The sequence below is a fragment of the Streptomyces sp. NPDC054796 genome (assembly GCF_053611545.1).
The window spans coordinates 1-57,671 of sequence record NZ_JBSHAO010000030.1 but is presented as its reverse complement, the minus strand read 5'-3'; the positions used below and the strand labels follow the sequence as shown (position 1 = coordinate 57,671).

Below are 57,671 nucleotides of genomic sequence, written 5' to 3'. Positions count from 1 at the left end.
ACATCCACTCGCCAACGCAGCCGTAGGCATAGTGGTTGAAGGAGTTCATCCCGACGTCCTGGAAGCTCCCGTCCGGCTTGACGGAGTCCCAGCGCTCCCACATCGTCGTCGCGCCGTTCTCGATCTGGTAGCCCCAGGAGGGGAAGGTGCGCTGGTGCAGCAGCCGGTAGGCCACGTCCGTGTGCCCGGCGTCGGTGAGCGCGGGCAGCAGCCGGGGTGTGCCGAGGAAGCCCGTGGACAGGTGCCCGCCCTTGGCCTCGATCAGCTCGACCAGCCGGTCGGCAGCAGCGCGCCGTGCCGCCGCGTCCGGCAGCAGATCCATCGACAGGGCCAGTACGTAGGCGGTCTGGGTGTCGCCCTTGATCCGTCCCCCGGCCTGGACGAACGCCGCGCGGAAGGCGGCCTTGATCCGGCCGAGCAACTCCTCGTACGGGCCCGCGTCCTGCTCCAGCAGCCTTGCCGTGCGCGCGGTGAGGTCGGTGGCGTGCGCGAAGTAGGCCGTGCCGACGACGTCCTTGGGAGTCTCGTCCTCGACGTTCAGCCAGTCCCCGTAGCCCTCGGCCGGGCGCAGCAGGCCCTCGCTGTGCTTCTCCAGGTACGCGATCCACGCGCGCATCGCGGGCCAGTTCTCCTCCAGCACCCGCAGGTCCCCGTACGCCTGGTGCAGGCTCCACGGCACGGTGACGCCCGCGTCGCCCCAGCCCGCGACGCCCTTGCCGACGGGGCCGACGAACGGGGCGACGTCGGGGAAGGCCCCCGCGTCGGCGCCCTCGGCCGTCTGCCCGTCGCGCAGGTCCCGGAGCCACTTGGAGAGGAAGCGCGCGGACTCCATCGTGTAGGCGGCGGTGGGCGCGAAGACGTTGATGTCGCCCGACCAGCCCAGGCGCTCGTCGCGCGCAGGGGTGTCGGTCGGTATGGACAGGAAGTTGCCGCGCTGGCCCCAGGTGATGTTGCTGTGCAACTGGTTCAGCATCGGCACGTCGGTGGAGAAGTCCATGGTGAAGGGCGCCGCCGTGTGCGCCACCAGACCCGTGACCGCCTCGCGCGAGGGTGTGCCGGGGTAGCCCTTCAGCTCGACGTAGCGGAAGCCGTGGAAGGTGAAGCGCGGCTCGTAGACCTCGGTACCGTCCGTCCCCTTGAGGGTGTAGGTGTCGACGGGACGGGCCGCGCGCAGGTTGGCGACGTAGAGGGAGCCGTCCGCGTCCAGGACCTCCCCGTGCCGGATCCGGACCCGGGTGCCCGCCTTTCCCGCCCCTCCCGCGACCTTCAGGCGCACCCCGCCGACCATGTTCTGGCCCAGATCGAAGAGGAAGACGCCGGGTGACACCTCGGTGACCTTCTTCGCCGGTACCTCCTTCATCAGCCGCGTCGGCGCGTCCGTCATGTGCACCGTCTCCGCCTCGACGCCGGAGGCGGCCACGGCGGGCCGCCAGTCGCCGTCGTCGAAGCCGGGGGAGGTCCAGCCCGGCGTCTCCAGGCGCGCGTCGTACTCCTCGCCCATCAGCAGATCGGCGCTCATCAGCGGGCCCGTGGCCGTGCGCCACTCCTCGTCGGTGACGAAGCGGGCGGTTCCGCCGTCGGCGTAGGTGACCTCCAACTCGGCGCGCAGCGCCGGGTGTTCGCCGTAGTGGCGCTGCCCGAACCAGCCGATGTTGCCCGCGTACCAGCCGGGCGCGAGCGTGACGGCGAGCGCGTTCTCGCCACGCCGCAGTGCTCCGGTGACGTCGTACGCCTGGTACGCGACGCGCTTGCCGTAGTCCGTCCAGCCGGGGGTGAGCAGATCGCGGCCCACACGCTCGCCGTTGAGGTGCGCCTCGTAGAGGCCCAGAGCGGTGGCGTAGAGGCGGGCGCGGGCGATCTTGCGGCCGGGGAGGTGGAAGACGCGGCGCAGTTGCGCTGCCGTCTGGGCGGGGGAGACCTTGCCCCACGGGCCGTCGCCCCATGTGCCCACGGTCCGCGCGCCGCGCCAGCCGCTGTCGTCGTATCCGGGTTCCCGCCAGCCGCCGTCGGGCTCCTCGTCGGTGGTCTTCCAGCCCGCACCGGTCGGGAAGCGCGTGGTCTCCCCGCCTGCGGTGACCTCCAGCACCGCCAGCAGTCCGGCGGCGCCCCGCTCGGTGTTGGTGGCGGCGACGGAGAGGACGTTGTCGCCCTCGCGCAGATACCCGGTGACGTCGACCAGCGCGGGGTTGCTCCAGCTCTTGTGCACGGCGAGGGTGTCACGCTCTGCGGCCTCGGTGCCGTTGACGTACGCGGTGAAGCCGTCGTCGGCGGCGATCACCAGCCGGGCGCGCTCCGGGGCGCCGCCCGCCAGGGACACCGTGGCGCGGAACCAGCGCGTGGCGGCGGGCGCCTGGGAGGGGTCGCCCCCGGCCTCGGGGAACCAGACCCAGGGCACGCCCTCCAGTGACGGTGCCGCGACGAGCGAGGGCGGTGCGGTGATCCAGCCGGCGTGCCACCGCTCGTCGCCCATCGGCCCGGTCTCCCACCAGGTGGGCGCGCTCCAGGCGGAGGGTACGCGCTCGGCGCCCCAGACGCGCACGGCCCAGTGGTAGCGGGTGCGGGGCTCTGGCGCGGGGCCCTCGTAGGGGACGAGCACGGACTGGCGCGAGGCTTGCTTGCCGCTGTCCCACACGTCGGGCTCGCCGAGGCGTCCTGGGCTGGTGGCGACCCGGATCTGGTAGGCGTGCTGCAACTGGTCGCGGGCCCGGGAGTCCAGCCGCCAGCTCAGCCTGGGGTGTGCCAGGTCCAGGCCGAGGGGGCGGTCGGCGTACTCGGTGGTGGTGCGCGTGACACGTAGCGGTGCGCCCTCTCCGCCGTCCGCCGTGCTGCCCTCGGAGGCGAGGGCAGCGGGGGTGAGCGGGGGCAGTGCGGTGAGCGAGGCGCCCGAGACGGCGGCTCCGGCGATCATGTGGCGTCTGCTGATCAATGTGCACACCTCCTGGGTGGCCGCGTGTCCTGGCGCGGCCGAGGGGCAATAACGATTCAATGCAACGCGCCTGGAACGTATGGCCCCGTTTCCCACGGCGTCAAGACGCGGAACACCGCCCCGATTTACCTGCTGCACACCCCCTTGACGGGTCCTGTGGGCGGGGCTAGCTTCCCGGAAATCGCTTTGAAACATTTCATTTCGCGCCGCATCCAGGGGAGCACAGGAGGAGCAGCACCATGACCCAGCCCGCACCGTCCGGCGCCCCCGCGCCGGTCCTCGCCCTCAAGGGGGTGAACAAGTCCTTCGGCAGCGTGCGCGCCCTCCAGGACGTCTCGCTGGAGCTGCGTGCCGGTGAGGCGCACGCCCTCGCGGGCGAGAACGGCGCGGGCAAGTCCACGCTCATCAAGACCCTCGCCGGTGTGCACGCGCCCGACACCGGCACCGTGCTGCTCGACGGTGCCCCCGCCGCGTTCCACGGCCCGGCCGACGCGCGCGACGCGGGCATCGCCGTCATCTACCAGGAGCCCACGCTCTTCGCCGACCTCTCCATCGCGGAGAACATCTTCATGGGCCGCCAGCCGCGCCGCGGCCTCGGCCGCGTGGACCACGCCGCCGTACGGGACGCCACAGCCGCGCTGCTGCGCCGCCTCGGCGTCGACCTCGACCCGGCGCGCCCCGCGCGGGGGCTGTCCATCGCCGACCAGCAGATCGTCGAGATCGCCAAGGCGCTCTCCTTCGACGCGCGCGTCCTCATCATGGACGAGCCCACGGCGGCGCTGACGGGCAGTGAGACCGCGCGGCTCTTCGACGTCGTCGAGACGCTGCGGGCCGAGGGCGCGGCCGTCCTGTTCATCTCGCACCGCCTCAGCGAGATCTTCGCGCTGTGCCAGCGCGTCACCACCCTGCGGGACGGCCGCCTCGTCGCCTCCGAACCGCTCGACGGGCTCACCGAGGACGACCTCGTGCGACGCATGGTCGGCCGCGACCTGGGCGAGCTGTACCCCAAGCAGGAGGCCGGCGTCGGCGCCACCGCGCTCAGCGTGCGGCGGCTGACCCGCGAGGGGGTCTTCCGCGATGTCTCGTTCGACGTGCGCAGGGGCGAGATCGTCGCGCTCGCCGGGCTCGTGGGTGCCGGGCGCAGCGAGGTCGTGCAGGCCGTCTTCGGCGTGGACCGCGCCGACGCGGGCGAGGTCGAGGTCGCGGGCACCACCCTGCGTCCCGGCTCGCCGACCGGGGCCATGGCGGCCGGACTCGCGCTGGTGCCCGAGGACAGGCGGCAGCGCGGCCTGGTCATGGAGATGTCCATCGAGCGCAACATCGCGCTGACCGGGCTCGGCGCGCTCGGCGGCGGGGGCCCGCTCGGCCGCGCCGGGCTGGTGCGCCGCACGCTGGAGCGGGGCCGCGCCGCCGACTGGGCGGTGCGGCTGCGGCTGAAGTACCAGCGGCTGAGCGACACCGTCGGCGTGCTCTCCGGCGGCAACCAGCAGAAGGTCGTGCTCGCCAAGTGGCTGGCCACGGACCCCTCCGTACTCATCGTCGACGAGCCGACGCGCGGCATCGACGTCGGCACCAAGGCCGAGGTGCACCGGCTCCTCTCCTCGCTCGCCGCCGACGGGCTCGCGGTGCTGATGGTCTCCTCCGACCTGCCCGAAGTCCTCGGCATGGCCGACCGCGTGCTCGTGATGCACGAGGGCCGCCTCGTCGCCGAGATCCCGCGCGCCGAGGCCACCGAGGAGTCCGTCATGGCGGCGGCGACGGGACGCACCCAGGAAGGCAGGGCCGCATGAGCGCGACGCTGCAACGCCCGCCCGACGCGGGGCCGTCCCCGGAGCAGGGGCGCTCGGCGCGCTCGCTCGCCGACATGGTCTTCCGCATCCGCGAACTGAGCATCGGCGGGGCGCTCGCCCTCCTCGTCCTGGGCACCTGGCTCGCCAACCCGGGATTCCTCGACGACCAGGGCGTCAAGGACCTCCTCCTCAACTCCTCCATCCTGGTGCTCCTCGCCGTCGGCCAGTCCGTCGTCGTCCTCACCCGCAACATCGATCTGTCCGTCGGCTCCGTCGTCGGCCTCTCCGCCTTCGCCTGCGGCAGCTTCGTCTCGGGCTCGGACCACAGCGCCCTCACCGTCCTCCTCCTCGGTACCGCGCTCGGCGTGCTGTGCGGGCTGGTCAGCGGCGCCCTCGTCAGCTTCGGCAAGGTGCCCGCGCTGGTCGTCACGCTCGGCATGCTCTACGTCATCCAGGGCGTCGGGCACGCCTGGGCGCACGGGGAGCAGATCAACGCGGCCAACGTGCCCGACGGCGTGCTGGAACTGGGCAGCGGCAGCGTCCTGGGCGTCCCGTACCTGCCGCTGATCTCGGCCGTGGTCCTCGCGGGCACGGCGTACTACCTGCGCGCCTACCGGGGTGGCCGCGAGCTGTACGCCATCGGCTCCCACCCGGAGGCGGCGCGGCTGGCCGGGATCCCGATCCGGCGCCGGGTGCTCGCCGCCTACGCCTTCTCGGGCGCCGTCGCCGGGTTCGCCGGCGCACTGTGGCTCGCCCGCTTCGGCACCGTCGTCGCGGACGCGGCCAACGGCTGGGAGCTGACGGTGGTCAGCGCCGTCGTCGTGGGCGGCGTCGCCATCACCGGGGGCGTCGGCACGGTCTGGGGCGCGGCCCTGGGCGCGCTGCTGCTCACCACCATGGGCAGCGCCCTCGTCGTCCTCAAGGTCAACCCCTTCTGGGAGCAGGCGATCACGGGCGTCCTGCTGCTGGCGGCCATCAGCACCGACCGGGTCGTACGCAGCCGCACCACCGAGGCGCTGCGGAAGAGGAGCGGGAAATGAACGCACCCACCACCCCGTCCACCCCGTCGGCGCCGCGCGAGCGGGCACCGGAGGCGGGTCAGGCGCCCGCCGACGGGGAGCGCGCGGGCAGGGGCCGGTTCCTGCGCTGGGACACGGCCGTCGGCGTCCTGCTGGCCGCCGTGCTGCTCGCGGGCTGGGGGACGACGGAGGGCTTCGCCGACACCCAGAACCTGTCGGCGGCGCTCAACGACGTCGCCGAGATCGCCCTGATCGCGCTGCCCATGACGCTGCTCGTCGTCGCCGGGCAGGTGGATCTCTCGGTGGCCTCCATGCTCGGCCTCTCCAGCGCCCTCGCGGGCGCGCTGTGGGACGCGGGCTGGGCCTTCGAGATGATCGTCCCGCTGTGTCTGCTCGTCGGTGTGCTGGGCGGGCTGCTCAACGGCTGGCTCGTCACCCGCGTCGGCCTCCCCTCGCTCGCGGTCACCATCGGCACCCTCACCCTCTTCAGGGGGCTCGCCTCAGTGGTGCTGGGGAACAAGGCGGTGGCCGGGTTCCCCGACTCCTACGCGCGGTGGGCCGGCTATATGGAGACGGTGCCGGGCACCTTCGTGCCCTACCCCGTCGCGCTGTTCGCCGTCCTGGCCGTGATCGCCGCCGTGGTGCTGCACTGCACCGTGTTCGGGCGCTCGCTGTTCGCCGTGGGCGCGCAGGAGGACGCCGCCTGGTTCGCGGGCATCCGGGTCAAGCGCGTCAAGCTCGTGCTGTTCGTCGTCACCGGCTTCATGGCCTCCTTCGCCGGGATCGTCTACACACTGCGCTACGGAAGCGCCCGCGCCGACAACGGACTCGGCCTCGAACTCGTCGTCATCGCCTCCGTGCTGCTCGGCGGCATCGACTTCAACGGCGGCAAGGGCACCCTGGGCGGCGCGGTGGCCGGGGTGCTGCTGATCGGGGTGCTCAACAACCTCCTCACGCTCAACGACGTGTCCAACGAGATCCAGGTCATCGTGACCGGGGTGCTGCTGATCGCCTCCGTGCTCACCCCGAGGGTGGTCGCCGTGGTGACCGAGCGCCGCCACCGCCGCGCCGCCGCCGCCCCTCAGCAGTCCCCCCAGCCGTCCGCCTGAACTCCCGCCCGCCTGAACTCCCGCTCCCGGAAGGGCTCTTGACCATGCGACCGCACATCCGTACCGCCCCACGCCTCCTCGCCGCCACAGCCTCCGTCTGCGCGCTCTCCGTCGCACTCGCGGGCTGCTCCGGCACGACGAAGGAGGACGCGAAGGACGACGCCAAGAGCGCGGCCCAGGACACGAAGGCCGACCCGGACGCGCCCCTGAAGAAGGGGCTGAAGCTGGCCTTCCTGCCCAAGCAGATCAACAACCCCTACGAGAAGATCGTCGACGAGGCGGGCATCGAGGCCGCCAAGGAGTACGGCGGCGTGGGCAAGGAGGTCGGCCCCTCGGACGCCAAGGCGTCCTCGCAGGTCAGCTACATCAACACCCTCGTGCAGCAGCGCCAGGACGCCATCCTCATCGCCGCCAACGACCCCAACGCCGTCTGCGGCCCCCTCAAGCAGGCCATGAAGCAGGACATCAAGGTCGTCGCCTACGACTCCGACACCAGCCCCGACTGCCGCCAGCTCTTCATCAACCAGGCGTCCTCGGAGGAGATCGGCCGCAGCCTCGTCCAGCACCTCGCCGAACAGATCGGCCACAAGGGCCAGATCGCCATCCTCTCCGCCACCCAGAACGCGACGAACCAGAACACCTGGATCGAGTTCATGAAGGACGAGCTGAAGAAGCCCGCCTACAAGGACATGGAGCTGGTCAAGACCGCGTACGGGGACGACGACGACCAGAAGTCCTTCCAGGAGACCCAGGGCCTGCTGAAGGCGTACCCCAAGCTCAAGGGCATCATCTCGCCCACCACCGTCGGCATCGCCGCCGCCGCGCGCTACATCAGCGGCTCCTCCTACAAGGGCAAGATCGTCCTCAACGGTCTCGGCACGCCCAACCAGATGCGCAAGTACGTCAAGGACGACACCGTCGAGCAGTTCTCGCTCTGGGACCCGAAGAAGCTCGGCTACCTCGGCTCCTACGCCGCCGCGGCGCTGGCCTCCGGCCAGATCACCGGCAAGGAGGGCGAGAAGTTCAAGGCGGGGAAGCTCGGCGAGCGCACGGTGGGCAAGAACGGCGAGATCATCCTCGGCCCGCCCACCGTCTTCGACAAGAAGAACATCGACGACTTCGACTTCTGACGGGGTCTCATGACAGGGAGGGAACGCCCGTGCAGCGCGTCTGTTTTCTGCTGAAGGTCCGCGCCGACCGGCTGGACGAGTACCGCGAGCGGCACGAGACCGTGTGGCCCGGCATGCTCCGCGCGCTGCGCGAGGCGGGCTGGCGCAACTACTCGCTCTTCCTGCGCCAGGACGGCCTGCTCGTCGGCTATCTGGAGACCGAGGACTTCGAGGCGGCGAAGGCCGCCATGGAGGCCACCGACGTGAACGCCCGCTGGCAGGCGGAGATGGCCGACTACTTCGAGGCGCTCGACGGTGAGCGGCCCGACGAGGCGATGCGGCCGTTGACCGAGGTCTTCCACCTGGCCTAGGAGAGGGGCACGGCACATGAGAGCGAGACGTCAACTCCGCGCGACCCGCCTCCCGTTCGCGGGTCGCCCCCTGCGCACCGGCGCCCTCCGCGTGCTGGTCTGCTGCCCGCTGCTGCTCGCCGGGGTCTCCGCCGGACCCGACGGCGCGGACACCACGGCGAGCACCACGGCACACACGGCGGCGCCAGGCCCTTCCGTACGGCTGACCGCCGACACCGAACTCGACGCCAAGGCCCTCTACTTCGTCTCCTACGACGGCCTCGTCAACAACAACTCCTTCCAGAAGAGCGGGCTCCTCACCCACCAGGGACACCAGTACGCGGCCTGGTACACCGAGGACCGCACCGCCGTCGTCGCCCGCCGGGCGGTGGGGGAGCGGACATGGCGGACCGTCCGCCTCCCGCACAAGCTCAAGGCCGACGACTCCCACAACGTCATCTCCATGGGTGTCTCCCGCGCCGACGGCAGACTGCACCTGATCATGGACTCCCACTCCGACGGCTTCTTCTCCGTGACCTCGCGGGCCGGACTGCTCGGCGACCCCACCGCGCACGACTGGACCGCGGACGCCTTCGGACCCGTCACGACGACCCTCGGCGGGCTCACGCTGACCAGCCGCTTCACCTATCCGCAGTTCATCGCGACCCCCGAGGGCAACCTCCAGCTCAGCTACCGCTCCGGCGTCTCGGGCAACGGTGTGAACGCGCTCGCCGAGTACGACGCGGCCACCGGGCGGTGGACCGCGCTGGGCGCGTGGAGCGGCGCATCCGGCACGTACGCGAGTGCGCACGGCAGCAGCTCCACCCGCAACATGTACCTGCACGGCATCGACTACGACAGCCGCGGCACCCTGCACGCCTTCTACACCTGGCGCGAGGGCGACGCCTCCGTGATGTGCGCGCCCGGCGGACTCAGCAACCACGACACCGGCTATGTGCGCTCCACCGACCGAGGCCGTACGTGGAAGGACGCGGAAGGGCGCGTCGTGGGCACCACCGGAGGCCGGGACACGGTGGACGTCGGCGACACCTCGGCCGTCGCCGACCCCCTCGGGCCCGACCACGGACTGATGAACCAGGAGCACCAGGCCACTGACTCCTCGGGCACCCCGCACGCCCTCATCAGCTATGTGCCGGGACGCTTCACCCAGTGCGTGCGCGACTACGTCGCGGACCGCGTCGCGTACGCACACCCCTTCCACCTCCACCGGGAGGCGGACGGCAAGTGGAAGAAGACCGAGATCGGCGTCCCCCTCGCCTCCAGCCAGCGCGCCAAGCTGGCCTTCGACCGCTACGACAACGCCTACGCGGTGCTGCCGTACGGACGCGTCGTCGGCGCTTCCAAGGCGTCCGACTGGACCGACTGGAAGACCCTCTACGACGGCACCGGCTCCGGAGGGCTCAACGCCTTCGGCGAGGTCGTCATCGACGAGACACGGCTCGCGCGGGACGGTGTGCTCTCCGTCCTCTACCAGGAGCGCTCCAGCGGGACGACACCCTCGCCGATCCACGTCGCCGACTTCGCCCTGCCCCAGTGACCGAGGAGCGACCCCGCATGACGGAGCGAGCGCACACGACGAACCGCGTCCCCGCCGTGTCCCGCCGCCCCAGGATCGGCCTGGTGGCGGGCGGACTCGGCGCCTACTGGCCCCAGTTCCCCGGCCTGCTGCCCCAGCTGGAGGCGTCCGCGCGGCGCGTCGCGGAGCGGCTGCGGGAGTTCGACGCGGAGGTCGTCGACGTCGGCTTCCTCTCCGACGCCGAGCAGGGCGCCGAGGCAGCGGCGCGGCTGCGCGAGGCGGACTGCGACCTCATCGTCGGCTTCCTCACCACCTACATGACCGCGACCATGCTGGTGCCCATAGCCCAGCGCGGCGGCGCCCCCGTCCTGCTGATCAACCTCCAGCCCACCGCGGCCATGGACCACGCCACCTTCGACACCGGACAGTGGCTGGCCTACTGTGGCGCCTGCCCGCTGCCCGAGATGGCCAACGCCTTCGAACGCGTCGGCGTGGACTTCCGCTCCGTCTCCGGGCATCTGGAGGACGAGCGGGCCTGGCAGCGCATCGGCCGCTGGATACGCGCCGCCGGTGTCCGCGCCGTGCTGCGCGAGGGGCGGCACGGGCTGATGGGCCACCTCTATCCGGGGATGTACGACGTCTCCACCGACCTGACGATGGTCCCCGGCAGCTTCGGCGGCCACGTGGAGGTCCTGGAGTTCGACGACCTGCGGGTGCGGACCGAGGGCGCCACGCAGGCGGAGACCGCGGCCAAACTCGCCGAGACCCGCGAGGTCTTCGGCATCGACCCCTCCGTCGACGAGGACGACCTGACGTGGGCGGCACGGGTCGCCGTCGGTCTCGACCACCTCGTCGCCGACTTCGGCCTGGACTCCCTCGCGTACTACCATCGCGGACTCGGAGGGGAGGTCCACGAGCGCCTCGGCGCCGGGATGATCCTCGGCGCCTCACTGCTGACGGCACGCGGCGTCCCGGCGGCGGGGGAGTACGAGCTGCGCACCTCGCTGGCCATGCTGATGTGCGACCGGCTCGGCGCGGGCGGCTCCTTCACCGAACTCCAGGCGCTCGACTTCGACGCGGGCGTCGTCGAGATGGGCCACGACGGGCCAGGCCACCTCGCCATCAGCAACGAACGCCCGCTGCTGCGCGGGCTCGGCGTCTACCACGGCAAGCGCGGCTGGGGCGTGTCCGTCGAGTTCGATGTGCGGCACGGGCCCGTCACCCTCGTCGGAGTGGGTCAGGGCCGAGGGGGCCGCTACCGGCTGGTCGCGGCCCAGGGCCGGGTCGTCGACGGGCCCCGGCTGCGGATCGGCAACACCACCTCGCGCGTCGACTTCGACACCGACCCCGGCGAGTGGACCGACGCCTGGAGCGCCAGCGGTGTCGGCCACCACTGGGCGCTGGCCACCGGGCATCTGCTGCCCGAGCTGCGCGCCCTCGCGGATCTGACCGGCCTTGAGCTGTCCGAGGTCACCGGGCCCGTCGCCTGATGGGTCAGGCGGTGGGCATCAAGCAGGTGGCACGCGCCGCGGGGGTGTCGGTCGGCACGGTCTCCAACGTGATCAACCGCCCCGAGTCGGTCTCCGACGACACCCGCGCGCGGGTGCTGTCCACCATCGAGAAGCTGGGGTATGTGCGCAGCGAGTCGGCGCGGCAGTTGCGCGCGGGCCGCAGCCGGATCATCGCGCTGCTGGTGCTGGACATGGCCAACCCGTTCTTCGTTGACGTGGCGATGGGCGCGGAGCGCGCGGCGCGGGCCACAGGGCTTGGGGTGATGCTGTGCAACAGCGCGCAGAGCCCGGTCGAGGAGGCCACCTACCTGTCCCTCTTCGCCGAACACCGGGTACGGGGCGTGCTGGTCACCCCCGCCGACATGACGGGCCGCAATCTGGCCCGGTTCGCGCGGCACGGCATCGCGTACGTCTCGGTGGACAGGGTCGTACCCAGCGCCGAGGGGTGCTCCGTCTCCGTCGACGATGTGGCGGGCGGCGCCCTCGCCGTACGGCACCTCCTCGACCAGGGGCACGGCGACCTCGCGTACGTGAGCGGCTCCATGCGGCTGACGCAGTGCCGCGACCGGCACCTCGGCGCGCGCGGGGCGCTGCGGGGCACCGGCGCGAGGCTGCGGCACATCGAGGCGGAGCGGCTGGACGTGGCGGCGGGGCGGGATGCGGGTGCGCGGTTGCTGGGGATGTCGCCGCGGCCTTCGGCGGTGTTCTGTGCGAACGATCTGCTGGCGCTGGGTGTGCTCCAGGCGCTCTACGGGGCCGGGGTGAGTGTGCCGGACGAGGTGGCACTGGTCGGCTACGACGACATCGAGTTCGCCGCCGCCGCTGCCGTGCCCCTGACCTCCGTGCGCCGCCCGGCCCAGCGGATGGGCCGCATCGCCGCGGACCTGCTCATCGAGGAGACGGGCGAGGACGCCGAGACGGGCGAGAACGCCGAGACAGGCGAGGACGCCGGGTCCCATGAGCACCAGCGCGTCGTGCTCCAGCCGGAACTGGTCGTCCGCGAATCCAGCCTCCGGAGCCCGCGCCTCTGACCTGTGCGTAGCATGAGCGCTCGTGGCGAGCATGGTAGGCATCAAAGACGTCGCACGGGCGGCCGGAGTGTCGGTCGGCACGGTCTCCAACGTGATCAACCGCCCGGCGGTGGTGGCGGAGGACACCCGGGACCGGGTGCAGGCGGCGATCCAGCAGTTGGGGTATGTGCGCAGCGAGTCGGCGCGGCAGTTGCGCGCGGGCCGCAGCCGGATCATCGCGCTGCTGGTGCTGGACATGGCCAACCCGTTCTTCGTTGACGTGGCGACGGGCGCCGAGCGCGCGGCGCGCGAGGCGGGGCTCGGAGTGATGCTGTGCAACAGCGCGCAGAGCCCGGTCGAGGAGGCCGACTACCTCTCCCTCTTCGCCGAGCAGCGCGTGCGCGGTGTCCTCATCACCCCCGCCGACACGACCGGCGGCAACCTCGCGGAGTTCCAGCGGCACGGCATCGCGTACGTCTCCGTCGACCGGGTCGTGCCCAGCGCCGAGGGCTGCTCGGTGTCCGTGGACGACGTGGCGGGCGGCGCCCTCGCGGCCCGCCACCTGCTGGAGCGCGGACACGACGGCATCGTCTACGTCAGCGGCCCGATGCACCTCAACCAGTGCCAGGACCGGCGCGCGGGAGTGGTCACGGCGCTGCGCGAGGCGGGGCTGGCGGAGGAGGACGCGCTGCGGCACATCGAGGCGGAGCGTCTTGATGTGGCGGCGGGCCGTGACGCGGGTGCGCGGTTGCTGGGGATGTCGCCGCGGCCTTCGGCGGTGTTCTGTGCGAACGATCTGCTGGCGCTGGGTGTGCTCCAGGCGCTCTACGGGGCCGGGGTGAGTGTGCCGGACGAGGTGGCGCTGGTGGGGTACGACGACATCGTCTTCGCCGCAGCCGCTGCCGTGCCCCTGACCTCCGTACGGCAGCCCGCGTACCGGATGGGGCGGGCAGCCGCTGACCTGCTGATCGAGGAGACGGGGGAGCGCGCGGAGTCCCACGAGCACCAGCGCATCGTGCTCCAGCCGGAGCTGGTCGTGCGCGAGTCGAGCATGTCCGGCAGGGGCTGAGCGGTCGGCGACGTGTGTCCGGCCGTCAGGCGACGGACTCCGGTACGGCCTCGCGTGCGAGCGGACGGGTGACCGTGCCGGTGTGCGCGACGCTGCCCGTACCCGTACCGGGGCTCGTACCCGTACCCGTACCCGTACCCGTACCCGTACCCGTACCCGTGCCCCCGTCGAGGAGTTCCCGCACCGCGCGCACGGCCGCGCGGCCCGCTCTGTTGGCGCCGATGGTGCTGGCCGAGGGGCCGTAGCCGACCAGGTGGACGCGGGGATCGCGCACCGCGCGCGTCCCGTCCAGGCGGATGCCGCCGCCCGGCTCGCGCAGCCGCAGGGGTGCGAGGTGGCCGACGACGGGGCGGAAGCCCGTGGCCCACAGCAGGGTGTCGGCTGCCATGTGTCGTCCATCGGCCCACTCGACCCCGTCCGCGGTGATCCGCTCGAACATCGGCAGCCGCTCCAGGACCCCCGCCTCTCGCGCGCGGCGCATCGCCTCGGTCATCGGCAGCCCGGTCACCGACACGACACTGCGCGGCGGCAGCCCGTCCCGCACCCGCTCCTCGACCATGGCCACGGCGGCGCGCCCCTGGTCCTCGTCGAAGGGACCCTCGCGGAAGACGGGCGGGCGGCGCGTCACCCAGGCCGTCGAAGCGGCCACCTCGGAGATCTCCAGCAGGTGCTGCACCGCCGAGGTGCCGCCCCCGACGACCACCACGCGGCGGTCCCGGAACAGCGGGGAGTCGGGCCCTGGGTAGCCCGCGGTGTGCAGTTGTCGGCCGAGGAAGTCTCCCTGACCGGGGAAGCGGGGCCAGAAGGGGCGGTCCCAGGTGCCCGTCGCGCTGATCACGGCGCGCGCCGACCACGTACCGGCCGAGGTCTCCACACGCAGCCGACCGTCCCCGTCCCCGCTCTCGCGCACGGCGCGCACATCGACGGGGCGCAGCACGGGGAGCGCGAAGGCGTGCTCGTAGGCGTCGAAATAGTCCCCGATCACCTCGGAGGACGGACGCGAGGGGTCCGCGCCGGTCAGCTCCATGCCGGGCAGGGCGTGCATGCCGTGCACCCTGCCGTAGGTCAGCGTCGGCCAGCGGAACTGCCAGGCGCCGCCGGGGCGCGGTGAGTGGTCCAGTACGACGAAGTCGCGGCCCGGCACGTATCCGGCGCGGCGCAGGTGGTACGCGCTGGAGAGACCGGCCTGTCCGGCGCCGATGACCACGACCGCAACATTGTTCATATTTCTACGAACCACCCGGACGCGCCGAACCTTCCCGGCGGGCGGGGAGCCGCAGGCGCGTGCCGGAGGGGAGGATGACGACATGACCGACGCACTTCAGACCCACGTCCTGCACGTCACCACCGGCTCGGGGGAGACCGTCGCCGACCTGACCCGCGAGTGCGAAGCCTTCCTCGGGCAGGCGGCGGGCGGTCGCGACGGGCTCCTCAACGTCTTCGTCCCGCACGCCACCGCCGGGATCGCCATCCTGGAGACCGGCGCGGGCAGCGACGACGACCTCCTCGCCGCACTGCGTGACCTGCTCCCGCCCGACGACCGCTGGCGCCACCGCCACGGCAGCCCGGGCCACGGCCGCGACCACGTCCTCCCCGCCCTCGTACCCCCGCACGCGACGCTCCCCGTGATCGCGGGGCGGCTGGAACTGGGGACGTGGCAGTCGGTGTGCCTGGTCGACACGAACGGTGACAACCCGGACCGCAAGGTGCGGTTGTCGTTTCTGGGGTGACGCGTGCCGACCGCGGGTGCGCGGTCCGGCCTCACCGAGCGGTCGAAGCGACCGCTCGGGTGACCCGTGATCTGCGGGCCGGCCGCCGTGAGGTGTGCGAGCGCGGCGGGCAGGATCGCCGCGCCCGCGCCCGCGCTCGGGACCACTCTGAACCGCACCAGTCCGGTACGCGGGACGGTCAGGGCGTGGTCAGCTCGAACCGTGCCACCCGGACGCTGCCTCCCAGCGCCCGGGTGGCATGGTTGAAGACGGCGTAGCGGTAGCCCATGAAGAACTGCCAGGCGTTCTTGAGGGTGAAGGCGGGGCCGAGCCGGCTGAAGTTGCCGCCGTCGGTGCTGTAGGAGAACACGGCCTGCCGGCCGCTGCCGGGCCTGATGTCGGCGTGGACGCGCAGCCAGATCCGGCTGCCCGCGAAGCCCGCGCCCGCGCGCTCGGTTCCGGTGCCGGTGGTGTTCCAGTTGTCGTCCATGGTCAGACCGTCGACCATCGCCACGCGCGTCGTACCTCCGTCGCGCTTGAGGCCGATCCAGGCGGAGGAGTCGCGCAGCATGGCGAGACCCGCCCGGTCGCCGTCGGCCATCTGGGCGAAGTCCAGCTCGATGGTGGCGGTGGAGGCGGGACCCTGGATGCGGTGGGTGAGGGTGTTACGGGCGGCGTAGAGGTCGCCGGTCACCGTCGCGGTGCGCAGGGTCAGTCCGTCGCCGACCGTGAACCTGCCGGTGTCGGGGTTGTGGTTCCACTCCCACCGAGGGCCGAGCCGGGTGCCTTGGAAGGTGTCGACGCCGGTCATCGGCGCGACCGGGCGCGGCGGCAGCGGCGCGGCGTACGACTGGCCCCAGGCGCCGTTCACGAGCTGGAGGGTGGGCCAGCCGTCCCACGTCCAGGTGATCGGGGCGAGCGCGGGGACGCGTCCGCCGGGGTAGGCGTCGATGAAGGCCAGGTAGTGCCACTGGCCGTTCGGAGTGCTGACCAGCCCGCCCTGGTGCGGCACTCCGCCGCCGGAGATCGGTCCGGGAAGATCGAGCAGCACCTGCCGCATCTGGTACGGGCCGAAAGGGCCGGACGTGGACTTCAGGATGTACTGGCCGTTGGCCGGGCGGGTGAGGAAGATGTAGTAATTCCCGTTGATCTTGTAGAAGCGGGCCCCTTCCAGGACGCCGACGCTCGACGGGGTGGTGAACACCTGCTGGGAGCGGACCTGGGTACGGGCGTCCGGCGAGAGCTGGGCGACGTGGATGGCGGTGTTGCCGTACGCCACGTACGGCGTGTCGTCGTCGTCGAAGAGCAGGCCGGCGTCGAAGTAGACGTTGTTGAGCGTAGTGTGCCGGTTCCAGGGCCCCTCCGCCGACGGGGCGGTGTAGAGGTACGTACGGGCGAAGTCGATCTGCCCGATCCAGTAGAAGGTGCGGTTGCTGTTCCGGTAGCCCAGGGACGACGCCCAGATGCCGCGGACGTAGCCCCGGCCGCCGTTCAGGTCGTACTTGTCGCCGAAGTCGAGCACCGGCACCGAGTGGCCGGCGAACTCCCAGTTGACCAGGTCGTAGGAGCGGAGGATCGGGGCGCCCGGCGAGTAGTGCATCGTCGACGCGGAGTAGTAGTAGGTGTCGCCGACGCGGATGACGTCGATGTCCGCGAAGTCCTGCCACAGTACGGGGTTCGTGTACGTCGCTTGCTGGGCCTGCGCGGCGTGCGCGGCCTGCGCGACGGGTGCCGCGGGCAGCGCCGCCGCGGCGGCCAGGCCGGTGGCGGCCGTGAGCGTCCTCCGGCGGCTCCAGGGATTCAGCGGGTCGGGCACGGGGGTCGGCCTCCTCGGTCATGTCGGGGTCAGCTACGGGTCCACCGCTGGTTGGCCTGTCCATTGCACGTCCACAGGATGAGCCGCGAGCCGTTCGCGGTGGCCGCGCCGTCGACGTCGAGGCACAGCCCGGCGTGGACGTTGCGGATGGACCCGTCGGCGGCGAGGGTCCACTTCTGGTTGGCCTGTCCGTTGCACGGCCAGGTGACCACGCGGGTGCCGTTGGCGGTCCCCTGGTTCTCGGCGTCCAGGCACTTGTCGCCGTAGACGCGGATCTCGCCGCCCGCCCAGGTGGTCCACGACTGGTTGGCGGCGGTGTGGCAGTCCCAGATCAGGACGGCGGCCCCGGCAGCGGTGGAAGAGTTGTCGACGTCCAGGCAGCGGCCGGAGCCGGTGCCGCGGATACGGGAGGTCTCGGCGGCGAGCGGGGTGCCGCCGGTCACCCGGAACGCCGTCACGCCGTGTGCCGGTACGCTCGCGGTGATCTGGCCGCCCGTGGTCGACGTGGCGCCGGTCCACAGGTCGGTGAGGGAGAAGGGGCCGCCGGTGAGGCCGATCTGCTCGGCCGAGGTGCTGAGCGTGGCGGTGCTCCCGCCGCGGTTGAACAGACCGACGGCTACCGAGCCGTCGGACAACGGCTTGGCGAACACCTCGGTGGCGCCGTCGTCGCGCACCCGTCGGCCGCCCGCGCCCAGTGGGTCCTGGTTCACCGTCAGCAGCCGCTGGTTGCGCAGGATCGCGCTGACGTCGGCGGACATCGTGCGGATGTCGTTGCCCGCCATCAGCGGTGCGGCCATCAGCGCCCACAGCGTGAAGTGCGACCGGGACTCGGTCGTCGTCAGCCCCGGCCTGCCCACGACCAGCATGTCCGGGTCGTTCCAGTGGCCGGGCCCGGCCTGCGCGGCGAGCGGGGCGTTGACGTCGACGACGTTGCCCACGCCCATCGGGTAGCTGTTGACGTTGCCGTTCTGCCAGATGTCGAGCAGGTCCTCGGTGGTGCGCCACAGGTCGGCGACCTGGCCCCAGTTGTACGTGGCGCCGGTGGGCGTGTGGAAGCTGTTGGGGTTGATGCTGTAGACGATGGGCCGGCCGGTGGCCCGCAGGGCGTCCCGCATCAGGGAGAAGCGGGCGACCTGCTCCTCGCGGGTGCCGGAGGGGGAGCACCAGTCGTACTTGAGGTAGTCCACGCCCCAGGAGGCGAAGGTGCGGGCGTCCTGGGCCTCGTGCCCCATGCTGCCCGTCGAACCGGGGAAGGTGCCGACGCGCTGGGCGCAGGTGCGCTCGGTGGGCACCTGGTAGATGCCGAACTTCAGGCCGCGGCTGTGGATGTAGTCGCCCAGCGCCTTCATACCGCTGGGGAACTTGTCCGGGTGCGCGCGCAGGTTGCCCTGGGCGTCGCGCTGCGGGTCGAACCAGCAGTCGTCGACCACCACGTACTCGTAGCCGGCGTCCCGCATGCCCGAGCCGACCATCGCGTCCGCCGCCTGGCGCACTGCGGCCTCGTCGACGTCGCAGCCGAAGCTGTTCCAACTGTTCCAGCCCAGCGGCGGGGCGAGGGCCGGACTGCCGGGCGCGGCCACGGCCGCGGCCACCGGCTGGTACGGCGCCGTGGCGGACAACGTCAGCACCGCTGCCGCCACCGCGAGCAGGCGGACCAGTCGCCTTCGCGATCGGGTAAGCATTACCGCTCCTTCCGCCGCGCCCGTCCCACGGGTCTCGCTCGCCCCGGGGCGGGAGGTGCACTGCGGTTGTCGGGTGTTCAGCAGGTGGAGTTGGAGCTGGTCTGTGCCGGTGCTCCCAGGGACGGACCGGACCTAGGAGCGCTGGAGCGGGAATCGTCGGTGGGTGCGATCGTTTGGAAGCGCTCCCACGTTCGAGATATCGAACTGCTGCCGAAAATTCGAAAGGGTCGATGCGCAACGTAGCGACGCGCCGGGTCGTCGTCAACGAGTCAGGAGTGGCGGCCGATGGCGGAAATGCCGTCAGCCGCCACATGGGAAACTACTGTTGTCCGGTGAGACCGCTGAGGACAGCGTTCACCACCGTCCAGCGGCGGATCAGCGCAATCCGGCGAAGAGATCGTTCTCGGGCACGGGCGCGCCGGTGGCGTCCTTGACGCGTACGAAGGTCTCCATGCCCATCAACTCGCCGAACCGCTCCTTGCCCATCTTCAGGAAGAAGATGTTCTCGCCCTGACTGGCGTGCGCGGCCAGCGAGTCGAACTTCTGGTCGCTGAACGGGGTGGTGTCCACCCACGTGGTGATCTCTTCGTCGGGGAGGCCGATCTCGGCCAGCGCGGCGGTCTCGGCGGGGTCCGGCTCCGGCATGTCCTCGTGGAACTCGCGCATGATCTCGCCGAACCGCCGCATTCCCGAGTGGGGCATCGTCGTCCAGTACACCTTCGGTGTCAGCTCGGTCATCTCCAGCGCCGCCATCGTGATGCGGTGGGCCTGGATGTGGTCGGGGTGGCCGTAGAAGCCGTTCTCGTCGTAGGTGACGACCACATCGGGGCGGTAGCGCAGCATGAGTTCCGCGAGTCGGGCGGCGCCCTCCTCCACGGGGGTCTGCCAGAAGGAGTCGGGGGCGTCGTTGCTCGGCCAGCCGATCATGCCGGAGTCGGCGTAGTCCAGCGTCTCCAGTGCGCTGATCTTCAGGACCTCGCAGCTCTCCTTGAGCTCTTGACGGCGCATCAGGGCGACGGCCGCCGGATCGTGCCCGGGTTCGCCTGGCTTGACGCCTCCATGCCCGTCACCGCAACCGCCGTCGGTACACGTCACGAGAACCGTGCGGATGCCCTCCGCCGCGTACCGCGCGAGGACCCCTCCGGTACTGGTGGCCTCGTCGTCGGGGTGGGCGTGCACAGCCATGAGTGTCAAGGGCCTGTCGGTCATGGAAGGGTCCTCCTGCGGAAACGTGTCTGGTCCGGGTGCGCGGTGGTCGTGCCGCGCCTCCCGGCCGGTGCAACCGCGCCGGCCGGGCCGGATGTTCCCGGTCCGCGGCCCCTTTCGTCCGCCGTGGTGGGCTTGTGCCCCGACCATCGGAGGAGACGGGCCCAGCAGTGCGGTACGCCACCGAATCTCAGAGCCCTCTGATTTCGTGTCACTACCGTCCCGCCCATGGTGCGCGACTATCTCATCATCGGGGCCGGTCCGGCCGGACTACAACTCGCCGCTCTGCTGGAACGCGACGGGCGCGACTACACCGTCCTGGAGCGGGGGAGCGGACCGGGGACGTTCTTCACCCGGTACCCCCGCCATCGGCGGCTGATATCGATCAACAAGGTGCACACGGGTTTCACGGACCCGGAACTCAAGCTGCGCATGGACTGGAACTCGCTGCTCAGCGACGACCCGGAGCTGCTCTTCACCCGGTACAGCGAGCGCTACTTCCCGCTGGCGGACGACCTGGTGCGCTATCTGGCCGACTTCGCGGCACGCAGCGGCGTGCGCGTCGAGTACGGGACCGATGTCGTAAGGGTCTCCCGCGCTGACGGCGTCTTCACCGTCCTCGACGACGACGGACGCACCTGGCAGGCCAGGCGGCTCGTCGTGGCGACCGGCGTCTCCCGGCTCTATGAGCCGCCCATCCCCGGCATCGAACTCGCCGAGCGCTACGACACCTTCGACACCGACCCGGCGTCCTTCACCGACCAGCGGGTGCTGGTCATCGGCAAGGGGAACTCCGCGTTCGAAACCGCCGACGGTCTCGTGGAGAAGGCCGCGGTGATCCACGTCGCAGGCCCGCACTCCGTCAGATTCGCCTGGAAGACCCACTACCTCGGGCATCTGCGCGCGGTGAACAACAACTTCCTGGACACCTACCAGCTCAAGTCGCAGAACGCGGTGCTCGACGGCACCGTGGAGAGCATCGAGAAGGCCGACGACGGCGGCTTCCGGGTGATGCTCCGCTACGCGCGGACCACGGAACCGCTGCGCGAACTGCACTACGACCGGATCATCGCCTGCACCGGCTTCGGCTTCGACGCGTCCGTCTTCGACGAGACCTGCCGCCCCGCGCTCGTCATCAACGACCGGTTCCCCGAGCAGACCTCGTCCTTCGAGTCGGTCAACGTACCGGACCTGTACTTCGCCGGAACCCTGACGCAGCAGCGGGACTTCAAGAAGTCCACCAATGGCTTCATCCACGGGTTCCGCTACGCGACGCGTGCCCTGCACCGCATCCTGGGCGCCCGCCATTCCGACACCCCCTGGCCGGCGCGGACGCTCGCCGCGACACCGGAGGCGATCGCCGACGCCGTCATCGGCCGTGTCAACCGCTCGTCGGCCCTGTGGCAGCAGTTCGGGTTCCTCGGCGACGTGGTCACCGTCGACGGTGTGGACGACGTGGACGGTGCGGACGGCGACCGTGCCGTGTACCAGGAGGAGGTACCGCTCGACTACGTCACCGACGGCGGCCTCGGGCCCGCCGCGCACCGGTTCGTCGTCGACCTGGAGTACGGAGCCGAACACGACCGGACCGACCCGTTCGACGTGGGTGTCCCGCGCGTGCTCGAGAACGACGTCGACCACGCCATGGACTCCACGTACCTGCATCCCGTCGTCCGCCACTACCGGGACGGCGTACTCGCCGGGACACACCACCTCGCGGAGAACCTGGAGAACGACTGGAACCTGCCGGCGGTCCACCGGCAGCCGCTCACCGCGTTCGTGAGGAAGAGCCTTGGCTGAGCCCTTCCCCGGCCCCGTACTCGACCTCCTCGAAGCGGCGGGCGACCGTACGGTCTTCGAGCACGCCGACCAGGAAGTCTCGGGAGCCCGGCTCCTCGGCATGGTGCGGCGCGCGGTGAACGGCCTGCGGCAGCACGGTGTCGGGCCCGGCGACGGCGTCGCCATGCTGCTGGGGGTGAGCCCCGGCGCGTTCGCCGCGATCATCGCGGCGCACGTCGTCGGGGCCCGTGTCGTCGGGCTGCGGCCCGGCCTGACCGGGCCGCAGCGGGAGCACCTCCTGCGGGACGCCGGAGTGTGGATCACCGACCGGCCCGACGGCCTCGGCACCCGCGAGACCGGGACCGGGGCGGGAACCGGGGCCCGGACCGGGACCGTCCTCGCGCTCGACGGCCTGTTGTCGGCGGAGGACGACGGCGTACGGGCACGGGTCCTGGCGCGGCCCGAGGACGTCGCCCGGCTCCTGCACACCAGCGGCAGCACCGGCGTCCCCAAGGCGTGCGCGCAGACCTACGCGGCGATGACCGCGGGCTGGGCGCACCGCCCTGACGCCTGGCCGCCCGCCGTCCGACAGCTCGCCGGGCGCCTGGACCGGTTCCTGGTGTTCGGCACCCTGGCCAGCCAGGTGATGATGGAGTACGGGCTGCTGGCACTCACCGCGGGCGGCACCCTGGTCACCGCCGACCCGCCGGCCTTCCCCGACGCCCTGGTGCGGCACCGTGCGACCGCGAGCGTCGTCACGGTGGCCCGGCTGACGAAACTCGTGGCGGACCAGCGCGAGTCTCCGGTGGACCTCGGCGGCCTGCGCGCGCTGATGGTGTCCGGGTCACCGCTGGAGCCGGGACGGCTGCGCGAGGCCGTCGAGACGCTCGGCCCGGTCGTCTTCCACGGCTACGGGCAGACCGAGACCGGCATGATCTCCATGGCAGCGCCCGGGGAGCCGCCGGGCTCCCTCGGGGTTCCGCCCGTCGAGCTGGAGATCCGCGACGCCTCCGGCCGCCCGGTCCAGCAGGGGACCGAGGGCGAACTCTTCGTCCGTACCCCCGCGCAGTGCTCCGGCTACTGGCGGGAGCCCGCCCTCACGGCTGAGGTGTTCTCCGACGGGTGGGTGCGCACCCGCGACCTCGGCCGTCTCGACGCGTCGGGGCGGCTGTGGCTCACGGGACGGGCCCGTGATGTGATCATCGTCGACGCCAACGTGTACTACGCCGGACCCGTCGAGCGGCTGCTCGCCGTCCATCCCTCGGTGGCCGAGGCGTACGTCGTCGCCGTGCCCGACGACAGTACGGGCGAGGCCGTCCACGCCTTCGTCGTACCCTCGGCCGGTCGTACCCCGGACCTCGGCGAACTGCGCGCGCTGGTGGCGGCGGACCTGGGCGAGGCATGCGCTCCGACCCGGCTCACCCTCATCGGCGAGGTACCGCTCACGGCCGCGGGGAAACCCGACAAGCGGCGTCTCGCGGCCGGAGACTAGCGGTACGGGCCCCGCCGCGCGGGGCGATGCCATCGACGCCGCCGCCTCATGGCACCGTGCCCTCCTTGTCCGGCGCGGGCGTCGCGGGCGTCGCGGGCTCGGCCTTCTCGGCGGCGGGGACGGCTTCGCCGCGTACCAGGTCGTCGAGCTCGGCGTCCAGCGTGGCGTCGTCGTCATGCTGGGCAGTGGACTGCGGGTCGCTCCCGCGGAGGGCGACGGCCGCCCCCGCCACGGCCGTGGGGAGAGCGACGAGCACCGCTGCGGTCCGCATGCCTCCCGGCGCGGAGAGGACCAGCGCGATGAGAGGGGGCCCGAAGGCTCCCCCCGATTTGCCGACCGCCGCGGCCCAGCCGCCGGCGGTCCCCCGGATGGCCACGGGGTAGACCTCGGCGGTATAGGGGCCGATGAGCGCGATGACGCCGGCGGTTCCGGCGAACAGGAGCATCACGGCGGTCAGGAGGACGGGACGGCTGCCGTCCATCCCGACGACGGCCAGAGTGAGCAGCGCGGCGACGGTGAGGGCCGCGTACACGACCATCGTGCCCTTCGCCGACCAGCGCATGTAGAGCCACGCGGCCACGACGCAGGTGGGGACGGACAACAGCGACGAGATGAACAGCAGCGTGGCGGCGGACATGCCCTTTCCGCCCGATGCCTCCAACTGGCTGGGCAGGAAGGTGATGAAACCCCAGTAGACGAGGCCCCAGGCGAGTGCGTAACCGCTGACGACCAGTGTCTTGACCGTCTGAGGGCGCTTGAACAGGGTGGCGGCGGGGACGCGTCCCGGCTGTGCCTGCTGCGCTGTGAAGGCGGCCGATTCCGGAATCCACCGGTTCAGTCCGATCAGGATCAGGACCAGCGGGAGCTGTGCGAACCACAGAACGCGCCACCCGCTCAGCGGGACCAGCACGGCGGCCAGTCCGGCGGCCGCCATGTAGCCGCCGGTGGTGGTGAGCCCGGCCTGGAGCACCATGATGCCCGCGCGCCGGCCGGGCGGCAGACTCTCGGTCATCAGGGCGTAGACGACGGGCAGCATGCCTCCGGCCGCTGTCCCCATCAGGGCGCACATGACCAGGACGCCGCTGAAGGTCGGCATGGCGCCGCACACCGTCGTGCCGAGGAAGAGAAGGGACGCGATGAGGATCGTGGCCCTGCGCCCGATACGGTCGGCGGCACGGCCCCCCAGAAGCGATCCCAGTACGGTGCCGCTGAGCGCCACCGTGGGCAGCCACGAGACCTCGGCGGCGCTGAGGTGGAACTCGGTACGCATGCCGGGCTGGATGAACGCCAGAGTGGCGGGTTTCATCTGGTCCACCATCAGCGCGAAGCTCAGAACCGCGATGAGACCGTGCCGGCTCGCCCGGCTCGTCCCGGCCGGGGCCGCGGTGGCCGCGGGACCCGCTCCAGGAGGCTGCACGACCGCGAACCCGGAGATCACCACGCCCACGACGATGGCGGCCATGGCGGCCCACATCACCTCCGACATCCCCCCCATGGCCATGTGGAATCCCATGGACGCGGAGTCGACGAACATCCACACGTGCTGGCCGACGCCGGCGCTCGTGAGGGCGACGCCGGTCCAGAACATCCAGGGCCGGGGTATCAGCGAAGCTGATTGCGCGGGCACGGTCAGTTCTCCGCTCTGGAGAAGAGCTGACGCGCCGGGACGAACGTGGGGTGGTGCTCCGTGCGTGTCATCCGTTCCCTCTTCCGGGGTGGGGGACCGGACAGCGTCCGGCCCGCTGTTGTTCGTCGAAGTACCGTGCCGCCGGGCGCCGTCGGCGGGCATGCAGGACCATGACCGTGCCGAGCACCAACTGGCGTACGCCCCGGGTGACGTCCTCCACCCCGTCCCGCAGCCGGACGAAGGTCCGCAACGCGTTCAGACGGCGGGGCGCGGGGTTCAGGCCGCGCGGGATCAGGAGGCACGGCGCCCGGTGCGGAATGGAGCGGGTGTGCGCGGCCGTCGTGTCCAGCCGGAACCGGGCCAGCACCTCGCGTACCGCGGCGCGCAGCACGAGCGGCGAGATCCGCCAGGCCGGACAGGGACGGTTCGCCGCCATGCCGTACGGGATGTGGTGGGCGTCCTTGGCGGTCAGGCGGGTCCAGCGGTCCGGGTCGAACACGTCGGGCCGTTCGTATCCGGTGGCGTGGTAGTCGGGGTAGCTGAAGCACACCACGGACCCGGCCGGCAGCACCGTCGCTTCGTCGAGCGGGATGTCACCCGTGGTGATGCGGTGGGCGATGCCGAACAGCGGGTACAGCCGCATCGTCTCGTCGAGCACCCGCGTCAGATACCGGTCGTCCTCCGGATCCGCGGCCAGGCGCTGCTGCACCCGCGGGTGGTGGGCGAGGGCGAACAGTACGTGCGCGGTCGCCTCGGAGAGCTGCACGACCGCCGTGTTGAAGAGGGTCCCTTGCAGATAGTGCACCTGCTCCGGCAGCGACAGGGAAGCGGGCAGCCGGTGCGGTACGTGGCCTGCCTCGACGCGGTCCCGCAGATAGGCGGTGAGCCGGGCCCGGCGCCGTGGGTGGCGCAGGCCGGTGCACTTCAGCGCTGTGACCACGTCATCGGCGTGCGCGGTGATCAGGTCCCTGGCATGCGGCGGGCACCGCTCCTGGAAGACCAGCTCGTAGCAGAACTCGGCCCACGCGGGCATCACCAGGTCCCGCAGCCGTACGAGGCTGATCCGCGTGTCCGGCAGCGCGTCCAGCGCACCGGCGACGGCGCGGGTGGCCGCCGCCGTGAGATCGGCCGAGTTCCCGGCGAGGACGCTCCGCGTCGTCGCGGCCACGTCCTCGTAGCGTTCGCCTGGCTCCAGGTGCTCCTGGTGCACCTCGGGCCCCGGCGCCAGCCAGTACCAGAACAGGTCGGACAGCCCAGCGCCCTCGCTCCGCCCGTCCGCCGACGGGTGGGCGTAGACCCGCTCGAACACCTCGGGGCCGTGGGTGGCGTTGGGCAGGGTCACCACACGGTCGCCGTTGACCTTCTCGAAGATGCGTACGCGCAGTGCCACCACGGCGCGCGGCAGCCACCACTCCCGCGTCCTCGCCCTGCCCGTCACCGCGCCCCCGCCCCGCCGTTCCGTACGACCATGTCGGCCGTCAGATCGGCGTTCCGGCGCCCGCCGCACAGGGCGAGCGTGTGGTCGTACTCGTCGCGCAGTGTCGCGAGGACCCGCCGTACCCCCGCCTCCCCCTCGGCGGCCAGACCCCACACCACCGGGCGTCCCACGCCGACGGCGCTCGCGCCCAGCGCGAGCGCCACCGCGACATCGCTGCCCCGGCGCACCCCTCCGTCGAGCAGGACCGGCACCCGGCCCGCGACCGCCTCGGTGACGGCGGGCAGGCAGTCAACGGCGGCCGGGACCGCGTCGCACTGGCGGCCCCCATGGTTGGAGACGATCACCCCGGCCGCACCGTGCTCGACGGCCAGCTTCGCGTCGTCAGGATGCAGAACTCCCTTGACCAGAACGGGAAGTGAGGTGCCGCGCACAGCCTCGGCGAGGTCCGGCCAGCGGACAGACGGGGACATGGGGATGGGGGTGAGCGCGTCCGGTCCGGCGCCGGGCAGGCCGCGCATGTTCTCCGCGGCGAACCCGGGCGGCAGATCCGTGAACCCGTTGCGCAGGTCTCTGGTGTGCCGCCCGAACACCGGCGAGTCGACGGTGACCACCAGCGCGGTGCAGCCCGCTTCCTCGGCGCGCCCCACGAGCGCCCGGGTGACCTCCCCGCGGGGGTGCAGATACAACTGGAACCACACGGTCGGCTGGGGTGCCGCTTCGCGCGCCGCGGCGACGACGTCGAGGACCGCGGTGGTCGCGGCCGTCCCCGTCACCAGGACGGCACCCTCGGCCGCGGCGGCACGGGCCGTGGCCCGCTCGCCGTCCCGGTGCACCAGCCGGTGGAAGGCGGTGGGTGCGACGAGCACCGGTGCCGCCTGCCGGGCGCCCGGCAGATCGACGGCGGTGTCCCGCGTCTCGCTGCCGCTCAGCACCCTCGGCAGCAGCGCGTACCGGTCGAATGCCTTCTCGTTGTCGGCGAGGACGCGTTCCTCGCCCGCGCCGCCCGCCACGTAGTCGTAGGGAATCGGACCCAGTACCTTCCGTGCTCTGTGGCGCAGTTCCCGGAGGGTCACGGCGCCACCGGGGTGGCCGGGCTCCGGTGCGCGGTGAGGAAGGCGTCCAGCGGGGCGCGGTGGACCTCCTCGCTGTCCCACTCGTTCTCCAGGTTCTCGGTGAGGTGGTGCTCGGCGACGAACTCGCCGTCCCGGTACCAGCGGACGACCGGATGCAGATACCGTCCGTCCAGGCCCGACACGTCCTGCTGGGACTTGCGTCCCGCGGTGACGTCGAAGGGGTCCACCCGGTCGTGGTCCTCCCCGTACTCCAGGGTGATCACCGCGTAGGCCTCCACCTCGCCGAAGTCCCCGGCGCGCACGGCGCCCGGCACATGGCCGACGGGCACCTCCTCGGCGTAGCGCAGCGTGCCGTCCGGGGCGAGGAGCAGCAGGTCGCCGAGGACGGCGAACTGCTGCCACAGCGCGGAGGACCGGTTGACGCGGGCGATCACCGCGTCGACGGCACGCTCCATGGAGTCCCCGAGCACCGTCGTCGGCCAGGGCACCCCGTCGTGGTGCTGCCGCAGCCCGCGGTGCAGTGCCCGCACCGCGTAGCGGAAGCCGTGGATGAAGCCGGTGGTGGACTTTCTGAAGTCACGGCCCTGCATCAGCGTCCCCGCGAAGTACAGGCCCGGCACGTTGACCGACTCGCCGAGCGGTGTCAGCTCCGGGAAACGGCCGTCGATGATCACGTCAGGGGCGCAGGTGTCGTCGAAGATCGAGCCGTCGAACCGGAAGCCGGTCGCGAGGATCACCCGGTCGTAGCGGATCTCCTTGACCACCTCGTTGACCCGCTGGAAGGAGACCGGCACATGGAAACCGTCCTGCTCCTTCCTGATGGCGAGCACCCGGCCGTCGAGGAGGGCGTTCTGCGACTTCAACTGGTAACTGTCCAGGAAGTTGTTGTAGACCGCGCGCAGGTGTCCCACATAGTGCGTCCGCCAGGCCATCTTCAGCGAACCCGAGCCGACGACGTGAATGACCGCCGCGGTCTCCATCAGGTTCTCGGCCGTCTCGAACGCGGAGTTGCCCCGGCCGACGATGAGCACCCGCTGATCGGTGTAGGACTCCGGATCGGTGTCGATCGTGTCGTAGCGCTCGGCCAGTTCGGCGCCCGGGAACGACGGCAGGTTCGGCACGGGCACCCCGGTGGCGACCACCAGACGCCGTGCGCGCCACGCCTTACCCGTGTGGTCGGTGACGGTGAAGCCCTCGCCGTCGCGGGAGATCTTCTCGACGGTGGTGTCGTACCGCACGCGCACCCCGGTCCGGGAGGCGAAGTCCGACAGGTAGCGCACGAGATCGTCGGCCGCCGGGAAGTAGCGGCGGCTGTACCGGGTGAACAGCAGCTCCGGGTCGTCGCTCAGCAGGGAGTTCCAGTCCATCCGCAGCCGCAGCTCCGGATCGTCGTACCCCGTGTGCACCTTGTTGTTGGAGATCAGATAGCGGTGCCGGGGGAACCGGTGGAAGAACGTGCCCGGACCACTGCCGCGCTCCAGCAGGACGTAGTCCGCGCCGTCCCGCTCCAGGAAGGCGGCGAGTTGCAGTCCGGCGGGCCCCGCACCAATGATCAGGTAGTCATGGGTCATGCCCCGGAAGCTAGCCACCGGATTTCAGAGCGCTCTGAGATTCCCCGCCTATGGTCCCGGACGTGCTCACCACTACCGACAGCGTCTCACTCGCCGACCCCCCGGACTCCGCGGCGCTGCGCCGCGCGGCGACCCCGTTCACCCTCAGCGTGGACGCCGAGGCCCGGGCGCGGCTGGACCGCGGTCGCCGGTTCCTCCACGGCCTGCGGCACGGTGAGGGCGGTGGCAGCGCCGGTGACCCTCCCCGTATCTACGGCGCCACCACCGGATTCGGCGCACTCGTGGGCTACGCGGGGCGTCCCGACGAGGCGGACCAGTGCGACAACACCCTGGCCCACCTCGGAGCCGGTCATGGCCCGGATCTCCCGCACGACATCTGCCGCGCCGCCCTCCTGCTGCGCACCTGGTCCCTCGCCCAGGGCGTTTCCGGAGTGTCGGCGGAGGTCGTCGACCGGCTCGCCGCGATGTTCGCCACGACCTTCTCGCCCGCCGTCCCCCGCTACGGCTCCGTCGGCGCGAGCGGCGACCTGATCCCGCTCGCCTACGCCACCCAGGCACTGCGCGGCCGGGGGCACGCCTACGTGGACGGCCGCCGCATGCCGGCCGACGAGGCACTGACCGCCGCCGGGCTCCGTCCGCTCGCTCTCGACGGCCGCGACGCGCTGGCCCTCGTCAACGGCACCTCCGTCACCACCGCGGCGTTGGCACTCGCCCGCGACACCGTCCGCACGGCGCACCGCTCACTCATGGCCCTCACCTGTCTGCTGGCCGACATGCTCGGCTGCGAGCCCGGCTTCCTCGACGGGGACCTGCTGCGCGTCCTCGGCCACACCGGCGCGATCGACGTCGGCGCGCGGATACGCGAGACGCTCACCGGCATCGTCCCCTCCGGCACCCGGCCGCTCCAGGAGCCGTACAGCATCCGCTGCGTCCCGCAGTTGCTCGGCGCCGCCGAGGACGCGCTGCGCTACGTCGACGGAGTGGTCGCGGCGGATCTCGGCGGCGTCAGCGACAACCCGCTGTTCTTCCCCGACGGCGAGGAGGAGAAGGGAGAGGGGAAGGGAAAGGGAAAGGTGGTGCACGGCGGTAACTTCTTCGGGCAGCCCGCCGCCTTCGCCGCCGACCTGCTCGCCTCCGTCACCGCGCAGTTGGGCAACCTCGCCGAACGGCAGCTCGACCTGCTGACCGATCCGGCGCGCAACGGAGGGCTGCCGCCGATGCTCGCCACCGCACCGGGCCTGCAACACGGTCTCCAGGGCGTACAGCTCGCCAGCACCGCGCTCGTCACGGAGATCCGCCGCAACGCGACACCGGCCGGCATGCAGAGCCTCCCGACGAACCTGCACAACCAGGATGTCGTGCCGCTCGGCACCCAGGCGGCCCTGCGCTCCTACGACATGGCCGAGCTGCTCGGCCTGCTGTCCGGCTCGCTCGCGCTCGGTCTGCGCCAGGCCGTGCACGTCGGCGCCCGCCGCCCTACCGCGCCCCGCTGCGCGGAACTCCTCGACGCTCTCATCGAGGTGATCCCTCCGGTCGAGCCGGACCGTCCGTTGGACGCGGACGTCCGAGCCGCGGCACGCCTGCTAGCCGCGCGCGAACTGCCATGACCGGGCCCGCAGGGGCCGGGACGACGGGCAGGGGCGCGTACTCCGGCAGTTGGATGGTGAAGCGGGCGCCGCGGCCCGGATGGCCGGTCGCGGCGACCGTGCCCCGGTGGCGCGTGACGACCTCCCGCAGCAGCGCGAGCCCCAGCCCGTACCGCCCGCCGTCCCCACTGCCACGGTGGAACCGCTGGAAGAGCTGTTCCACCGTGGCGGGGTCGAAGCCGGGCCCGGTGTCCGTGACGGCCAGCCCGACCATGCCGGCCGAGCGCGACAGCGTCACCTCGATCCGTCCCCCGGCCGGGGTGTGCCTGATCGCGTTGGACAGCAGCTCACCGATGGCGCGACGCAGCGCGGACTGTATGCCGTCGACGAAGAGGGGATGCGGCGGACCGTCCACGACGACGGTGAGGCGACGGACCCGCGCCCGGTCCGACTCCTCGGCCACCACAGCGCGGGCCAGCGCGACCAGATCGACCGGCCGCCGCTCCGAAGGGCGTGCCGGGCCCGACGCGAGGCTCGCGGACAGCAGCAGGTCGTCGAGCACCTCACCGAGCCGCCCTGCCGAGGCGACCAGCCGGGCCAGCCCTTCGCGATGCGGGGCCGGCAGATCCTGGTCCGCCGCCTGCCGGGCCAGCACCTGTGCCCGCGTGTGCACCTGCGTGATAGGTGTGCGCAGCTCGTGACTGGCGTCCATGACGAACTGATGCTGCCGGGTGAGGGCCTCCGCCAGCGGGGCCACCGCCCGTCGTCCGAGGAGCGCCCCGGTGACGGCCGCGGCGAACAGCCCCAGCAGTTCGGCCACACCCAGCGCGAACCACAGATGATTACGGTCGGCCAGCTGGAAGCGCATGTCGAACACCGCCTGTACCACGTCCCCGTCCGGCCGGACCTGCGTGCGCACCAGGTAGACCGTGTGGTCACGTTCCACGGTACGCTCCACGGCCTCGTGGGTGCCGCGCACTTGGTTCACGTCGGCGCGCAACGGGAATCCGTCCGGGGCGTTGGACAGGGGGGCCACGCCGGGCGCGAACAGCCAGGTGCACACCGGCGGGCTGGTCAGATCGCCGTAGCCCGCGCCGTAGCGCAGCTCACGCCACACCTGGCCGTTCTGCGCGTGCACCATCACCGCGTGCGCGACGCCGCCGACGACGGTGATCAGCAGCGTGATGATCGCCCCGGTGATCACGGCGATCCGTATACGCGCCCGGCGGACCGGCGCCCACTCGGCCGACGCCGACGGTCTCACAGCGCGCCCAGGCGGTAACCGAGACCGCGGACGGTGCGCACGACCTGTCGGCCGAGCTTGCGGCGGAGGTAGTAGACGTAGGTGTCGACGATGGATGAAGCGGGCGCCTCCTGGAACACCAGTCGGCGCAGCTCCGCCCGCGAGTGCACGGTCGTGGGCCGCGAGGCGAGCGCCCACAGCAACGCGAACTCCCGGGCGGCGAGGGCGACCTGCTCGCCGTTGGCCAGCTCGACCTCCCGGCGGCCGACGTGCAGATGTGCGGAGCCGATCCTGAGTACGTCGGTGGCGTCGAGCGCCCGTCGGCACAACGCCCGTAACCGTGCGCTCAGTTCGTCCAGCTCGAACGGCTTGACGAGGTAGTCGTCGGCACCGGCGTCCAGTCCGTCGACGCGGTCGTGCACCGTGCCCATCGCCGTCAGCAGCAGTACCGGCGTGCGGACGGCGCGGGACCGTAACCGGCTCATGAGGTCGAGGCCGTCGAGCGCGGGCAGGCGCCGGTCGACGACGAGCACGTCGTACTGCCGGGAGAGGCCGAGGTGCAGGCCGCGCTGGCCGTCGGTGGCGACGTCGACCCTGTATCCCTCGTCCCGAAGTGCGCCGGACAGCATGTCGGCCAGTTCCCGGTCGTCTTCGACCAGCAGCAGCTGCCAAGGGTTCTGCGAGTGTCTCTGCGCCACAGTCCTACTCCCCTCGCCCTCCCCGCAACCCCTGTCAACGCCCCCGCGCGGGAGGGGGTTCCCGGACGGGCGACACGAGAGGACAGCCCTACGATGCGGCGGACCGCTGCGGGGAGCGCAGTACGAGCAGGGTGATCTCGCTGGGCGCGAAGACGCGGAAGGGCGGGCCCCAGAAGCCGGTGCCGCGGCTGGTGTAGAGGAGGGTGCGGGGCCCGTGGTGGCTGAGACCGGCGAGGGCAGGCTGGTCGAGGCGTACCAGGTGGTGGAAGGGCCAGATCTGGCCGCCGTGGGTGTGGCCTGAGAGCTGGAGGTCGATGCCGTGGGCCGCCGCGCGGTCGACGAACTTGGGCTGGTGGGCGAGGAGGAGGACGGGGAGGTCGGGATCGGCGCCGTGGAGGGCTCCGTCGAGGTGGGCGCGGTGGCCCGCCAGCCCGGAGGACTCGGCGGTGACGTCGTCGACGCCGGCGACCACGAGGGTGTCGCCGCCGCGTTCGAGCAGCAGGTGGCGGTTGCGCAGCGGCTCCCAGCCCAGCTCGTCCATCAGGTCGACCCAGCCCTGGGCCTCGCTGTAGTACTCGTGGTTGCCGGTGACGTAGACACGGGCCCGGGTCGCCCGCACGGTGCCCAGCGGGGCGGCCTGGGCGCGACGGCGTTCGGCCGTGCCGTCCGCGATGTCGCCGGTGTGGCAGACCAGGTCGGCTTCCAGGGTGTTCACCGTCTCGCAGACCCGCGCCGACCAGCGGGCGCGGTCGAGCGGACCGTAGTGGGTGTCGGTGATCAGGGCGACTCGGGTGCCGTCCAACCCGGCGCCCAGGCGCGGGAGTCGGACATCCAGTCGGCGTACGCGCGGTACGCGTCGGGCCTCGGCGTACCCCCAGGCGAGCAGCACGGCGGCTACGCCGAGGACCGCACAGGTGACGATGCGCGCCCGGTCCTGTGCGTCGCCGACACCAGCCACGGTCAGGGCGAGCCGCAGCAGGACGCCGAGCAGGACGGACCAGGTGAACAGGACCCAGATGCCGCCCAGCAGCGTGTCACCGACGATCGCAGCCCGGTCCCGCTGGCGCCGTCCGTGGCCATGCATCATCGCGAGCGGCATGCCGATCAGGCCGAGGGCGAACAGTGCGGTGCCGGTCAGTGTGACGGGGAGCGGCCAGTGCTGGCCGGTGTGCAGGAGCACCCAGCACGGCACGGCCCACAGCAGGACGGGGGCGATCATGGGGAGGTAGCGCATCAGGCGCCGCAGTCGGCTCGGTGGCGCCTCCTGCGCTCTGTCGGCGTCGGGTCGGGTGTCGCTGGTCTCGGTCACGCTTGCCCTCCTGATGTCCTGTCCGGCGGTCCCGCTCCGGCCTCAACCGCCGGAGCCGCTCGGAGGCTCATTGTCCGCCGTCGCGCCAAGAACCTTCCCCCGGCCCCGGGCGAGCCCGCTCCTGGGGCGCCAGGGCCTGCGGCCTGGGGGTGTCCAGCGCGTGCCCATGGGATGCCGGGCAGGGGGACTCGATACGCCGCTCCGCATGACAGGGAGTGCTGTCGGCGAGAGTGACGCTTGGCGGGCGGGCCTCCTGCTCCGGCAGGTTCACCAGCGGAAACACCAGGCGGTCGATTCCGCGCCGGCTTCGCTCGGTATCTCGATGTCCCGGTACGTGGTCCTGCGGGCGGTGACCGAGCGGCCCGATTCCCCGGCGCACGATCTCGCGGTACGCACGGGCCAGACGGACCAGTCCCTCGGCGCGCTCGTCCGGCGGCTGACCGACAGCGGCCTGGCGGAGCGGACCTCGGGTCCTGGGCGGGTGCACCGCCATCCTCGGCATGGCGCCCGCCGAACTGCGCAGGCGCAACCTCATCACGCCGGAAGAGCTGCCCTGCCGCACCGGACTGCTGGACCGCTCGGGCAACGCCCAGAGCCCGAGGCGGCGGACCTGCGTGCCGCGCTGGTGCCCGCCCTCGTCGGGCGCGCCAGAGTCTCCGCGACGATCGCGGCGGCCGCGGTCCTCACCGCACTGGTGATCCACGCGGCTCGCCGCCCCCCGCCGTCCGGGGGAGACGGCCCGACGGCATACCGCTGTCGAGCAGCGCTGATGAGGCGGCCCGGGGCCCGCCCGGCTGTGGTTGACTGAGCGGCATGGCCCCGTATCCGTGCTCGTCCGTTCGTCCGGTCGTTCATGAGCGCTGAGCCGATCTCCGCCGCTCGCCCCCGCAATCGCAGGCAGCTCATCGTCGAGGCGGCGGGCCGGCTCTTCAGCGAGCGCGGGTACCACGCGGCGTCCATGGAGGAGATCGCCGCCGGTGTGGGCATCACCGGCGCGGCACTGTACCGCCACTTCCCGAACAAGTACGCGCTGTTCGCCGAGTGCGCCCACGCCATGGTGGACCGGCTCGTCGCCGCGCTCGACGAGCTGCCGTCCGACGCGGACCCGGCGGAGGTGTTCACCAGCCTCATCCGGGTCACCGTCGCGCATCGCGCGTCGGGCGGCGTGTACCGATGGGAGGCCAGATACCTCAACCGCGAGGACAGCAGGCTGCTCCGGGCGAAGTTCGGCAGCCTGATCGGGCGGGTCACCGAGGCGGCGGGGCACGAGGACTCGGCGCCCGGCGGGCGGTTGCGGGTCGTGGCGGCTCTCGGTGCGATCGGGTCCCTCACGATGCACCGGACGTCCATCGCTCAGCACCGCGTCGAGGAACTGCTGCTGGCGTGCGCCCTGCGCGTCGTCGGGACCGCCCCCGAACCGGCCGGGGGGAGCGGGCGTTCCGTCGAGCTGCCCGCGCTGCCTGTGCCGCGCTCGCGGCGTGCGGAGATCCTCGCGGCCGCCGTCCCGCTGTTCGCCCGGGACGGCTTCGCCAATGTCACGAACGGCCAGATCGCGAAGGCGGTGGGGATCGCCCCGTCCGCGCTCTACCGTCACTACCCCGGCAAGGCCGACATCCTGGCGGCGGCCTGCCTCCAGGCCGCCGGGCTGCTGGCCCAGGCGGTGGACCGGAGCCTGAAGGGCGTGGCCGACGCGCGGGACGCCGTCGCGGCCCTCGCCGCGACGTATGTGGCGTACAGCTTCGAGCACACCGCCCTCACGCGCGTGGCCGAAGCCGAGTTCGTCGGGCTGCCGGCCGAGCTGCGGGGCCCCTTGGTGCTGGCGCAGCGTGAGCACATCGCTGTATGGGAGCAGCAGTTGAGGCTGGCCCGACCCGAACTGGACCCGCGTCAGGCCCGCGTTCTCGTGCACGCGGGGTTCGGTGTGGTGGTCGAGGCCGGGCGGAGTCTGCGCTGGCGGGACGGCCCTGAGAACCGTGCCGTCGTGACCGGGCTGGTCGTGAGCGCGCTGGGGCTTTGACCGCGCGGAGGGACCGGGCGGATGCCGGATGCCCGTCCTGCGGCGGGTGTGCCGTGGGACGGGCATCCGTGTGACCGGCCGCCCGGTGGCGGGCGGGAGGTGACAGGCGGCGGGTGGTTCAGGAGCTGGGCCTGTTCCCCGTCGGGATGACGATGGGGGTGGTGGTCCCCGAGGAGCCGTTGTTGAGGAACGCCATGGCCAGGGCGCGGACGAACTGGTCGAACATGTAGAAGGCGCCGGGCGCGACGGGCGAGAGGCCCTCGCGGAACTTGATGAAGGCGGGCCACACGGTGCGGATCAGGGTCTGTGCGCCGGGGTCCCGCTTCAGTCCCAGCCAGTCGCCGATCTCGTCGCTGAGGACATAGCGCACGAACTCGTTGAGGAATCCGCGTGTGACACCGAGGTCGACCTGGGAGGGCAGGCTGAGCAGGTCCTCGGCCAGTTCGATGCCCTCGGTCGTCGGGGCGAGGATCGGGGTGAGCACCTGACGCGACTGCTCTTCCGCGTCGGCCCACGACTTGGGGATGTACTCGTCCCGTACGCCGAGCAGATGCAGCGCGACCTGCCAACTGTGCAGGAAGGCGTCCTGGTCCGCGGCCGGGAACGGGACCTTCCAGTCGAGCAGCTTCCTGCGCACGTAGGTGCCCAGACTGTGGAAGGTGACGAGGATGTCGGCGTTGCTGATCGGGATGTCCTGGTCCGCGCCCGACGTCCAGTGGGGCGACTGGGGCAGCAGATGGCGCACCGCGGCGTGCACCAGACGCGTCTTGTTCGCGGTGACGACGAACTGGCCCGACGGTTCGAACCCCTTCAACTGGGCCAGGTCGTAGCCGAACGTGAAGGTCTTGGCCGCGCGGTCCTTCATGTCGGCGCCGCCCGCCGACCAGTAAACGCTCCGGGCCTCCCGCGGGATGACGGTGCTCATGATCCCGCTGCCCAGGCCGTAGAGCAGGAAGAGGTAGGTGTCCTTGCGCCGGTTGAAGTCGGCCGCGCGCGCCAGCTTCGCCTGGTCCGCCCAGGAAGGGAGTGTGTTGACCTTCCGCAGATACGCGGTGAGGTCGGCCGGGAAACCGGTGGGCAGCGGGTCGTTGTTGTTCACCCATGACGCCATGGCGGTGTTGACCGCGGGAACCTGGCCGTTCTCGATGAGGGAGACCAGCAGCCGGTCCACCTCGTCGTCCCACACGTATTCCGGGTCGGTGCCCGTGCCGGTTCCGGCAACCGATCCCTTCGGCGACCACGCCCACGCGTCGCTGGTGCCCGCCGCGCCCACGAGGCCCAGTGCGGCACCGAGCGTCAGTACCTTTCTGCGGCTGAGATTGCTCATTAACTTGCTCGCTTTCCTGGTAGGACGTACGTCGCAACGTGCCGTGTCTAGCTCGCAGTTGACGTTGCCGACAGCGGTCGGCGCTGTTTCCAGGATGTGATTTCTGATTAACATAGCGATGCGTGTCGCCGTCGACAAGGGTGGTGACAAGAGCAGTGGCAAGAGGAGTGCGGGGCGGCGGGCACGGGCATCGTCGCGGGGGACCGGGGCACTCGACGGCCACGGATTCCGCACCGGCGGAGCGGCCCCCTCGCCAGGCCATACGCGCGTTCGGTTAGGTTACCCTTGCTGGGCCGGGTGCCGTCGGTGAGAGACCATGCCCGGGTCAGGCCACGGCGGTACGCCGCTCCGGCACGCACGCGGAGCGGGTCCGGCGGAAGCAGGCCCGCAGGTGAGAGAGGGAGACCAGGCTCGTGCCCGTCGAAGGCCCGCTGTGCCGAGAACCGCGAACCCGGGTGACGGGGGAAGCGGGGCGCGGCCCGGTCCCGAGGGCGGGGGCCCGGACGCGGACGCGGACGAGGGCGAGGCGTCGTGGATAAGGTCGCACTCGCGGCGGCCGGTCTCTACGTCATCGTGCTGCTGCGTGCCGGAGGCACGTTCGCCGTCGGATGGCTCGCCGGTGCCGGTGCCAGGCGCGGCAGGTTCTCCGAGCGCGTCTCTTCGCCGAAGTTCCAGCGCGCCGAGCGGGCGATCCAGCGGTGGGGCGCGCCCGTGGTGGCCGTCTCCTTCCTGACCGTCGGTTTCCAGACCGCCGCCAACTTCCTCGCGGGCAGCATGCGCATGCCCCTCTCGCGCTACCTCCCCGCACTGTTCGTGGGCGGCGCGGCGTGGGCGCTGGTGTACGCGACCGCCGGGATCGGCATCCTTGAAACCCTCGCGAGGCTGTTCGCCGAGCGGACGGCGCTCGGCGTGGCCGGGGTCGCGGTCGTGCTCGTCGCGGTGTGCGGCGCGGTGCTGTACCGGCGCAGGAAGGCCGCCCCGGTCTCCCGCGAGGCGGCGCCCGAGGAGTCCTGAGACCGCGACGGTGCCGGCGGCGTCACGTCGTCATCTCCGCTGCGGGATCCTACTTTCGCTGCGGGGTCCTCCAGCACGGGGTGACGATCTCGTGGGCGGTCTCGGGCTCCCGGCTCACCGGTGTGGCCGAGGGCCAGGAGGCGGCGACGGAGCCCCAGGTCAGCCCGCCGCCGAACGCGGTCAGCAGGGTGCGGGCGCCGGGGCGTACGACCTCCTGGCGCGCGGTGTGGGCCAGGGCCAGCGGAATGGAGGCACCGGCCGTGTTGCCGACGTCCTTGATGTTGCCGAAGCGGTAGTGCGGCGGAATGCCGACACGTTCCGCGACCGAGTCGAGGATGCGCTGGTTGGCCTGGTGCCCGATGAAGGCTTCGACGCTCTCGGGCGCCCAGCCGACCTCCTCCAGCACTGCCCGCGACGACTGGGTCATGTGGCGCACGGCCTGCCCGTACACCTCCCGGCCGCGCATCTGGAAGTAGCGCGTACCGCGATCGAGCCGCGGTGAGGTGTCGGGGACCCGGGAGCCGCCCGCCGCTATGGAGATCAGGTCGGTGCCGGAGCCGTCCGAGCCGAGGTCCTCGGCCAGCACGGCCCCGGGCTCTGCCGGGTCGCCCGCGCGGAGCACGGCGGCACCGGCCCCGTCGCCGAAGACGATCGCGGTGTCCCGGTCCAGCGGGTCCACGATGCTGGAGTACACCTCGGCGCCGATGACCAGCGGGCGCTCGCAGACGCCGCTCAGCAGTAGTCCGCGTGCCACCGTCAGCCCGTAGACGAAGCCGGAGCACACCGCGGCCAGGTCGAAGGCGGGTGCCGGGCCGAGCCCCAGCCGGTGGGCGACGTGCGGGGCCGTGGCGGGGCAGCGGCGGTCAGGTGTGGTGGTCGCGAGCAGCACCAGGTCCGCCTCGCGCGCACCGGCAGACTCCAGCGCGGCCCGGCCCGCGGCCACCGCCAGGTCTCCGGTGCTCGTGCCCTTGGCGGCGCGGCGTCGGCGGGCGATGCCCGTACGCCGTCGGATCCACGCGTCGGTGGTGTCGAGCACTCCGCGCCGCACCACTTCCTCGTTCGGCAGCACGCGCCGCGGAAGACTGGAGCCGAGGCCCTGGATCACCGCGGTCCGTCGGGGTCGGTCGGTCATCTCGTGTGCCCTCTCTTTCCTTTCCTTCCGGTCTTTCCTGTCCTTCCGGACCGGCTCTCAGGCGGCGGCGGAGGAGGGGGGAGGGGGCTTGGGGATACCGGCCAGGCCGCCGTCGGGGACCGATACACCGCCGTCCAGGGCCAGTGCGGTGCCGGTCAGATAGGAGGAGGCGGGGGAGGTGAGGAAGAGGGCGGCCCGCGCCACCTCCTCGGGCTCCGCCCAGCGCCCCATGGGGACATGGCTCATCAGCCACTCGGAGACGGGCGCCGCGTCTTCGAAGGGCGCGGTCAGGTCGGTGCGCGTCCATCCCGCGCACAGCGCGTTGACACGGATGCCCTGCCGCGCCCAGCCGACGCCGAGGCTGCGGGCGAGGGAGACCTGCGCCGCCTTGGAGGCGGCGTACGCCTCCATGGTGGGGGAGCCGATCAGGCCGGAGGTGGAGGAGAGCAGCACGACCGCGGCGCGGGGCGAGTCGACGAGGTAGCGGTGCGCCTGACGGCAGAGCGCGGCCGAGGCGTTCAGGTTGACGGTCAGGACGGTGTTCCAGTCCTCCTGCTCGGTGTCCTGAAGCGGCGCCAGGATGGGGCTTCCGTCGGGGAGGGTGGGCAGCACTCCCGCGCAGTGGACGACGGTGTCGAGCCCGCCGAGCGTCTCTGCGGCCCGGGTCACCACCTCCGCAGCGGCCTCCGGGACGCTGAAGTCACCGGCCAGGGGGAAGGCGTCGCGCCCTGTGCGGGCGATCTGCTCCGCCGTCCCCTTGAGCGCTTCGGTGCTGCGCGCCGCGATGGCCACGTCGGCCCCGGCTTCGGCGAGCGCCAGGGCGATCGCCTGCCCGATGCCCCGGGAGGCACCGGTCACCAGGGCGCGCGCCCCGTCGAGCCGGAAGGAATCGAGTGTGTTCACGGAAGGCTCCTTCTTCATGCGAGGTGGGAGGAGGTGTGCGGGGGTGGTGCGGGGTCGGCGTCGGCGTGTGTGACGTCGGTGTGTCCCGGTCCCGCGTCGGTGCGTCGCGCGCCGGTGTGTGCGACGTCGGTGTGTCCCGGCTCCGCTTCGGTGCGTCGCGCGCCGGTGTGTCCGACGCGGATGGCGGAGGCGCCGCTCCAGGTCAGCAGCGCGCTGCCCCAGGTGACACCCGCCCCGAAGACGGCGAGCAGCACGCGTCCGCCGGGCGCGAGCAGCCCGCGGCTCGCCGCCGTGGCCAGCGCGTAGGGCGCCGAGGCGGCGCCGATGTTGCCGACCTCGTCACCGACGATGACCTGCCGCTCGGCCGGAATGCCCAGGTTCTCCCCGATACCGCGCAGCAGCACGGGGTTGGGCTGGTGGGTGACGAAGGCGTCGATGTCGCTCAGGTCCAGCCGGTGCCGCGCGAGCATCTCGTGCAGCATCCGCGGAAAGATGTCGACGATGAAGTCGCGTACCGCCCGCCCGTCCATGGAGATCATGTGCTGGTTGGTGGCCAGGCTCTCCGGTGTGGCGGGCACGCGGCTGCCACCGGCCGGGATGAGGACGTGGTGCGCCTTGGTGCCGTCGGAGCCGAGGGTGATCTCCTCGAAGCCGCCCGTCCGGGGCACACCACCGGTCTGCGGTACGGGGCCGAGGATGGTGGCCGCCGCGCCGTCCGCGAACAGCAGGGCGGTGCCGCGGTCGTGCGGGTCGAGGAACTTCGAGTACGCCTCGACGCCCACGACCGCCGCGTAGTGTGCGCGCCGCTCGCCGCACAGCCAGTCCCGCGCGACGCGGGCGGCGAAGAGCCAGCCCGAACATGCGGCACCCACATCGAGTGCCACGGCGTTGCGCGCGCCGATGAGTGCCTGGACACGGCAGGCGGTTGACGGTCCCAGCTCGTCGGGGGTGGAGGTGGCGACGACCACGAGGTCGAGCTGGTCCGCGTCGATCCCGGCGGCCGCCGCGGCCGAACGGACGGCTGCCGCCGCCAGATCGGAGGCCGCCTCGCCCTCGGCGGCGACGTGCCGGTTGGACACCCCGGTCCGCTCGGCGATCCAGTCCGGTGTCACGCCCAGGGCGTGCGCCACCTCGTCGTTGCCGCGGCGCCGGCGTGGCAGATAGGTGCCCGTTCCCAGGACACCGATGCGTGCTGCCTCGCTCCGTTCCGGGTTCATGCCGCACCTCCCCGATGCCAGCCCAGCGATCCGGCGAGCGCCTCGGCGTACTTGGGCCTCCCCAGCGGCGCGGTGCCGCTCCGCTCCGGCGGGGCCATGGCCGCCTCCAGCAGCGGCAGATGGGACCGGACCCGGTCGCACAGCCGGTCCCGTACCTGGGCCAGTGAACGGACCGTCTCGGGGGTGAGCACACCGGACGCCAGCAGCGCACCGGCCTGTCGGCCCGCCTGGAGCGTGCCGTACAGGGCGGCCAACGGCTCCAGCGCGGCGCGCAGTTCGGGTGAGCCGACGTCGGCGAGTGTGCGGGCGACGGCGGTCGCGGCGAGCTGGTCGGCGTGGGCCTCGCCCAGTTCCCTGGCGTGCTCCAGCAGCGGATTCCACAGCTCGAACGCGCTGAGCCCGAGCTTCTCGCGGTCCTTCAGCTCGTGGTGCAGCCGCGTGGTGAGGTCGTGTTCCAGGGCGGCCGCGACGGCGGGCCACCAGTCCGGTGAGTCCACGGGCTCCGTCACGGGGGAGCCGGACACCCCTCGCCCGGACGGTGGCTGTTCCGGCGGCGGTTGTTCGGCCAGGGAGCGGCCGGTGTCCAGCATGATCAGCCGGTTGTCGCCGCCCGCACTGACGAAGGAGTGCGCGAAGCCGCGGTATCCGGGCAGGCCGTTGATCTCCAGGAAGCCGCCCAGGCCGCTGCGGTGCTGGCACTCCGCGGTCACCCGCGCGGCGCCGTCCACCGCCAGGACCTTGTGCACCGCCAGGGCCGCGTCGACCGAGGCCCAGGGTGCGAAGGCGCTCTCCGCGCCCGCGCCCGTGGCGGTGCGGTGCGGGTCCTCCATGGTCCGTAACCACATCTCGCGCGCCGCGTTGCCCGCGCAGGTCAGCGCGAAGGACTCGGCCAACGCGCCCAACAGCGCGTGCTGTTGGGGACGGTAGGCCAGTACGGGGGAACCGGGCGCCAGGCGTCCGTGACTGCTCCGGTGCGCGGCGTGGCGCAGCGCCCGTACGGCGCAGGTGCGGGCCATGGCCGCCATCGCCGTGGGCAGCGTGCCCCACAGCGTCCGGCCCACGTGCAACGTGCGCTGGTGACGTGCCTCGGGGGAGGGGAGCGGGTCGTGGAAGACACCTTCGGCGTCGATCGTCGCGCCGTCGCCCAGCCACCGCTCGTACGGCAGCCGCACACCGTCGAACCGCACCAGCGCGCTGCTGACGGGGAGGTCGCGCACCGCGAGCACGTCGGACAGTTCCACTCCGGGCGCGGGGCCCGACGCGTCACTGAGGTCGACGAGGAAGGAGAACACACCACGGTCGGTGCCCCCGGCCAGCAGGCGGGCGACCACGACGGCGCTCTGAGGAGTGCGGGTGCGGCCGACGCCGGAGAACTTCGCCGCGCCGGAGTCCGGTGTCCGGAGCACGAACTCCCTTCGCGTCGGGTCGAATTCGGCCGTGGTGCGCGGACACAGGTGGCTGCCCGCCTCGCCGATCTCCGTCACGAGGTAGGTGCCCTTGGTGCGCCCCGCGCCCAGGTCCTCCACCTCGGAAGCGAGCGCGGCGGGGTCGGCGGACAGGGACAGCACCGAGTTGAGGCACAGGACGTAGTGGTTGATGACGGCCATGCACAGGACCGGGTCCGCGAGGGCCACCTGCTCGTTCAGCGTCACCAGGGCCTCGGGGTTCTCGCACAGTTCCCACGGTGAGGGCAGAGCCTGGGCCAGGGCACGTAGTTGACGGTGCGTCAGAGACGGCTTCGTGTCAGCGGCGCCGGAGGGCTCGGAGGCGTCGGCGGCCAGTGCCTCGGCGAGCCGTTCCCGTAGCCGGGGCGGGCCCGTGCCGTCGATGATGCGGTGCAGTTCGGCGAGGGCGTCAGACGGGGCAGTCGCGTCGGCCGTGTCAGTCGTGTCAGTCGCGTCGGAAACCTCGGAGACGTCAGAGGTGTCAGCGGCGCCGGGGAAAGGGGGCATCGGTCAGCTCCGGGGGAGGTGAGGTTTCTGGGTGTCGCCCGCGCGCCACCGCCGCCTCGTGGCCTCGTCGCCCCAGGGGAAGTCGGGCGTGGCGAGCGGGGCGTGGGCCTCGGCACGGCCAGGGCCCAGCGCGCGGCGTGTGCTGTGGGTGAGCGCCGAGCCGGTGCCCGCCTCCAGGAACAGAGTGGAGGCGGAGACGGCCGCGCCGTCGAGCACGCCCGGCAGCCGCACGGGATCGGTGAGGCACGCGGACAGCCCGGCGGCGAAGTCGTCCGAGGCGGTGTAGGCGCGCCCCAGGACGGCGGAGTGGACGGGAAGGCGCGCGGGATGGTGCGGCACCTCCCGCACGGCGGCGGCGAAGGTGTCCGCGGCCTGCGACAGCGACGGGTGGTGGGAGAGGAACGGCAGCTTCAGCCGGGCGGTCGGCACACCGGCGTCGGCGGCGGCCTGCTCCACCCGCTCCAGCAGCGGTACGGGCCCGCTCAGGACCGTCTCCTCGGGGTCGTTGACGCAGGCGATCACCAGATGCGGTGAACCGACCTCCCGCAGCAGGGACCGCGCGCTGCTCTCTCCTCCGGCCAGCAGCGTCATGCCGCCCTCGCAGGACGAGAGGCACTGGGCCAGCCGACAGGCGATCCTGGCGCCGTCGGCCACCTCGAAGACCCCGGCGGCGGTGAGCGCGGCGATCTCGCCGAAGCTCACGCCCACCAGACGGTCCGCGCGCAGCCCGACACCGCACAGGGTGCGGTGCACGGCCATCGACGCGCCGAACAGGGCGAGTTGGGAAGAGCCGACGGGGCCGTGGGCGAGGTCGCGCCCGGTGGGTGGCCGCTCGCTCAGCAGCGCGGGCCCCAACGGCGGGATCCCGGACTCGGCCCCCGCCCTGTCCACCTCCGCGAACGTCTCGGCGACGGCCATGCGCACGGGGACATGTTCCCGTACGGCACGCACCAAGGGGCTCACGGCGAAATCCCCTTGGCCGGGAAAGGTGTGGACGATCTGCCGTGTCACGCGCGGCATGTGCTCCGACGGTGCTGACGTCGCGGTGTGCACTCGGGCTCCTTCCGGTATCAGCGCACCACTGACGCGGTCACTGCGGTCACCGCCGCTGCTTGCTGTGGTGCGAGGGCGCGGAACTCCGGCGAAGGTGCTGCCATCGGCCGCCGCGCCTCGTCTCTCCGCGCCGCCGAGGTCCGCCTCTCGGTCAAGAGGGCCGCCTCCCAGTTAACGGGCGGACGGTGCCGCCGCGGGTCGCCCAAAGGGGCAGGGCCTGTTGAATGGGGTGAAGCGTGGCGCGTCGCGAATCCGGCGCGGGTCCCGTGTCCGTTCCGGACTCCGGGGGGAGTGGGCGCGAGGTGACGGCGCTCCGGGCAGGTGTGCCGGGCGTGCCGGGTGTCAAACATCGCGGGGGCAGGTCGTCCGAATGTCGTCGGGTACCTGGATAAACACGTCGGGACGCGAGACCACCGCATCGGAGTAACTGGGGCGGCCTCTGCGGACGCACCGGGCGCACCGGCCGTTTACTGGTTTCCGGGATCCGAGCGGATTTCCCGATGTTCACCCCTGCCACGACGGCCCGGACCTGCCCGGATCCCGGACGAGCACGCCCAGGATCCGGGACACCCGGCCCACCTCACCAAGGAGTCACGGATGCCCGAGCCCGGGTCTTCCCCGCCGCCGTCGAGCCTGCCCGTCGCCGAGGCCCGGGCACCCGCCGTCGCACCGGCGGCAGGTGGCACCCTGCCCGGCCCACCCCCCGTTCCCGGCCTGCCCGCCGCCCCTGGTCCGCCCTCCGTACCCGACCCACCGCCCGCTCCCGATTCCCCGCCCGTTCCCGACCCGCCCTCCCCTTCCACCCCACGCTCCGGTGCCGAGGCGGGGCGAACCAGCCACGCGCTGGACCGGATCCTGCGGGGTCCCAGCGGTCTGGGCACGGCGAGCCTGCACCCGTCCCGGCGCGAAGAACTTCCGGCCTCCCCGGACACGTCGAACTCCCCGGACTCGGAGGAAGAGTGTGCCGAGGAGCCGGACTCCGGGCCGCCTGGCGTGGGCGACCCGGTCCCGGGCCTCTACTACCACCCGGTGGCCGAGCCCGACCCCGTGCGCGTGGAGGAGGTGAGCCGCAGGATCAAGGCATGGGCCGTCGACGAGGTCCAGGCGTTCCCTCCCGAGTGGGAGGACCAGTTCGACGGCTTCTCCGTCGGCCGCTACATGGTCGCCTGCCACCCGGAAGCGCCCACCGTCGACCATCTGATGATCGCCACGCGGATGATGGTCGCCGAGAACGCGGTCGACGACTGCTACTGCGAGGACCACGGCGGGTCACCCATCGGACTCGGCAGCCGCCTGCTGCTGGCGCACACCGCTCTCGACCCGCTGCACACGACGAAGGAGTACGAACCGGAGTGGCAGGAGTCGCTCCAGTCGGACGCGCCCCGGCGTGCCTACCGCTCCGCCATGGAGTACTTCCTCCAGGAGGCCACACCCTCCCAGGCCGACCGCTTCCGGCACGACATGGCCCGGCTGCACCTGGGATACCTCGCGGAGGCCGCGTGGGCCCAGACGGAGCACATGCCGGAGGTGTGGGAGTACCTGGCGATGCGTCAGTTCAACAACTTCCGCCCCTGTCCCACCATCACCGACACCGTCGACGGCTACGAACTCCCCGCCGACCTGCACGCACGGCCCGCCATGCAGCGGGTCATCGCACTGGCCTGCAACGCGACCACCATCGTCAACGACCTGTACTCGTACACGAAGGAACTCAAGAGCCCCGGCCGGCATCTGAACCTGCCCGTGGTGCTCTCCGAACGTGAGGGCCTCTCCGAACGGGAGGGCTATCTCAAGGCGATCCAGGTCCACAACGACCTCATGCACGCTTTCGAGGCCGAGGCCGCAGCGCTGGCCACCTCCTGCCCCGTCCCGAACGTGCTGCGCTTCCTGCGGGGAGTGGCCGTATGGGTCGACGGCAACCACTACTGGCACCAGACCAACACCTATCGATACAGCCTGCCCGATTTCTGGTAAGGACGGACTTATCTGTGACCAGCACCGAGCTCACCCCCATGAACGGCTCCTCCGCGTTCGTCCCCGCCCCCGCCTCCGCACCGGATCACACCCCCGGCCCCGCTTCCGCGTCCGCCTCCGCTCCCGAGTCGCCCTATCAGGGTGACATCGCCCGTTACTGGGACCAGGAAGCCAGGCCCGTGAACCTGCGCCTCGGCGACGTCGACGGGCTCTACCACCACCACTACGGCATCGGCGACGTCGACCACGCCGCCCTCGGCAACCCCGACGATGAAACGTACGAGAAGCGGCTCATCGCCGAGCTGCACCGCCTGGAGTCGGCGCAGGCCGAACTGCTTCTCGACCACCTCGGCCCGGTCGGGCGCGAGGACACACTCGTCGACGCGGGCTGCGGCCGCGGCGGTTCGATGGTCATGGCCCATCAGCGGTTCGGATGCCATGTGCAGGGTGTCACCCTCTCGGCCAAGCAGGCCGATTTCGCCAACCGGCGCGCCCGTGAACTGGGCATCGAGAGCCATGTCCACGCCCGCGTCTGCAACATGCTCAACACGCCCTTCGCGACGGGTCAGGCGAGGGCCTCGTGGAACAACGAGTCGACCATGTACGTCGATCTGCACGACCTCTTCGCCGAGCACTCCCGCGTCCTCGCGGTGGGCGGCCGTTATGTGACCATCACCGGCTGCTGGAACCCCCGGTACGGGCAGCCCTCGAAGTGGGTCTCACAGATCAACGCGCACTTCGAGTGCAACATCCACTCCCGCCGCGAGTATCTGCGGGCCATGGCCGACAATCGTCTCGTACCGCAGGCCGTCGTCGACCTCACCCCCGCCACCCTCCCGTACTGGGAGCTGCGGGCCACGTCCTCGCTGGTCACCGGCATCGAGGAGGCGTTCATCAACTCCTACAAGGACGGCTCTTTCCAGTACGTCCTGATCGCGGCCGACCGCGTGTGACCACGTGACCCGTGTGACCGTGTGACACCGCACTGACCGACCGGAAGGGCCGGTGCCGTCCCCTGGGCCGGGGCGACGGCACCGGCCCTTCCGTCGCCTTCCGTCAGCCGAGGACGAACGGGAGCCGTGAGGCCAGCCCGCCCAGCTCGGCCCGCTCCGCGCCGGTGGGGGCACGTCGTCCGGTGCCGGTCAGCAGGACGTCCGCGTCGGAGAACGATGCGGGGAACCCGGCTCCCGCGATCCCCTCCAGCATCTCGCGGGAGCGGGCGAGCCCCGCCGTGGGCGGTGGTGCGATGTGCGGGAGATGCGCGATCAGGTCGAGGTGGTGGAGCGTCCACTCCATGACGTACGTGGAGAGGTAGTCGCTCACGGTCAGCACCTCGTCGCGGGTGCCGACCCACTGTGCGGGGTCGGCGAGCGCGGCGGTGCGGCCCGCGGCGGAGCCGACGTCGTCGAGGTGGAAGGTGAGCAGCCGGGGGTCCTCGTACGCGGCGGCCAGCCGGACGGTCAGCGCGTCGAGCGGGTCGTCACCGGTCGGTGGTGTGCCGGTGACGTCCCAGTAGGTGAGCGCGTCGCGGGTGGGTGCCGTGTCGGCGGGGGTCGCCAGCGTGATCAGGACGTCCTGCGCGTCGATGACCAGATGGCACACCAGATCGCGCACGAGCCAGCCCGCACAGCCGGAGGGGCGTGCGAAGTCCTCGTCCGTGAGCGTGGCGACCGCCGCGCGCAACGCCGCCCAGGAGTGCGAGAAGAGATCCACCCCGGCAACGTAGTGCGGTGCCGCGACGGCAGCCAACCGCATTTCGTGCGGCGTCCCGACGTGCGGCGTCCGACGTGCGGTGCCCGACGTGAGGCGGAGGTCAGGAACGCGGGCGGCGGGGCTTCCGCGCCGCTCCGGTCTGCTCCGCCTCCGTCTGCTCCTTCTCCTCCTGCTCCTTCGCCTTCTTCTCCTTGAGCTGCTTGAGGCGCGCCCCTTCCTTCTTGACCTCGGCCTGGGTGGCGCGCTCCTTCTCCAGCCACTCCGGCGGGTCCGCCTTCAGCGCGTCGATCTGCTCCGTGGTGAGCGGCTCGGTGACTCCGCCGCGCGCGAGGCCCGCGATGGAGACGCCCAGCTTCGACGCGACGACGGGGCGCGGGTGCGGGCCGTCGCGGCGCAGGTCACGCAGCCACTCGGGCGGGTCGGACTGGAGTGCGTTCAGCTCGTCGCGCGAGACGACACCCTCCTGGAACTCGGCGGGGGTGGCTTCGAGGTACACACCCAGCTTCTTCGCCGCGGTCGCGGGCTTCATGGTCTGGGTGGTCTTGTGCGACGTCATAGGGCAAGGGTATCGATCGTGTGAGGTGTCTCCGACCACGGCCGGTAACCTGGCGGAGTGACAGACTCCGACGCGTCCCCCTCGTTCCGGCTCGCCTACGTCCCGGGGGTGACACCCACCAAGTGGGTGCGGATCTGGAACGAGCGCATCCCCGACGTCCCGCTGACCCTCGTTCCCGTGTCCGCGGCCGACGCGTGCGATCTGCTGCGGTCCCGCGGCGCGGACGCGGGCTTCGTACGGCTCCCGGCCGACAGGACGGACCTCAGCGCGATCCCCCTCTACACCGAGACGACGGTGGTCGTCGTCCCGAAGGACCACCTCGTGACAGCGGCCGACGAGGTGTCCACCGAGGAGCTGGCCGACGAGATCGTGCTGCACCCCCTCGACGACGTCCTCGACTGGGAGCGGCTGCCCGGGCGGCCCGCGATCGAGCGCCCCGCCACGACGGCGGACGCCATCGAGCTGGTGGCCGCGGGGGTGGGCGTCCTCGTCGTCCCGCAGTCGCTCGCCCGGCTCCACCACCGCAAGGACCTCACCTATCGGACGGTCTCTGACGCGCCCACCTCGCGCGTCGCCCTCTCGTGGCCGGAGGAAGCGACCACCGACCAGGTCGAGGACTTCATCGGGATCGTGCGCGGGCGGACCGTCAACAGCACACGTGGCCGCGCCCAGCCGCAGCCGCAGGACAAGACCAAGGGCAAGGGCAAGGGTGCCGAGAAGGGCGGCGGCGCACGGCGTACGTCCTCGGCGGGGAAGCCGGTGAAGCAGACGAAGCCGTCGGCGGGCAGGCCGGGCGCGCGGCGCGGCTCCGGCGGCGCGCAGGGCGGCAAGGGCCGCAAGCCCCGCCGCCGCTCGTAGCACCCGACCCGGGCCCCGGCCCCGGCCTTGACCCGTAGTCCTCCCCGCGCACCGCTTCCGCTCCCATCCTCCGGCTGCCAATGTCAGGAAATCGCCTTGTTCCTGCGCCGATGGGAGAAAGAACAGTGACTGGTTCGTTCCTGCGGGGGTTAGCCCCCTTCCGCTCGTTCCGAAGACCCACCGCCCGCCCCCGCACCGCCCTCACCGCCGCCCTCGCGGTGTGCGCGATGACCGGGCTCGCGCTGGGAGCCCCGGGCCCCGCACAGGCCGACACGACGTTCTCCGCGAAGATCGACTTCGGTACGGCCACCACCGTGCCCGTGACCGGCCACACCCTCGACTACGGGCAGCCGTACGCGGCCCGTACCGGCCCCCACCAGGGCAGCGGGCTGACGTACGGCTGGGTGGGCATGGACAGTGCCACGCCGCTGGACCTGACGGGCAACGGCCGCGACCGTGGCAGCGCCGAACCCGACCGGCTGCTGGCCACCTTCATGCACATGCAGCTCCCCGCGTCCTCCCCCGGCGTCAAGACGCCGGGCCGCTGGGAGATCGCCGTGCCCGACGGCACCTACGCGGTCACCGTCGCCGTCGGTGACCGTACGAGCCTGGACAGCGCGCACGCGATCCAGGTCGAGGACCAGAACGCGGTCGACGGGTTCGTCCCCACGGACAGCGGCAGGTACCAGACCCGGACCGTCCAGCCGACGGTGTCCGACGGCAGGCTCACCCTCAGCCCGCGCGGCGGCACCAACACAAAGCTCGCCTACGTCTCCATCGCGCCCGTGACGGGCGCCGACACCCGCCCCGCCGTGCGCGCCGTGACTCCCGCCAACACCGCGTCCGGGGTGCCACCCACGAACAGTGTCGTCGCGGATCTGCGGCTGACCGGCGCCGGAGTGGACGCGTCCACCCTGTCCGGCGGCACCGTCACCCTGAAGGAGTCGGTGACCGGGACCGCCGTCGCCGCCCACGTGGTCACCAGCGGCGGCGGTGACGTCATCAATGTGTCGCCGACCGCCGGGCTGAAACCCGGCACCCGCTACCGGCTCTCCGTGACGAGCGGCGTCAAAGACCTGGAGGGCAGGGCGTTCCTCCCCTGGAGTTCGGTGTTCACCACCGGGTCGGCCGGGGGCGGGGGTTCCGTCGCGTTCGAGAAGGCGGCCAGCGGCGCCACCGGCAGGAGCTTCACGTCGGTGCTGAAGGGTCCGGACGGCAAGCTGTACGCGGCCACGCTCGACGGCTACGTCATGCGCTGGACCATCGCCTCCGACGGCACCCTCGGCAACGCGCAGACGATCTCCACCGTCCGCACCGACGCCACGGCGCGGAAGCTGCCAGGCGCCCCGAACCGCACCATCATCGGCATGGCCTTCGACCCCGCTTCGACGGCCGCAGAGCCGGTGCTGTGGATCACCTCCAACACGATGTATCCCGGCGGCACACCCAACGAGCCGGACTGGTCCAGCAGCATCGCCAAGCTCAGCGGCCCTGACTTGGGCACGTACACCGAGGTCGTCAGCCATCTGCCGCGCTCCGTGAAGGACCACGAGACCAACTCCCTCGCCTTCGGGCCCGACGGCGCCCTCTACGTCAGCCAGGGCGCCAACAACGCCATGGGCGCCGCCGATCCCGTGTGGGGCAACCGGCCGGAGCGGCTGCTCAGCGCGGCCGTCCTGCGGCTGGATCCGGCCGAGCTGCCCGCCTCGGGCCCGCTGGACGTGCGCACCGAGAGCCCCGGCAGCTACGACCCCTTCGCGGCGAACGCCCCGCTGACCCTGTACGCCACCGGGGTCCGCAACGCCTTCGACCTCGTGTGGCACAGCAACGGGCACCTCTACACGCCCACCAACGGCTCGGCCGCCGGGGGCAACACACCCGCGACGCCTTCACCGCTGCCCGCCTCCTGCACACGCAGGACGGACGTGGCTGCCGGCGGCGCCTACACCGGGCCGAGCGTGCCCGCGCTCACCGGCGTCGGTACGGCGGAGACCGACTACGTCTTCGACGTGAAGAAGAACCGCTACTACGGGCACCCCAACCCGTCCCGCTGCGAATGGGTACTGGCCGGGGGCAATCCGACAGCGGGCACCGACCCGTTCGAGGTCACCGGTTACCCGACGGGCACACGGGCCGACCGCAACCTGGACCTGAGCGGCATGTACGACGCGGGGCTGCACGCCTCGGCGAACGGTGTCGTCGAGTACCGGGGCGACGCCTTCGGCGGCGCGCTCAAGGGCAAGCTGCTCGTCGTCCGCTACAGCAGCGGCCAGGACATCGAGATCTTCGGCGTCGACACACAGGGCAGACTCTCGGCCCCGACAGTGGGCACCACGGGCCTCACCGGCTTCCAGCAGCCGCTCGACGTCACGGAGGACACCACGAAGGGCAACCTGTACGTCACCGAACTGGGCGCCTCCAGGATCACGTTGCTGAGGCCGAAGGCGACATCGGCATCATCGCCGGAGCCGCCCCAGTCAGGTGGGCGGGGGGAGTAGGGGAGCGGAGGGCGGGACGCGGGGCCCGCGCGGGTCCCGCGTCCGACACCGTGGTTAGGCCCCGGCGGCCGACGTGTGCGTGTCCGCGCCCGTGCCTGTGCCCGTGATCCAGTCGTACGCCCGTCGTGCGTCGAACTCGCCCTGTCCGCCGGGGAACAGCAGCCCCGCCGACGCGAACGCGGGGTCGTCCACCGTGTCCCGCACATAGGGGACGGCGACGCACCGCATCCCCGCGCGGCGTGCCGCCTCGGCTCCGGGCGGGGCGTCCTCCAGGGTCACGCAGTCCGCGGGCCGCGTGCCGAGGCGACGTGCCGCCTCCAGGAAGACGTCCGGCTCCGGCTTGCCGCGGCCCACCTCCTCGGCCGAGACATGGACGGTGAGCAGCGCGTCGAGCCCCGTACCTGCCAGCACCGCCTCGATGGCCGCGCGCGAGGAGCCCGAGGCGACGGCCATCGGGTGTCCGGCCGTGTGCAGCAGTCCGACGAGTTCGCGCATCCCCGGGAAGACCTCGGTGCCCGCGCGGGCCAGCTCCAGATACGCGTGGTTCTTCTCGGCGAGGAGGGTGTCCACCGGCGCGTCGATGCCGTGCTCCTCGCGCAGCGTGGCCAGGGTCTCCCGGGTGCCGATCCCGATGAAGCGGGTGTGGTCCTCCCAGGTGAAGCCGCCGACACCGTGCCGCGCGAGGACGCGGCGACCGGCCTCGTAGTAGTTGGGCTCGCTGTCGACCAGTGTGCCGTCGAGATCGAAGATGACCGCGGGGAGGACCGTGCGGGAGGGGGAGTGGTTCATGGTGTCCAGGGTGCCAAGGGGGCGGGGGGAGGTGGCAGCAGGGGCGGGTGTGGTGGCGGGCGAGGCAGGGGGGGTGGTCGAGGTTGGTGGTTGTTGGTGTGAACCGTTGGCTGTGCGCATCCGTCGTGCGTGCGCAGACGATTCTTCACCCGAGAGGCGTGTTTCTGTGCGTGTGAGACCTATTCCATCACTTAGCTCACTGAGATCGATGCGGCTGTTCCGACCCCTCCTGCTCGCTTTCGTCCTCGTCGTCGTCGGTGTGTCCGCCGTGGCCACGACACAGTTCTGGGGCTCCGACAAGGGGACCGAACAGATGGCCTCCGCCTCGGCGGCGGCCGAGAACGGCGAGCACACCGTCACCTTCCGCAACGAGACCCAGGAGCGGCTCTGGGTCGGCTCCGGGGTCAACGCCGACGGCTCGCAGGAGCTGACGGGGCTGCCGGTGCTGGAGCCGGGCAAGTCGGCCACCGTCACCATCCCCGAGCACTCGGACGCGGGACACTGGCGCGGCAAGTTCTTCGCCCGCCAGGGATGCAGCGGGGAGGAGGGCAGCACGTTCTACTGCGAGGTGGGCGACTGCGGCCCGTACGCGGACCACTGCACCACGGGCGAGCAGCCCGTCAGCCTCGCCGAGTTCAACTTCGACCCGAAGGACTCCTCGGCTCCCTGGTACAACATCAGCTACGTGAACGCGGTCTCGACGCCGGTCACCATCACGCCCGACGGGGTGAAGCCGCCGGAGAACGGCGGGGAGTGCGCCTCGGTTGGCTGCCCCACGGACCTGCTCTCGGCCTGCCCGCCGGAGAACCTCACGAAGTCGAAGAGTTCGGGCAAGCCGATGGTGTGCGTCAACCCGAACCGGGACGCGAAGACCGCCTACAGCGAGGCGCTGACCAAGCAGTGCCCCACCGCCTACTCGTGGTCCAAGCACGACGCCGAGGCGGGCAACCAGGTGATGCGTCAGTGCAGCACCTGCAAGAGCCTGACCGTCACCTTCCACGGCACCGGCGGCTCCTCCGAGAAGCCAGACCCCAAGCCGGAGCCGACGCCCGAGCCGACCCCCGGTGACGACGACAAGCCCGCCCCCGGCGACCCGGCGACCACGCAGGGCAAGGGCGTGGCCCTCAACCCCGTCGAAGGCGCAGCGGAGGCGCTGAAGGACTCCGGCGCCACCTGGTACCACAACTGGACCTCCACCAGCGGCGGCCTCACCCCGCCGGAGGGCGTCGAGTACGTGCCCACCATCTGGGGCCCCGGCTCGGTCACCGAGGACGAGCTGACCAAGGCCAAGCAGGAGGGCAAGCACCTTCTCTCCTTCAACGAGCCCGACCAGCCCACCCAGTCCAACATCACGCCCGAGAAGGCCCTGGAACTGTGGCCCAAGCTGGAGAAGACCGGCCTGAAGCTGGGTGCCCCCGCCGTGTCCGGTGACGCCGACAAGGCGGGCGGCTGGCTGGACCGCTTCATGAAGGGCGCCGAGGAGCGCAACCTGCGCGTCGACTTCATCCCGGTGCACTGGTACGGCTCCGACTTCGGCCCCGAGGCCACCGACCACCTCGCGGGCTATCTGAAGCGGGTCCACGAGAAGTACAAGAAGCCGGTCTGGCTGACCGAGTACGCCCTCACCGACTTCACCAAGGACAAGCCCCGCTACCCGAGTGAGAAGGAGCAGACCGCCTTCCTCACCTCGTCGACGAAGATGCTCGGGGACCTGGACTTCGTGGAGCGCTACGCGTGGTCGGCGCTCTCCAAGCAGACCAGCCCGACCGGTCTCTACGACGGCGCCACCGTGAACGAGAGCGGCAAGATCTACCGCGACGCGGGCTGACCGGCCCACTTTTCCGCTACGTCGCAGCCTGGGCTCACCGTGTCCTCCGGGACACGGTGAGCCCTCGGTGTTTGTGGAGGCCGACGGAGAACAGCGGTGCGGTGATCGACGGCTGTTGAGCGAGTGGACGCGGGCGTTTATCTTTGCCGTATCCATCCAGTTGTGGCGCCGCAGCGCCGGACGGCGACGAAGCCGTACGGTCCGCGGTGCCTTCGCTGTGTCTCCGCGCCGACCACCACCCCCGGACGGCCATGGGACGCCGCGTGCCATCGCAAGGGGGCGGCAACCGCCGTGAAAAGCGTGAAGAGCGTGCAGAGAACGTTCGTGGCTCCGGACCCGGGGCTCGTGAGGCTGCGGAACTCGCTCCGCGCGGTCATCGGCATCGCCGCCGCCGTCGCCGTGTCCGAACTGTGCGGGCTCTCGCTCACCGCGTCGATCACCGGAGGGCTCGCGGCACTGCTCGCGCTCTTCACCGTCACCGACGCGACCGTCCGTGACCAGCGGATCACCACGGCGCTGCTGCCCGTCGCGGGATTCCCCGTACTGGCGCTCGCCACCGCCCTGCACGGCACACTCGCGGCCCGCGACCTCGCCTTCCTGGCCGTCGTCTTCGCCGGGGTCTACGCACGCCGCTGGGGCCCGCGCGGGCACGCGCTCGGGATCTTCGGGTTCATGAGCTTCTTCGCCACGCAGTTCCTGCACGCGCTCCCCGCCCAGTTGCCCGAGCTGTACGCCGCCGTCGGCGTGTCCCTCCTCGTGGCCGGTACGACGCGCTTCGTGCTGTGGCCCATCGAGCGCCGCACCCCGCCCGCCGCGGCCCCGCCCATGCTCCCCGGCACCGCGCTGGCGCGGCCCACCACCCGGCAGGCGTTCCAGGCCACCGCCGCCTGTGCGCTCGCGCTCGTCGTCGGGCAGGTGCTCTCCGAGGACCGCTGGTACTGGGCCGTCGGCACCGTCTGGTGGATCTTCGTCAACACCGCCTCGCGCGGCGAGACCCTGGTCCGCGGCTTCCGACGGGTCCTGGGCACGCTGATCGGTGTCGTCCTCGGTGCACTCGTCGCCGTCCCGCTGCACGGCGCGCCCGCGCCGACGGCGGCCCTGGTCGCGGTGTGCGTCTTCGGGATCTTCTACACCGCCGCCGTCTCGTACTCCTGGATGACGCTGTCGGTGACGGTGCTGGCCAGCTCGCTGTACGGCCTGCTGGGCGTGCTGGATCCCGGCCTCCTGGTGCTCAGGCTCGCGGAGACGGGCGTGGGCGCGGTGGGTGCGGCGCTGGCCGTCGTCCTCGTCCTGCCGGTCACCACGCACGCCACGAACGACGCCTGGATCCAGCGGGCGCTGCACTGTGTGCACGCCGCCACCGCCCAGGCGACGTCGCGGCTCGCCGGTGACCCCCTGAGCGACCCGACCCCGCACGCCGCCGAACTGGAGATCCTTCTCGGCCGGGTACGGATGGCCCTCGCGCCGCTGGTGCACCCCCTGGCGCCCTTCCCGGCCCGCAAGGCACGGGCCCGGCAGGTGATCGGGCTGCTCGACGACTGCGCGCGGGAGGTGCGGGGGCTGGTGTCGGCCGCCGCGGATCCGGTCGCGTCGCACGACGCCCGGCTGATGGCCGCGTGCCGCCGCGTCGAGGCCGCGGTGGAGACGCTCACCGTCAGCAGGGCCGCACACGGCCGCGCTGCGACCGCCGCGCAGCAGGCGCCCCACAGGGAGGAGGCCGAGTCCCCGGCCCTCCTGCATCTGCGCGGGCTGGAGAAGACCCTGTCCGAGCTGGCGGCGCCGCTCGGGTCCTCCTCGCGCTCGGGGCTGGTCGGTCCCTGAGCCCTGAGCCCTGAGCCCTGCGCTCGGGGCTCAGGGGCGGAGATCGCCGCGTACGGGGCGCTGCTACCGTCGCCGGGATCACACCCCGGGCGAGAGGACGCACAGCGGTGAGCGACACGAGCGGCGCGAGTGACGTGGACGGCGTGGACGGCGCGCGGGACGTGGGGGACGGGGAGGCGGCGGCGGGACCGGCCGTCGGAGCCCGGACAGCGCGACGGGGGGACATGCACACCGCGCACGCGTACCTCGGCTCGTTCACCTCGGCGGGCGGCAACGGCATCACGACCGCCTCCGCCGACCCCGTCACCGGCGAGCTGACCGCGCTGCACCACACCGGTTCCGCGGTCGCCGACCCCTCGTACCTCGCGCTCGGCGCCGGTGTCCTGTACGCGGTCAGCGAGACGGAGGAGGGCGCCGCCGCGGCGTTCTCCCTCGCGCGGCCGGAGCGGCCCGCACTCCTCGGCGGGCCCGTGCCCGTACGGGGCGCGGGGCCCACGCACCTCGCGCCGGCCGGCGGGCGGCTCTTCACCGCCAACTACACCTCGGGCAGCGTCAGCGCGCTGCCCGTACGCGCGGACGGCAGCCTCGGCGGCCGGGCGCACGTGCGGCGGCACGAGGGCCGGGGGCCGGTCGCGGAGCGGCAGGAGGGCCCGCACGCACACGCGGTGGCGCCCGACCCGTCGGGGCGCTGGCTGCTCGCGGTGGACCTGGGCACCGACTCCGTACACGTCTACGACCTCCGGGACCCGGGCCTGGACGGTGAGGGGCCGCTCCCGCACCGCGAGGCCCCGCACCACGAGGTCCCGCACCGCGAGGTCCCGCTGCGCGCGGGCACCGGGCCGCGCCATCTGGCGTTCCATCCCGGCGGCGCTCGCGCCTACGTCATCAACGAGCTGGCACCGACCGTGACCACCTGCCGCTGGAACGCGGCCGACGGCTCACTGGAACCCCTGCGCGAGACCGCGCTCCTGCCCGCCGAGCCGACGGGGGACGCCCCGGCCTACCCCTCGGCGCTCGCGCTCTCGGCCGACGGCCGCTTCGCCTGGGCAGCGGTCCGTGGACGTGACCACATCGCGGTGCTGGCGCTCGGCGCGGACGGCGACGGCATGGAGCTGGTCACCACCGTGCCGTGCGGCGGGCACTGGCCGCGTGACCTGGCGCTGCACCCGTCGGGACGCTGGCTGTACGTGGCCAACGAGCGCTCGGGCGACATCGCCTGGTTCACCCTCGACCCCGCCTCCGGAACACCGGCCTACGCGGGTTCGCTCCCGGCCCCCGCCGCCTCCTGCGTCGTCTTCGCGCCCGGCGCCCCCGAAGGAAGCTGAGCCGGCCCGGTCGGGAACCCGGAACCGCGAAGAGG

General features: G+C 72.0%; 44 protein-coding genes (1 of these 44 running past the window's edge). 23 read left to right on the top strand and 21 right to left on the bottom strand.

The features are described 5' to 3' along the window. Positions 1 to 2,926, bottom strand: the 5' portion of a protein-coding gene (locus ACWGJ2_RS23965) for an alpha-L-rhamnosidase (RefSeq protein ID WP_453348243.1). Its footprint begins 323 nt before the window's first position; the window shows 2,926 of its 3,249 coding nt (coding positions 1–2,926); its start codon is at positions 2,924 to 2,926; the stop codon falls past the left edge of the window. Positions 2,927 to 3,165: 239 nt separating this feature from the next. Between ACWGJ2_RS23965 and ACWGJ2_RS23960 the strand changes: the two genes are divergently transcribed. Genes ACWGJ2_RS23960 through ACWGJ2_RS23920 form a run of 9 tightly spaced genes read left to right on the top strand, consistent with a single transcriptional unit; the run spans position 3,166 to position 13,430 of the window. After that, a complete protein-coding gene (locus tag ACWGJ2_RS23960) occupies positions 3,166 to 4,716 on the top strand; it encodes a sugar ABC transporter ATP-binding protein (RefSeq protein ID WP_453348242.1) in 1,551 nt (516 codons plus the stop codon). Further along, positions 4,713 to 5,756, top strand: coding sequence for an ABC transporter permease (locus ACWGJ2_RS23955; protein ID WP_453348241.1), 1,044 nt, complete (start codon positions 4,713 to 4,715; stop codon positions 5,754 to 5,756). The genes ACWGJ2_RS23960 and ACWGJ2_RS23955 overlap by 4 nt, the downstream gene beginning before the upstream one ends. Continuing rightward, on the top strand, positions 5,753 to 6,844 hold the full coding sequence (locus tag ACWGJ2_RS23950; protein WP_453348240.1) for an ABC transporter permease: 1,092 nt from the start codon (positions 5,753 to 5,755) through the stop codon (positions 6,842 to 6,844). The genes ACWGJ2_RS23955 and ACWGJ2_RS23950 overlap by 4 nt, the downstream gene beginning before the upstream one ends. Positions 6,845 to 6,888: 44 nt before the next feature. After that, positions 6,889 to 7,974, top strand: a complete 1,086-nt coding sequence (rhaS, locus tag ACWGJ2_RS23945; RefSeq protein ID WP_453348239.1) for a rhamnose ABC transporter substrate-binding protein — start codon at positions 6,889 to 6,891, stop codon at positions 7,972 to 7,974. A 29-nt stretch (positions 7,975 to 8,003) separates the two neighbouring features. Then, a complete protein-coding gene (locus ACWGJ2_RS23940) occupies positions 8,004 to 8,324 on the top strand; it encodes an L-rhamnose mutarotase (protein ID WP_453348238.1) in 321 nt (106 codons plus the stop codon). Between the two features lie 16 nt (positions 8,325 to 8,340). Beyond that, the gene (locus ACWGJ2_RS23935; protein WP_453348237.1) at positions 8,341 to 9,861 is read left to right on the top strand and encodes a BNR repeat-containing protein; all 1,521 of its coding nucleotides are present in this window, start codon (positions 8,341 to 8,343) and stop codon (positions 9,859 to 9,861) included. A gap of 17 nt (positions 9,862 to 9,878) precedes the next feature. Then, a complete protein-coding gene (locus ACWGJ2_RS23930; protein WP_453348236.1) occupies positions 9,879 to 11,330 on the top strand; it encodes an arabinose isomerase in 1,452 nt (483 codons plus the stop codon). Continuing rightward, positions 11,330 to 12,382 (top strand): LacI family DNA-binding transcriptional regulator, encoded by a 1,053-nt coding sequence (locus ACWGJ2_RS23925; RefSeq protein ID WP_453348235.1) that lies wholly within the window; start codon positions 11,330 to 11,332, stop codon positions 12,380 to 12,382. Before ACWGJ2_RS23930 ends, ACWGJ2_RS23925 begins: the two co-directional genes overlap by 1 nt. Before the next feature lie 31 nt (positions 12,383 to 12,413). Continuing rightward, entirely contained in the window at positions 12,414 to 13,430 is a 1,017-nt protein-coding gene (locus ACWGJ2_RS23920) for a LacI family DNA-binding transcriptional regulator (protein ID WP_453348285.1), read from the top strand. Positions 13,431 to 13,455: 25 nt separating this feature from the next. Here the strand turns inward: ACWGJ2_RS23920 and ACWGJ2_RS23915 are convergent, their stop codons facing one another. Further along, positions 13,456 to 14,655 carry an NAD(P)-binding domain-containing protein gene (locus tag ACWGJ2_RS23915; protein WP_453348234.1) on the bottom strand — a complete coding sequence of 400 codons (1,200 nt, stop codon included), beginning with the start codon at positions 14,653 to 14,655 and terminating at the stop codon, positions 13,456 to 13,458. 82 nt (positions 14,656 to 14,737) lie between these two features. On the opposite strand from ACWGJ2_RS23915, the gene ACWGJ2_RS23910 reads away from it, so the two are divergent. Beyond that, positions 14,738 to 15,160, top strand: a complete 423-nt coding sequence (locus tag ACWGJ2_RS23910) for a secondary thiamine-phosphate synthase enzyme YjbQ (protein WP_453348233.1) — start codon at positions 14,738 to 14,740, stop codon at positions 15,158 to 15,160. Positions 15,161 to 15,338: 178 nt separating this feature from the next. Here ACWGJ2_RS23910 and ACWGJ2_RS23905 read toward each other — a convergent pair whose 3' ends face one another. The 3 genes from ACWGJ2_RS23905 to ACWGJ2_RS23895 form a co-directional block, all read right to left on the bottom strand. Continuing rightward, complete coding sequence (locus tag ACWGJ2_RS23905; RefSeq protein WP_453348232.1) at positions 15,339 to 16,955, bottom strand: glycoside hydrolase family 43 protein; 1,617 nt, start codon at positions 16,953 to 16,955, stop codon at positions 15,339 to 15,341. A gap of 29 nt (positions 16,956 to 16,984) precedes the next feature. Further along, positions 16,985 to 18,637 (bottom strand): glycoside hydrolase family 27 protein, encoded by a 1,653-nt coding sequence (locus tag ACWGJ2_RS23900; protein ID WP_453348231.1) that lies wholly within the window; start codon positions 18,635 to 18,637, stop codon positions 16,985 to 16,987. A gap of 375 nt (positions 18,638 to 19,012) precedes the next feature. Next, positions 19,013 to 19,846, bottom strand: a complete 834-nt coding sequence (locus tag ACWGJ2_RS23895) for a PIG-L family deacetylase (protein WP_453348230.1) — start codon at positions 19,844 to 19,846, stop codon at positions 19,013 to 19,015. A gap of 225 nt (positions 19,847 to 20,071) precedes the next feature. On the opposite strand from ACWGJ2_RS23895, the gene ACWGJ2_RS23890 reads away from it, so the two are divergent. Both ACWGJ2_RS23890 and ACWGJ2_RS23885 read left to right on the top strand, forming a co-directional pair. Then, positions 20,072 to 21,643 carry an NAD(P)-binding domain-containing protein gene (locus tag ACWGJ2_RS23890; protein WP_453348229.1) on the top strand — a complete coding sequence of 524 codons (1,572 nt, stop codon included), beginning with the start codon at positions 20,072 to 20,074 and terminating at the stop codon, positions 21,641 to 21,643. Further along, positions 21,636 to 23,114 carry a class I adenylate-forming enzyme family protein gene (locus tag ACWGJ2_RS23885; RefSeq protein ID WP_453348228.1) on the top strand — a complete coding sequence of 493 codons (1,479 nt, stop codon included), beginning with the start codon at positions 21,636 to 21,638 and terminating at the stop codon, positions 23,112 to 23,114. The genes ACWGJ2_RS23890 and ACWGJ2_RS23885 overlap by 8 nt, the downstream gene beginning before the upstream one ends. A gap of 46 nt (positions 23,115 to 23,160) precedes the next feature. Here the strand turns inward: ACWGJ2_RS23885 and ACWGJ2_RS23880 are convergent, their stop codons facing one another. From ACWGJ2_RS23880 to ACWGJ2_RS23865, 4 genes are all read right to left on the bottom strand, one after another. Then, on the bottom strand, positions 23,161 to 24,741 hold the full coding sequence (locus ACWGJ2_RS23880) for an MFS transporter (protein WP_453348227.1): 1,581 nt from the start codon (positions 24,739 to 24,741) through the stop codon (positions 23,161 to 23,163). Positions 24,742 to 24,808: 67 nt separating this feature from the next. Further along, complete coding sequence (locus ACWGJ2_RS23875; protein WP_453348226.1) at positions 24,809 to 26,179, bottom strand: cytochrome P450; 1,371 nt, start codon at positions 26,177 to 26,179, stop codon at positions 24,809 to 24,811. Continuing rightward, positions 26,176 to 27,252 carry an alpha-hydroxy acid oxidase gene (locus ACWGJ2_RS23870; protein ID WP_453348225.1) on the bottom strand — a complete coding sequence of 359 codons (1,077 nt, stop codon included), beginning with the start codon at positions 27,250 to 27,252 and terminating at the stop codon, positions 26,176 to 26,178. Before ACWGJ2_RS23870 ends, ACWGJ2_RS23875 begins: the two co-directional genes overlap by 4 nt. Further along, positions 27,249 to 28,823, bottom strand: coding sequence for an NAD(P)-binding domain-containing protein (locus ACWGJ2_RS23865; RefSeq protein WP_453348224.1), 1,575 nt, complete (start codon positions 28,821 to 28,823; stop codon positions 27,249 to 27,251). Before ACWGJ2_RS23865 ends, ACWGJ2_RS23870 begins: the two co-directional genes overlap by 4 nt. A 62-nt stretch (positions 28,824 to 28,885) precedes the next feature. Here ACWGJ2_RS23865 and ACWGJ2_RS23860 point away from each other — a divergent pair, with 62 nt between their 5' ends. Continuing rightward, positions 28,886 to 30,430 (top strand): aromatic amino acid ammonia-lyase, encoded by a 1,545-nt coding sequence (locus ACWGJ2_RS23860; RefSeq protein WP_453348223.1) that lies wholly within the window; start codon positions 28,886 to 28,888, stop codon positions 30,428 to 30,430. Here the strand turns inward: ACWGJ2_RS23860 and ACWGJ2_RS23855 are convergent. The 3 genes from ACWGJ2_RS23855 to ACWGJ2_RS23845 form a co-directional block, all read right to left on the bottom strand. Next, positions 30,336 to 31,613: a sensor histidine kinase gene (locus tag ACWGJ2_RS23855; RefSeq protein ID WP_453348222.1), complete on the bottom strand. Its 1,278-nt coding sequence runs from the start codon at positions 31,611 to 31,613 to the stop codon at positions 30,336 to 30,338. The genes ACWGJ2_RS23860 and ACWGJ2_RS23855 overlap by 95 nt on opposite strands. Positions 31,614 to 31,669: 56 nt before the next feature. Further along, positions 31,670 to 32,350, bottom strand: a complete 681-nt coding sequence (locus tag ACWGJ2_RS23850) for a response regulator transcription factor (RefSeq protein ID WP_453348221.1) — start codon at positions 32,348 to 32,350, stop codon at positions 31,670 to 31,672. Positions 32,351 to 32,438: 88 nt separating this feature from the next. Then, positions 32,439 to 33,659, bottom strand: a complete 1,221-nt coding sequence (locus ACWGJ2_RS23845; RefSeq protein WP_453348220.1) for a metallophosphoesterase — start codon at positions 33,657 to 33,659, stop codon at positions 32,439 to 32,441. Between the two features lie 13 nt (positions 33,660 to 33,672). On the opposite strand from ACWGJ2_RS23845, the gene ACWGJ2_RS23840 reads away from it, so the two are divergent. Both ACWGJ2_RS23840 and ACWGJ2_RS23835 read left to right on the top strand, forming a co-directional pair. Beyond that, entirely contained in the window at positions 33,673 to 34,467 is a 795-nt protein-coding gene (locus ACWGJ2_RS23840) for a MarR family winged helix-turn-helix transcriptional regulator (protein ID WP_453348284.1), read from the top strand. 45 nt (positions 34,468 to 34,512) lie between these two features. Further along, positions 34,513 to 35,676 (top strand): TetR/AcrR family transcriptional regulator, encoded by a 1,164-nt coding sequence (locus tag ACWGJ2_RS23835; RefSeq protein WP_453348219.1) that lies wholly within the window; start codon positions 34,513 to 34,515, stop codon positions 35,674 to 35,676. Between the two features lie 118 nt (positions 35,677 to 35,794). Here ACWGJ2_RS23835 and ACWGJ2_RS23830 read toward each other — a convergent pair whose 3' ends face one another. Beyond that, positions 35,795 to 37,003, bottom strand: a complete 1,209-nt coding sequence (locus ACWGJ2_RS23830) for an oxygenase MpaB family protein (RefSeq protein WP_453348218.1) — start codon at positions 37,001 to 37,003, stop codon at positions 35,795 to 35,797. A 531-nt stretch (positions 37,004 to 37,534) separates the two neighbouring features. Between ACWGJ2_RS23830 and ACWGJ2_RS23825 the strand changes: the two genes are divergently transcribed. Then, positions 37,535 to 38,017 (top strand): DedA family protein, encoded by a 483-nt coding sequence (locus ACWGJ2_RS23825; RefSeq protein WP_453348217.1) that lies wholly within the window; start codon positions 37,535 to 37,537, stop codon positions 38,015 to 38,017. A 49-nt stretch (positions 38,018 to 38,066) separates the two neighbouring features. Here ACWGJ2_RS23825 and ACWGJ2_RS23820 read toward each other — a convergent pair whose 3' ends face one another. From ACWGJ2_RS23820 to ACWGJ2_RS23800, 5 genes are read right to left on the bottom strand one after another with little or no spacing between them, the layout of a single operon-like run. Next, the gene (locus ACWGJ2_RS23820) at positions 38,067 to 39,149 is read right to left on the bottom strand and encodes a beta-ketoacyl-ACP synthase 3 (RefSeq protein WP_453348216.1); all 1,083 of its coding nucleotides are present in this window, start codon (positions 39,147 to 39,149) and stop codon (positions 38,067 to 38,069) included. Between the two features lie 57 nt (positions 39,150 to 39,206). After that, positions 39,207 to 40,052 carry an SDR family NAD(P)-dependent oxidoreductase gene (locus ACWGJ2_RS23815; protein ID WP_453348215.1) on the bottom strand — a complete coding sequence of 282 codons (846 nt, stop codon included), beginning with the start codon at positions 40,050 to 40,052 and terminating at the stop codon, positions 39,207 to 39,209. 14 nt (positions 40,053 to 40,066) lie between these two features. After that, entirely contained in the window at positions 40,067 to 41,269 is a 1,203-nt protein-coding gene (locus ACWGJ2_RS23810; protein WP_453348214.1) for a 3-oxoacyl-ACP synthase III family protein, read from the bottom strand. Then, on the bottom strand, positions 41,266 to 43,221 hold the full coding sequence (locus ACWGJ2_RS23805) for an acyl-CoA dehydrogenase family protein (protein WP_453348213.1): 1,956 nt from the start codon (positions 43,219 to 43,221) through the stop codon (positions 41,266 to 41,268). The genes ACWGJ2_RS23810 and ACWGJ2_RS23805 overlap by 4 nt, the downstream gene beginning before the upstream one ends. 3 nt (positions 43,222 to 43,224) lie before the next feature. Next, entirely contained in the window at positions 43,225 to 44,241 is a 1,017-nt protein-coding gene (locus ACWGJ2_RS23800) for an acyltransferase domain-containing protein (protein ID WP_453348212.1), read from the bottom strand. Between the two features lie 630 nt (positions 44,242 to 44,871). Between ACWGJ2_RS23800 and ACWGJ2_RS23795 the strand changes: the two genes are divergently transcribed. Both ACWGJ2_RS23795 and ACWGJ2_RS23790 read left to right on the top strand, forming a co-directional pair. Next, positions 44,872 to 46,248, top strand: a complete 1,377-nt coding sequence (locus tag ACWGJ2_RS23795) for a family 2 encapsulin nanocompartment cargo protein terpene cyclase (protein WP_453348211.1) — start codon at positions 44,872 to 44,874, stop codon at positions 46,246 to 46,248. A 14-nt stretch (positions 46,249 to 46,262) separates the two neighbouring features. Further along, a complete protein-coding gene (locus ACWGJ2_RS23790) occupies positions 46,263 to 47,201 on the top strand; it encodes a geranyl diphosphate 2-C-methyltransferase (protein ID WP_453348210.1) in 939 nt (312 codons plus the stop codon). A gap of 103 nt (positions 47,202 to 47,304) precedes the next feature. Here ACWGJ2_RS23790 and ACWGJ2_RS23785 read toward each other — a convergent pair whose 3' ends face one another. Together ACWGJ2_RS23785 and ACWGJ2_RS23780 are read right to left on the bottom strand one after the other, a co-directional pair. Further along, positions 47,305 to 47,961: a maleylpyruvate isomerase N-terminal domain-containing protein gene (locus ACWGJ2_RS23785; RefSeq protein ID WP_453348209.1), complete on the bottom strand. Its 657-nt coding sequence runs from the start codon at positions 47,959 to 47,961 to the stop codon at positions 47,305 to 47,307. A gap of 100 nt (positions 47,962 to 48,061) precedes the next feature. Then, positions 48,062 to 48,517, bottom strand: a complete 456-nt coding sequence (locus ACWGJ2_RS23780; protein ID WP_453348208.1) for a DUF5997 family protein — start codon at positions 48,515 to 48,517, stop codon at positions 48,062 to 48,064. A 57-nt stretch (positions 48,518 to 48,574) separates the two neighbouring features. Between ACWGJ2_RS23780 and ACWGJ2_RS23775 the strand changes: the two genes are divergently transcribed. Together ACWGJ2_RS23775 and ACWGJ2_RS23770 are read left to right on the top strand one after the other, a co-directional pair. Beyond that, a complete protein-coding gene (locus ACWGJ2_RS23775; RefSeq protein WP_453348207.1) occupies positions 48,575 to 49,375 on the top strand; it encodes a LysR substrate-binding domain-containing protein in 801 nt (266 codons plus the stop codon). 227 nt (positions 49,376 to 49,602) lie between these two features. Beyond that, a complete protein-coding gene (locus tag ACWGJ2_RS23770; protein WP_453348206.1) occupies positions 49,603 to 51,873 on the top strand; it encodes an Ig-like domain-containing protein in 2,271 nt (756 codons plus the stop codon). Positions 51,874 to 51,927: 54 nt separating this feature from the next. Here ACWGJ2_RS23770 and ACWGJ2_RS23765 read toward each other — a convergent pair whose 3' ends face one another. Then, positions 51,928 to 52,662 carry an HAD family hydrolase gene (locus ACWGJ2_RS23765; RefSeq protein ID WP_453348205.1) on the bottom strand — a complete coding sequence of 245 codons (735 nt, stop codon included), beginning with the start codon at positions 52,660 to 52,662 and terminating at the stop codon, positions 51,928 to 51,930. A gap of 208 nt (positions 52,663 to 52,870) precedes the next feature. Between ACWGJ2_RS23765 and ACWGJ2_RS23760 the strand changes: the two genes are divergently transcribed. From ACWGJ2_RS23760 to ACWGJ2_RS23750, 3 genes are all read left to right on the top strand, one after another. Further along, a complete protein-coding gene (locus ACWGJ2_RS23760) occupies positions 52,871 to 54,490 on the top strand; it encodes a glycosyl hydrolase (protein ID WP_453348204.1) in 1,620 nt (539 codons plus the stop codon). Between the two features lie 309 nt (positions 54,491 to 54,799). Further along, the gene (locus ACWGJ2_RS23755) at positions 54,800 to 56,311 is read left to right on the top strand and encodes an FUSC family protein (protein ID WP_453348203.1); all 1,512 of its coding nucleotides are present in this window, start codon (positions 54,800 to 54,802) and stop codon (positions 56,309 to 56,311) included. A 224-nt stretch (positions 56,312 to 56,535) separates the two neighbouring features. Further along, positions 56,536 to 57,636, top strand: coding sequence for a lactonase family protein (locus ACWGJ2_RS23750; RefSeq protein ID WP_453348283.1), 1,101 nt, complete (start codon positions 56,536 to 56,538; stop codon positions 57,634 to 57,636). The last annotated feature ends 35 nt before the right edge of the window (positions 57,637 to 57,671 follow it).

Coding starts and splice junctions, on each gene's coding strand:
- ACWGJ2_RS23960 (WP_453348242.1), top strand. CDS start 3,166: ATGACCCAGCCCGCACCGTCCGGCGCCCCCGCGCCGGTCCTCGCCCTC.
- ACWGJ2_RS23955 (WP_453348241.1), top strand. CDS start 4,713: ATGAGCGCGACGCTGCAACGCCCGCCCGACGCGGGGCCGTCCCCGGAG.
- ACWGJ2_RS23950 (WP_453348240.1), top strand. CDS start 5,753: ATGAACGCACCCACCACCCCGTCCACCCCGTCGGCGCCGCGCGAGCGG.
- rhaS (WP_453348239.1), top strand. CDS start 6,889: ATGCGACCGCACATCCGTACCGCCCCACGCCTCCTCGCCGCCACAGCC.
- ACWGJ2_RS23935 (WP_453348237.1), top strand. CDS start 8,341: ATGAGAGCGAGACGTCAACTCCGCGCGACCCGCCTCCCGTTCGCGGGT.
- ACWGJ2_RS23930 (WP_453348236.1), top strand. CDS start 9,879: ATGACGGAGCGAGCGCACACGACGAACCGCGTCCCCGCCGTGTCCCGC.
- ACWGJ2_RS23925 (WP_453348235.1), top strand. CDS start 11,330: ATGGGTCAGGCGGTGGGCATCAAGCAGGTGGCACGCGCCGCGGGGGTG.
- ACWGJ2_RS23920 (WP_453348285.1), top strand. CDS start 12,414: ATGGTAGGCATCAAAGACGTCGCACGGGCGGCCGGAGTGTCGGTCGGC.
- ACWGJ2_RS23915 (WP_453348234.1), bottom strand. CDS start 14,655: ATGAACAATGTTGCGGTCGTGGTCATCGGCGCCGGACAGGCCGGTCTC.
- ACWGJ2_RS23910 (WP_453348233.1), top strand. CDS start 14,738: ATGACCGACGCACTTCAGACCCACGTCCTGCACGTCACCACCGGCTCG.
- ACWGJ2_RS23900 (WP_453348231.1), bottom strand. CDS start 18,637: ATGCTTACCCGATCGCGAAGGCGACTGGTCCGCCTGCTCGCGGTGGCG.
- ACWGJ2_RS23895 (WP_453348230.1), bottom strand. CDS start 19,846: ATGACCGACAGGCCCTTGACACTCATGGCTGTGCACGCCCACCCCGAC.
- ACWGJ2_RS23890 (WP_453348229.1), top strand. CDS start 20,072: ATGGTGCGCGACTATCTCATCATCGGGGCCGGTCCGGCCGGACTACAA.
- ACWGJ2_RS23865 (WP_453348224.1), bottom strand. CDS start 28,823: ATGACCCATGACTACCTGATCATTGGTGCGGGGCCCGCCGGACTGCAA.
- ACWGJ2_RS23840 (WP_453348284.1), top strand. CDS start 33,673: ATGTCCTGTCCGGCGGTCCCGCTCCGGCCTCAACCGCCGGAGCCGCTC.
- ACWGJ2_RS23835 (WP_453348219.1), top strand. CDS start 34,513: ATGAGCGCTGAGCCGATCTCCGCCGCTCGCCCCCGCAATCGCAGGCAG.
- ACWGJ2_RS23830 (WP_453348218.1), bottom strand. CDS start 37,003: ATGAGCAATCTCAGCCGCAGAAAGGTACTGACGCTCGGTGCCGCACTG.
- ACWGJ2_RS23820 (WP_453348216.1), bottom strand. CDS start 39,149: ATGACCGACCGACCCCGACGGACCGCGGTGATCCAGGGCCTCGGCTCC.
- ACWGJ2_RS23810 (WP_453348214.1), bottom strand. CDS start 41,269: ATGAACCCGGAACGGAGCGAGGCAGCACGCATCGGTGTCCTGGGAACG.
- ACWGJ2_RS23805 (WP_453348213.1), bottom strand. CDS start 43,221: ATGCCCCCTTTCCCCGGCGCCGCTGACACCTCTGACGTCTCCGAGGTT.
- ACWGJ2_RS23800 (WP_453348212.1), bottom strand. CDS start 44,241: ATGCCGCGCGTGACACGGCAGATCGTCCACACCTTTCCCGGCCAAGGG.
- ACWGJ2_RS23795 (WP_453348211.1), top strand. CDS start 44,872: ATGCCCGAGCCCGGGTCTTCCCCGCCGCCGTCGAGCCTGCCCGTCGCC.
- ACWGJ2_RS23780 (WP_453348208.1), bottom strand. CDS start 48,517: ATGACGTCGCACAAGACCACCCAGACCATGAAGCCCGCGACCGCGGCG.
- ACWGJ2_RS23770 (WP_453348206.1), top strand. CDS start 49,603: ATGACCGGGCTCGCGCTGGGAGCCCCGGGCCCCGCACAGGCCGACACG.
- ACWGJ2_RS23765 (WP_453348205.1), bottom strand. CDS start 52,662: ATGAACCACTCCCCCTCCCGCACGGTCCTCCCCGCGGTCATCTTCGAT.
- ACWGJ2_RS23760 (WP_453348204.1), top strand. CDS start 52,871: ATGCGGCTGTTCCGACCCCTCCTGCTCGCTTTCGTCCTCGTCGTCGTC.
- ACWGJ2_RS23750 (WP_453348283.1), top strand. CDS start 56,536: ATGCACACCGCGCACGCGTACCTCGGCTCGTTCACCTCGGCGGGCGGC.